This window comes from Bacillus sp. RC242, from assembly GCF_044908245.1.
GTDB classification, from domain to species: Bacteria; Bacillota; Bacilli; order Bacillales; family Bacillaceae_G; genus Bacillus_A; species Bacillus_A mycoides.
The window spans coordinates 173,014-230,684 of record NZ_JBIYCZ010000001.1; the positions used below are offsets into that span (position 1 = coordinate 173,014).

64 protein-coding genes and 1 riboswitch (1 of these 65 running past the window's edge) are annotated in these 57,671 nt (G+C 34.8%); of the genes, 22 read left to right on the forward strand and 42 right to left on the reverse strand.

The window, feature by feature from the left end:
- Positions 1 to 47: 47 nt before the first annotated feature.
- On the reverse strand, positions 48 to 503 hold the full coding sequence (locus ABH957_RS00865; RefSeq protein ID WP_002014791.1) for a PNPOx family protein: 456 nt from the start codon (positions 501 to 503) through the stop codon (positions 48 to 50).
- A 145-nt stretch (positions 504 to 648) separates the two neighbouring features.
- Between ABH957_RS00865 and ABH957_RS00870 the strand changes: the two genes are divergently transcribed.
- Positions 649 to 849: a YlaI family protein gene (locus ABH957_RS00870; protein ID WP_002088318.1), complete on the forward strand. Its 201-nt coding sequence runs from the start codon at positions 649 to 651 to the stop codon at positions 847 to 849.
- 35 nt (positions 850 to 884) lie between these two features.
- Here the strand turns inward: ABH957_RS00870 and ABH957_RS00875 are convergent, their stop codons facing one another.
- From ABH957_RS00875 to typA, 3 genes are all read right to left on the reverse strand, one after another.
- The gene (locus ABH957_RS00875; RefSeq protein WP_002014793.1) at positions 885 to 1,160 is read right to left on the reverse strand and encodes a hypothetical protein; all 276 of its coding nucleotides are present in this window, start codon (positions 1,158 to 1,160) and stop codon (positions 885 to 887) included.
- A gap of 17 nt (positions 1,161 to 1,177) precedes the next feature.
- Entirely contained in the window at positions 1,178 to 1,480 is a 303-nt protein-coding gene (locus ABH957_RS00880; RefSeq protein WP_002014795.1) for a YlaH-like family protein, read from the reverse strand.
- A 161-nt stretch (positions 1,481 to 1,641) separates the two neighbouring features.
- The gene (gene typA / locus ABH957_RS00885; RefSeq protein ID WP_002066916.1) at positions 1,642 to 3,486 is read right to left on the reverse strand and encodes a translational GTPase TypA; all 1,845 of its coding nucleotides are present in this window, start codon (positions 3,484 to 3,486) and stop codon (positions 1,642 to 1,644) included.
- A 140-nt stretch (positions 3,487 to 3,626) separates the two neighbouring features.
- Here typA and ABH957_RS00890 point away from each other — a divergent pair, with 140 nt between their 5' ends.
- Positions 3,627 to 3,806: a DUF5325 family protein gene (locus ABH957_RS00890; protein ID WP_000400129.1), complete on the forward strand. Its 180-nt coding sequence runs from the start codon at positions 3,627 to 3,629 to the stop codon at positions 3,804 to 3,806.
- A gap of 44 nt (positions 3,807 to 3,850) precedes the next feature.
- Here the strand turns inward: ABH957_RS00890 and ABH957_RS00895 are convergent, their stop codons facing one another.
- Positions 3,851 to 4,642: an inositol monophosphatase family protein gene (locus ABH957_RS00895; RefSeq protein ID WP_002138115.1), complete on the reverse strand. Its 792-nt coding sequence runs from the start codon at positions 4,640 to 4,642 to the stop codon at positions 3,851 to 3,853.
- Positions 4,643 to 4,730: 88 nt separating this feature from the next.
- Positions 4,731 to 4,919: a hypothetical protein gene (locus ABH957_RS00900; RefSeq protein WP_002121995.1), complete on the reverse strand. Its 189-nt coding sequence runs from the start codon at positions 4,917 to 4,919 to the stop codon at positions 4,731 to 4,733.
- A gap of 205 nt (positions 4,920 to 5,124) precedes the next feature.
- On the opposite strand from ABH957_RS00900, the gene ABH957_RS00905 reads away from it, so the two are divergent.
- Positions 5,125 to 5,751 carry a YktB family protein gene (locus tag ABH957_RS00905; RefSeq protein ID WP_002014864.1) on the forward strand — a complete coding sequence of 209 codons (627 nt, stop codon included), beginning with the start codon at positions 5,125 to 5,127 and terminating at the stop codon, positions 5,749 to 5,751.
- An 80-nt stretch (positions 5,752 to 5,831) separates the two neighbouring features.
- Here the strand turns inward: ABH957_RS00905 and ABH957_RS00910 are convergent, their stop codons facing one another.
- Positions 5,832 to 6,101, reverse strand: a complete 270-nt coding sequence (locus ABH957_RS00910; protein ID WP_002066915.1) for a UPF0223 family protein — start codon at positions 6,099 to 6,101, stop codon at positions 5,832 to 5,834.
- 383 nt (positions 6,102 to 6,484) lie between these two features.
- On the opposite strand from ABH957_RS00910, the gene speA reads away from it, so the two are divergent.
- Together speA and ABH957_RS00920 are read left to right on the forward strand one after the other, a co-directional pair.
- Positions 6,485 to 7,957, forward strand: a complete 1,473-nt coding sequence (gene speA / locus ABH957_RS00915; protein WP_002128878.1) for an arginine decarboxylase — start codon at positions 6,485 to 6,487, stop codon at positions 7,955 to 7,957.
- Between the two features lie 618 nt (positions 7,958 to 8,575).
- Positions 8,576 to 9,406 carry a protein-glutamine gamma-glutamyltransferase gene (locus ABH957_RS00920; protein ID WP_404510595.1) on the forward strand — a complete coding sequence of 277 codons (831 nt, stop codon included), beginning with the start codon at positions 8,576 to 8,578 and terminating at the stop codon, positions 9,404 to 9,406.
- A 37-nt stretch (positions 9,407 to 9,443) separates the two neighbouring features.
- Here the strand turns inward: ABH957_RS00920 and ABH957_RS00925 are convergent, their stop codons facing one another.
- The 4 genes from ABH957_RS00925 to ABH957_RS00940 form a co-directional block, all read right to left on the reverse strand.
- A complete protein-coding gene (locus ABH957_RS00925) occupies positions 9,444 to 9,572 on the reverse strand; it encodes a GapA-binding peptide SR1P (RefSeq protein ID WP_000536785.1) in 129 nt (42 codons plus the stop codon).
- A 44-nt stretch (positions 9,573 to 9,616) separates the two neighbouring features.
- Positions 9,617 to 9,745: a GapA-binding peptide SR1P gene (locus ABH957_RS00930; protein ID WP_002033839.1), complete on the reverse strand. Its 129-nt coding sequence runs from the start codon at positions 9,743 to 9,745 to the stop codon at positions 9,617 to 9,619.
- A gap of 59 nt (positions 9,746 to 9,804) precedes the next feature.
- Positions 9,805 to 9,933: a GapA-binding peptide SR1P gene (locus tag ABH957_RS00935; protein ID WP_000536778.1), complete on the reverse strand. Its 129-nt coding sequence runs from the start codon at positions 9,931 to 9,933 to the stop codon at positions 9,805 to 9,807.
- 196 nt (positions 9,934 to 10,129) lie between these two features.
- Entirely contained in the window at positions 10,130 to 10,426 is a 297-nt protein-coding gene (locus ABH957_RS00940; protein ID WP_000462037.1) for a DUF3055 domain-containing protein, read from the reverse strand.
- A 134-nt stretch (positions 10,427 to 10,560) separates the two neighbouring features.
- Between ABH957_RS00940 and ABH957_RS00945 the strand changes: the two genes are divergently transcribed.
- Positions 10,561 to 10,953 carry a DUF1885 family protein gene (locus tag ABH957_RS00945; protein WP_002014853.1) on the forward strand — a complete coding sequence of 131 codons (393 nt, stop codon included), beginning with the start codon at positions 10,561 to 10,563 and terminating at the stop codon, positions 10,951 to 10,953.
- Position 10,954: 1 nt separating this feature from the next.
- Here the strand turns inward: ABH957_RS00945 and ABH957_RS00950 are convergent, their stop codons facing one another.
- The 5 genes from ABH957_RS00950 to pdhA form a co-directional block, all read right to left on the reverse strand.
- Positions 10,955 to 11,182 carry a hypothetical protein gene (locus ABH957_RS00950; protein ID WP_002088334.1) on the reverse strand — a complete coding sequence of 76 codons (228 nt, stop codon included), beginning with the start codon at positions 11,180 to 11,182 and terminating at the stop codon, positions 10,955 to 10,957.
- Between the two features lie 212 nt (positions 11,183 to 11,394).
- Positions 11,395 to 12,807, reverse strand: a complete 1,413-nt coding sequence (gene lpdA / locus ABH957_RS00955) for a dihydrolipoyl dehydrogenase (RefSeq protein ID WP_242307863.1) — start codon at positions 12,805 to 12,807, stop codon at positions 11,395 to 11,397.
- 5 nt (positions 12,808 to 12,812) lie between these two features.
- Complete coding sequence (gene pdhC, locus ABH957_RS00960; protein ID WP_113937181.1) at positions 12,813 to 14,102, reverse strand: pyruvate dehydrogenase complex dihydrolipoyllysine-residue acetyltransferase; 1,290 nt, start codon at positions 14,100 to 14,102, stop codon at positions 12,813 to 12,815.
- 93 nt (positions 14,103 to 14,195) lie between these two features.
- Positions 14,196 to 15,173: a pyruvate dehydrogenase complex E1 component subunit beta gene (gene pdhB / locus ABH957_RS00965; RefSeq protein WP_000068162.1), complete on the reverse strand. Its 978-nt coding sequence runs from the start codon at positions 15,171 to 15,173 to the stop codon at positions 14,196 to 14,198.
- 3 nt (positions 15,174 to 15,176) lie between these two features.
- Complete coding sequence (gene pdhA, locus ABH957_RS00970; protein ID WP_000536893.1) at positions 15,177 to 16,292, reverse strand: pyruvate dehydrogenase E1 component subunit alpha; 1,116 nt, start codon at positions 16,290 to 16,292, stop codon at positions 15,177 to 15,179.
- A 513-nt stretch (positions 16,293 to 16,805) separates the two neighbouring features.
- Between pdhA and ABH957_RS00975 the strand changes: the two genes are divergently transcribed.
- Together ABH957_RS00975 and def are read left to right on the forward strand one after the other, a co-directional pair.
- Positions 16,806 to 16,955: a YjcZ family sporulation protein gene (locus ABH957_RS00975; protein ID WP_002014847.1), complete on the forward strand. Its 150-nt coding sequence runs from the start codon at positions 16,806 to 16,808 to the stop codon at positions 16,953 to 16,955.
- Between the two features lie 167 nt (positions 16,956 to 17,122).
- Complete coding sequence (def, locus tag ABH957_RS00980) at positions 17,123 to 17,677, forward strand: peptide deformylase (RefSeq protein WP_242307860.1); 555 nt, start codon at positions 17,123 to 17,125, stop codon at positions 17,675 to 17,677.
- Between the two features lie 62 nt (positions 17,678 to 17,739).
- Here the strand turns inward: def and ABH957_RS00985 are convergent, their stop codons facing one another.
- The gene (locus tag ABH957_RS00985) at positions 17,740 to 18,513 is read right to left on the reverse strand and encodes a Cof-type HAD-IIB family hydrolase (RefSeq protein ID WP_002014845.1); all 774 of its coding nucleotides are present in this window, start codon (positions 18,511 to 18,513) and stop codon (positions 17,740 to 17,742) included.
- Positions 18,514 to 19,061: 548 nt separating this feature from the next.
- On the opposite strand from ABH957_RS00985, the gene ABH957_RS00990 reads away from it, so the two are divergent.
- Positions 19,062 to 19,274, forward strand: a complete 213-nt coding sequence (locus ABH957_RS00990) for a DNA-dependent RNA polymerase subunit epsilon (protein ID WP_000576436.1) — start codon at positions 19,062 to 19,064, stop codon at positions 19,272 to 19,274.
- A 4-nt stretch (positions 19,275 to 19,278) separates the two neighbouring features.
- Complete coding sequence (gene rnjA / locus ABH957_RS00995; RefSeq protein ID WP_002033834.1) at positions 19,279 to 20,946, forward strand: ribonuclease J1; 1,668 nt, start codon at positions 19,279 to 19,281, stop codon at positions 20,944 to 20,946.
- Between the two features lie 38 nt (positions 20,947 to 20,984).
- Here rnjA and ABH957_RS01000 read toward each other — a convergent pair whose 3' ends face one another.
- From ABH957_RS01000 to ABH957_RS01045, 10 genes are all read right to left on the reverse strand, one after another.
- Positions 20,985 to 21,650: a potassium channel family protein gene (locus tag ABH957_RS01000; protein WP_000504033.1), complete on the reverse strand. Its 666-nt coding sequence runs from the start codon at positions 21,648 to 21,650 to the stop codon at positions 20,985 to 20,987.
- A gap of 83 nt (positions 21,651 to 21,733) precedes the next feature.
- Entirely contained in the window at positions 21,734 to 22,600 is an 867-nt protein-coding gene (locus ABH957_RS01005; RefSeq protein WP_002014843.1) for a hypothetical protein, read from the reverse strand.
- Between the two features lie 273 nt (positions 22,601 to 22,873).
- Positions 22,874 to 24,004: an N-acetyldiaminopimelate deacetylase gene (locus ABH957_RS01010; RefSeq protein WP_002033831.1), complete on the reverse strand. Its 1,131-nt coding sequence runs from the start codon at positions 24,002 to 24,004 to the stop codon at positions 22,874 to 22,876.
- Between the two features lie 61 nt (positions 24,005 to 24,065).
- Positions 24,066 to 24,788, reverse strand: a complete 723-nt coding sequence (gene dapD, locus ABH957_RS01015; RefSeq protein WP_002014841.1) for a 2,3,4,5-tetrahydropyridine-2,6-dicarboxylate N-acetyltransferase — start codon at positions 24,786 to 24,788, stop codon at positions 24,066 to 24,068.
- Positions 24,789 to 24,859: 71 nt separating this feature from the next.
- Positions 24,860 to 25,744: a transcriptional regulator CcpC gene (locus ABH957_RS01020; protein WP_002014840.1), complete on the reverse strand. Its 885-nt coding sequence runs from the start codon at positions 25,742 to 25,744 to the stop codon at positions 24,860 to 24,862.
- Between the two features lie 177 nt (positions 25,745 to 25,921).
- A complete protein-coding gene (cbpB, locus tag ABH957_RS01025; RefSeq protein ID WP_002066926.1) occupies positions 25,922 to 26,365 on the reverse strand; it encodes a cyclic-di-AMP-binding protein CbpB in 444 nt (147 codons plus the stop codon).
- A gap of 169 nt (positions 26,366 to 26,534) precedes the next feature.
- The gene (gene abbA, locus ABH957_RS01030) at positions 26,535 to 26,726 is read right to left on the reverse strand and encodes an antirepressor AbbA (protein WP_002145987.1); all 192 of its coding nucleotides are present in this window, start codon (positions 26,724 to 26,726) and stop codon (positions 26,535 to 26,537) included.
- 127 nt (positions 26,727 to 26,853) lie between these two features.
- Entirely contained in the window at positions 26,854 to 27,372 is a 519-nt protein-coding gene (locus tag ABH957_RS01035) for a ribonuclease H-like YkuK family protein (protein ID WP_002088343.1), read from the reverse strand.
- Positions 27,373 to 27,446: 74 nt separating this feature from the next.
- Complete coding sequence (locus ABH957_RS01040) at positions 27,447 to 27,596, reverse strand: hypothetical protein (RefSeq protein WP_002033828.1); 150 nt, start codon at positions 27,594 to 27,596, stop codon at positions 27,447 to 27,449.
- Between the two features lie 185 nt (positions 27,597 to 27,781).
- Positions 27,782 to 28,018, reverse strand: a complete 237-nt coding sequence (locus ABH957_RS01045) for a YkuJ family protein (RefSeq protein ID WP_000055151.1) — start codon at positions 28,016 to 28,018, stop codon at positions 27,782 to 27,784.
- 232 nt (positions 28,019 to 28,250) lie between these two features.
- Here ABH957_RS01045 and ABH957_RS01050 point away from each other — a divergent pair, with 232 nt between their 5' ends.
- Positions 28,251 to 28,487, forward strand: a complete 237-nt coding sequence (locus tag ABH957_RS01050; RefSeq protein WP_002014835.1) for a glutaredoxin domain-containing protein — start codon at positions 28,251 to 28,253, stop codon at positions 28,485 to 28,487.
- Positions 28,488 to 28,512: 25 nt separating this feature from the next.
- Here ABH957_RS01050 and ABH957_RS01055 read toward each other — a convergent pair whose 3' ends face one another.
- The 3 genes from ABH957_RS01055 to fadH all read right to left on the reverse strand — a co-directional run bounded on the left by ABH957_RS01055 (position 28,513) and on the right by fadH (position 31,422).
- On the reverse strand, positions 28,513 to 29,001 hold the full coding sequence (locus tag ABH957_RS01055; protein ID WP_002014834.1) for a DUF3993 domain-containing protein: 489 nt from the start codon (positions 28,999 to 29,001) through the stop codon (positions 28,513 to 28,515).
- A 183-nt stretch (positions 29,002 to 29,184) separates the two neighbouring features.
- The gene (locus ABH957_RS01060) at positions 29,185 to 30,402 is read right to left on the reverse strand and encodes an EAL domain-containing protein (protein WP_002066923.1); all 1,218 of its coding nucleotides are present in this window, start codon (positions 30,400 to 30,402) and stop codon (positions 29,185 to 29,187) included.
- Between the two features lie 255 nt (positions 30,403 to 30,657).
- Positions 30,658 to 31,422 (reverse strand): 2,4-dienoyl-CoA reductase, encoded by a 765-nt coding sequence (gene fadH / locus ABH957_RS01065; RefSeq protein ID WP_002128892.1) that lies wholly within the window; start codon positions 31,420 to 31,422, stop codon positions 30,658 to 30,660.
- 198 nt (positions 31,423 to 31,620) lie between these two features.
- On the opposite strand from fadH, the gene ABH957_RS01070 reads away from it, so the two are divergent.
- Both ABH957_RS01070 and ABH957_RS01075 read left to right on the forward strand, forming a co-directional pair.
- Entirely contained in the window at positions 31,621 to 32,478 is an 858-nt protein-coding gene (locus ABH957_RS01070) for a metallophosphoesterase (RefSeq protein WP_404510597.1), read from the forward strand.
- Positions 32,479 to 32,575: 97 nt separating this feature from the next.
- On the forward strand, positions 32,576 to 32,812 hold the full coding sequence (locus tag ABH957_RS01075; RefSeq protein WP_002014830.1) for a hypothetical protein: 237 nt from the start codon (positions 32,576 to 32,578) through the stop codon (positions 32,810 to 32,812).
- A 166-nt stretch (positions 32,813 to 32,978) separates the two neighbouring features.
- On the opposite strand, the gene ABH957_RS01080 is transcribed toward ABH957_RS01075, so the two are convergent.
- Together ABH957_RS01080 and ABH957_RS01085 are read right to left on the reverse strand one after the other, a co-directional pair.
- Positions 32,979 to 35,087, reverse strand: coding sequence for a polyphosphate kinase (locus ABH957_RS01080; RefSeq protein ID WP_404457498.1), 2,109 nt, complete (start codon positions 35,085 to 35,087; stop codon positions 32,979 to 32,981).
- Positions 35,088 to 35,195: 108 nt separating this feature from the next.
- Positions 35,196 to 36,770, reverse strand: coding sequence for a Ppx/GppA family phosphatase (locus ABH957_RS01085; protein WP_113937176.1), 1,575 nt, complete (start codon positions 36,768 to 36,770; stop codon positions 35,196 to 35,198).
- 141 nt (positions 36,771 to 36,911) lie between these two features.
- Between ABH957_RS01085 and ABH957_RS01090 the strand changes: the two genes are divergently transcribed.
- Entirely contained in the window at positions 36,912 to 37,370 is a 459-nt protein-coding gene (locus tag ABH957_RS01090) for a YkyB family protein (protein ID WP_002066920.1), read from the forward strand.
- A 31-nt stretch (positions 37,371 to 37,401) separates the two neighbouring features.
- Here ABH957_RS01090 and ABH957_RS01095 read toward each other — a convergent pair whose 3' ends face one another.
- Positions 37,402 to 38,064 (reverse strand): YkyA family protein, encoded by a 663-nt coding sequence (locus tag ABH957_RS01095; protein ID WP_404457502.1) that lies wholly within the window; start codon positions 38,062 to 38,064, stop codon positions 37,402 to 37,404.
- 552 nt (positions 38,065 to 38,616) lie between these two features.
- The gene (locus tag ABH957_RS01100; RefSeq protein WP_002033822.1) at positions 38,617 to 39,270 is read right to left on the reverse strand and encodes a diguanylate cyclase domain-containing protein; all 654 of its coding nucleotides are present in this window, start codon (positions 39,268 to 39,270) and stop codon (positions 38,617 to 38,619) included.
- Positions 39,271 to 39,432: 162 nt separating this feature from the next.
- Between ABH957_RS01100 and ABH957_RS01105 the strand changes: the two genes are divergently transcribed.
- Positions 39,433 to 39,666, forward strand: a complete 234-nt coding sequence (locus ABH957_RS01105) for a phage holin (protein ID WP_002014824.1) — start codon at positions 39,433 to 39,435, stop codon at positions 39,664 to 39,666.
- A gap of 31 nt (positions 39,667 to 39,697) precedes the next feature.
- On the opposite strand, the gene ABH957_RS01110 is transcribed toward ABH957_RS01105, so the two are convergent.
- Positions 39,698 to 40,198, reverse strand: a complete 501-nt coding sequence (locus ABH957_RS01110) for a hypothetical protein (protein WP_002033821.1) — start codon at positions 40,196 to 40,198, stop codon at positions 39,698 to 39,700.
- A 514-nt stretch (positions 40,199 to 40,712) separates the two neighbouring features.
- Here ABH957_RS01110 and ABH957_RS01115 point away from each other — a divergent pair.
- The 3 genes from ABH957_RS01115 to metE all read left to right on the forward strand — a co-directional run bounded on the left by ABH957_RS01115 (position 40,713) and on the right by metE (position 45,731).
- The gene (locus ABH957_RS01115; RefSeq protein ID WP_404457507.1) at positions 40,713 to 42,254 is read left to right on the forward strand and encodes an MDR family MFS transporter; all 1,542 of its coding nucleotides are present in this window, start codon (positions 40,713 to 40,715) and stop codon (positions 42,252 to 42,254) included.
- Between the two features lie 91 nt (positions 42,255 to 42,345).
- Positions 42,346 to 42,903 carry a PadR family transcriptional regulator gene (locus ABH957_RS01120; protein WP_002088357.1) on the forward strand — a complete coding sequence of 186 codons (558 nt, stop codon included), beginning with the start codon at positions 42,346 to 42,348 and terminating at the stop codon, positions 42,901 to 42,903.
- Between the two features lie 221 nt (positions 42,904 to 43,124).
- Positions 43,125 to 43,312: riboswitch (cobalamin riboswitch) on the forward strand.
- Between the two features lie 130 nt (positions 43,313 to 43,442).
- Complete coding sequence (gene metE, locus ABH957_RS01125) at positions 43,443 to 45,731, forward strand: 5-methyltetrahydropteroyltriglutamate--homocysteine S-methyltransferase (RefSeq protein WP_404510599.1); 2,289 nt, start codon at positions 43,443 to 43,445, stop codon at positions 45,729 to 45,731.
- A gap of 41 nt (positions 45,732 to 45,772) precedes the next feature.
- Here metE and comJ read toward each other — a convergent pair whose 3' ends face one another.
- Both comJ and nucA read right to left on the reverse strand, forming a co-directional pair.
- Positions 45,773 to 46,162: a competence protein ComJ gene (gene comJ, locus ABH957_RS01130; protein ID WP_002088359.1), complete on the reverse strand. Its 390-nt coding sequence runs from the start codon at positions 46,160 to 46,162 to the stop codon at positions 45,773 to 45,775.
- 39 nt (positions 46,163 to 46,201) lie between these two features.
- Positions 46,202 to 46,636, reverse strand: a complete 435-nt coding sequence (nucA, locus tag ABH957_RS01135; RefSeq protein WP_002014817.1) for a DNA-entry nuclease — start codon at positions 46,634 to 46,636, stop codon at positions 46,202 to 46,204.
- A 236-nt stretch (positions 46,637 to 46,872) separates the two neighbouring features.
- Here nucA and ABH957_RS01140 point away from each other — a divergent pair, with 236 nt between their 5' ends.
- Positions 46,873 to 47,616: a DUF3967 domain-containing protein gene (locus ABH957_RS01140; RefSeq protein ID WP_002014816.1), complete on the forward strand. Its 744-nt coding sequence runs from the start codon at positions 46,873 to 46,875 to the stop codon at positions 47,614 to 47,616.
- A 59-nt stretch (positions 47,617 to 47,675) separates the two neighbouring features.
- Here the strand turns inward: ABH957_RS01140 and ABH957_RS01145 are convergent, their stop codons facing one another.
- Positions 47,676 to 48,950 carry a sensor histidine kinase gene (locus ABH957_RS01145; RefSeq protein WP_113937169.1) on the reverse strand — a complete coding sequence of 425 codons (1,275 nt, stop codon included), beginning with the start codon at positions 48,948 to 48,950 and terminating at the stop codon, positions 47,676 to 47,678.
- A 309-nt stretch (positions 48,951 to 49,259) separates the two neighbouring features.
- Between ABH957_RS01145 and ABH957_RS01150 the strand changes: the two genes are divergently transcribed.
- Together ABH957_RS01150 and ABH957_RS01155 are read left to right on the forward strand one after the other, a co-directional pair.
- Complete coding sequence (locus ABH957_RS01150) at positions 49,260 to 49,460, forward strand: hypothetical protein (RefSeq protein ID WP_000929276.1); 201 nt, start codon at positions 49,260 to 49,262, stop codon at positions 49,458 to 49,460.
- Positions 49,461 to 49,694: 234 nt separating this feature from the next.
- Positions 49,695 to 50,858 carry an aminotransferase A gene (locus tag ABH957_RS01155; RefSeq protein ID WP_002066944.1) on the forward strand — a complete coding sequence of 388 codons (1,164 nt, stop codon included), beginning with the start codon at positions 49,695 to 49,697 and terminating at the stop codon, positions 50,856 to 50,858.
- Between the two features lie 4 nt (positions 50,859 to 50,862).
- Here ABH957_RS01155 and malR read toward each other — a convergent pair whose 3' ends face one another.
- From malR to ABH957_RS01175, 4 genes are all read right to left on the reverse strand, one after another.
- Positions 50,863 to 51,894 carry a maltose operon transcriptional repressor MalR gene (malR, locus tag ABH957_RS01160; protein WP_404457514.1) on the reverse strand — a complete coding sequence of 344 codons (1,032 nt, stop codon included), beginning with the start codon at positions 51,892 to 51,894 and terminating at the stop codon, positions 50,863 to 50,865.
- Between the two features lie 283 nt (positions 51,895 to 52,177).
- The gene (gene malD, locus ABH957_RS01165) at positions 52,178 to 53,020 is read right to left on the reverse strand and encodes a maltosaccharide ABC transporter permease MalD (protein WP_001022600.1); all 843 of its coding nucleotides are present in this window, start codon (positions 53,018 to 53,020) and stop codon (positions 52,178 to 52,180) included.
- Positions 53,021 to 54,322 (reverse strand): maltosaccharide ABC transporter permease MalC, encoded by a 1,302-nt coding sequence (malC, locus tag ABH957_RS01170; protein ID WP_404444881.1) that lies wholly within the window; start codon positions 54,320 to 54,322, stop codon positions 53,021 to 53,023.
- A 76-nt stretch (positions 54,323 to 54,398) separates the two neighbouring features.
- Positions 54,399 to 55,658: an extracellular solute-binding protein gene (locus ABH957_RS01175; RefSeq protein WP_088034422.1), complete on the reverse strand. Its 1,260-nt coding sequence runs from the start codon at positions 55,656 to 55,658 to the stop codon at positions 54,399 to 54,401.
- A 324-nt stretch (positions 55,659 to 55,982) separates the two neighbouring features.
- Here ABH957_RS01175 and ABH957_RS01180 point away from each other — a divergent pair, with 324 nt between their 5' ends.
- Positions 55,983 to 57,671 carry the 5' portion of an alpha-glycosidase gene (locus ABH957_RS01180; RefSeq protein ID WP_404457520.1) on the forward strand. The gene runs 72 nt beyond the window's last position, so 1,689 of the gene's 1,761 nt are visible here — the first part of the coding sequence; its start codon is at positions 55,983 to 55,985; the stop codon falls past the right edge of the window.

The window sequence follows — 57,671 nt, forward strand, 5'->3', positions numbered from 1 at the left end:
AATACTCACTTGTAAAAGTTTATGAACGATGTTCCTATTCATCTTCTTTATAATTCTTTCATTCCTACTAATACTTGGTTATCAAGCTTTTTAGCAGCTCGAAGATCATATGTTTTTTCATATGTTGGTTCAGTAGCAAGTTTCGCACCATAAAACATAACATCACGAACTTCTTGTACATTCACTTCTACTACCGTTAATTTTAGAGGAATCCCTTCCATTCTATCTGTTAAAATTTCACTTTCACCACTTATGGAAAATACGGATTCATTCGCCATTATAGTCAATACAACCCCTGCACTATGCCGTATATTCCCCACAATACGTGAGCGTTGATCTACCGCAAATCGAATACTAGTTTCACTCACTGCATATACCCAAGAAATAGCACTTACGTTAGGAATTTGTTTTTCGAAATCTGTTGTTGCTATCATAACGATACACTCTTTACGCAAAGATTGTACTAAATCACCTGTCAATGTAGGCTCAACTACATTCGCCATATTTCCACCTCCAAATATTATTTATATATCCTTATCATAACCTATTTTTCGAATTGCGAAAATATTATTTTTTCCCGCTATTATTCAAAAACATTATACTTCCATGATATACTTATACTGATAGAATTCGTATTGAGGTGACGAAATGAGAGTCAAATGTATGATTTGTGATAAAAAAGATATGTTAGATGACGAAAATCCTATGGCAAAAAAACTGCGTAATCGCCCTATTCATACATATATGTGCATGGAATGTACGGAACGAATTGCAGAGCGTACTACGGAACGCCATGCGAGTGGTAATTTCCGATTATATCGTGATAAAAAAGTAGAAGACGATTGGTAAACCGGAAATAAGTCCTTAATCATATAGATAAGGACTTATTTGTATTTTTCTGGTTCACGATTCATCTGATCCAAAAAACAATCAATGGCTTCTACCGGAAATCTTGCACACCTTATTTCTCCATCAATTTCATATGTAATCAAATACATTTCCTCGTTCTTTTCAACTTCTACATTTCGTAATTTATGCTCTTCATATATCATATTTTGAAATAATACATACGTTTCTTGTGCAGCTCTATCATCTGGACGTGCTTCCGCAACCGTTTTAATTGTTAACCAATTATATAATGCATCTTGTACTGAGCGCATGAAAGCCCCTCCTTTTTTCACCCTGTTTTTTGTTGTTTAGCTTGACGTAAACGCAGTCTATAAATTCCAAGTACAATTGCCGCTACAACGAGCCCCTCTCCAACGGGTAAAAAAACTGCAAAAAAAGTTAATACCGTGCATCCAATTGCTAAAGAAATATATATCACTATATTTTTTAGTACCGATAGCTTCCTTGCAAATCCTAAATTATATACAAGTGCACTTAATAAAATTATTGTTCCATAAAGCAACCACATCCCTAACTCTGGATTTTCATCAACTTTACAAAGTTTCGCGAAAAATGACATTCTTTCTAACACTATCTTTCACCCCTTCTCATGAAACAAATTCTCTTTATGTACTTAATACAAGAGTAACTCGCAAAAAAAATACTGTCCACAAAAAAAGAGTAAATATTCTAAAAAAATAAACAAAAAACAAAAAAACAGCTACCTTTATAAAAGGTAGCTGTTCTATTATTTTATGCTTCAACAGATTTCTTTTTCTTAGCAGCTCTTTCGCGCTCACTCTTATCAAGAATCTTTTTACGTAGACGAATTGATTCTGGAGTTACTTCACAGAACTCATCATCGTTTAAGTACTCTAATGACTCTTCTAAAGTCATTAAGCGTGGTTTTTTCATTGATGAAGTTTGATCTTTCGTCGCAGAACGAATGTTAGTTTGTTGTTTCATTTTTACAACGTTAACTGTTAAATCATTCTCACGTGTATGTTCTCCAACGATCATACCAGCATATACTTCTGTACCTGGTTCAACGAAGATTACACCGCGATCTTCAACTTGCATAATACCATATTGTGATGCTTTTCCTGTGTCAAGTGAAACTAGAACACCTTGGCGACGTCCACCCACTTGTCCAGCATGTACTGGTTGGTAGCAATCAAATGTATGGTTTAAAATACCGTAACCACGAGTTAATGTTAGGAATTCTGTTGTGTAACCAATTAAACCACGTGCCGGAACCATGAAAGTAAGGCGAACTTGACCATTTCCGTTATTCACCATATCTAACATTTCACCTTTACGTGCGCCCATTGATTCCATAATAGAACCAGTGTATTCTTCAGGCACATCGATTTGTACGCGCTCTACAGGCTCGCTTCTTACGCCATCAACATCTTTAATAATTACTTCTGGCTTAGATACTTGTAGTTCATAACCTTCACGACGCATGTTTTCAATTAAGATAGATAAATGTAACTCTCCGCGTCCAGATACGATCCATGCATCAGGAGAATCTGTATTATCTACACGTAAACTTACATCTGTCTCTAATTGTGAACGAAGACGCTCTTCAATTTTACGAGAAGTAATGAATTTACCTTCACGACCTGCAAACGGGCTATTATTTACAAGGAATGTCATTTGTAGTGTTGGCTCATCAATACGTAATAATGGTAAAGCCTCTTCATGCTCAACCGGACATACCGTTTCACCTACGTTAATGTCTTCCATACCTGAAACAGCTACTAAATCTCCAGCTTTTGCTTCTTCAATTTCTTGACGTTTTAATCCAATGTAACCAAATAATTTAGTTACACGGAATTGTTTTACACTTCCGTCAACTTTCATTAATGCAACTTGTTGTCCTACTTTCATTGTACCACGGAATATGCGTCCAACCCCGATACGACCAACATAGTCATTGTAATCAAGAAGTGCTACTTGGAATTGAAGTGGCTCTTCGCTGTTATCAATTGGTGCTGGAATATGTTCAATAATTGTGTCAAACAATGATTTCATATTCTCTTCTTGATTTGCTGGATTTGAATCTAAGCTTGCTGTTCCGTTCATTGCTGATGCAAATACAACTGGGAACTCTAATTGATCTTCGTTTGCACCAAGTTCGATGAATAAGTCGACTACTTCATCAACTACTTCATCAGGGCGAGCGAAGTCACGGTCAATTTTGTTTACAACAACGATTGGAGTTAAGTTTTGCTCAAGAGCTTTCTTTAAAACAAATCGTGTTTGTGGCATACAGCCTTCATATGCATCAACAACAAGTAGAACACCATCAACCATTTTCATGATACGTTCTACTTCTCCACCAAAGTCAGCGTGACCAGGTGTATCTAAAATGTTAATTCTTTTATCTTCATAGTGAATCGCAGTATTCTTCGCTAAAATTGTAATACCACGTTCTCTTTCTAGATCATTTGAGTCCATTGCGCGTTCTTCAATATGTTCATTCGCACGGAACGTCCCCGCTTGACGTAATAACTGGTCAACAAGTGTTGTTTTACCATGGTCAACGTGGGCAATAATTGCTATATTTCGTAAATCTTGTCGTTTTTTCAACATGTCCAACTCCTAATGTCTTTTTAATCCTTCTCTATTATAAGAGCGAAGGGGATACAATGGCAATCAAAATAAAATCAAGAATGAAAATATAGTTGTATTCTTACTTTTGTGAAAGTAAAATAAGATTGGAGGGTGAAGAAATGGAACACATTCAATATCGCTTTTTATTAACAGCAATTATCGGTGTTATCTTCTTAATTGGTATCGGAATTATGGTTGCTGAAAATAGTCCCATCGGCATTATTATTTGCATTATCGGCACATTTGTTACAGTTGGATACGGTTTTGTAACAAAAAGAAAAATGCGTAAATCGCAATAACATTAAAAAGTAAGAAGCTTCTTTATGCCTCTTACTTTTTTTCATTATTGCGATACAAATGGTAATAATTCTTCGTATACTCCTGGTTTTGCAACTAACACACTGCTTTTCTCTACAATAGAAAGAGGCGTTCCCAAGAACGTTGTCACTTTACCGCCAACTTCTTCTACAATAATCTGTCCCCCGCCAAAGTCCCATGGTGATAAGCGCGGTGTCACATATGCATCTAATCTTCCGGTTGCAACATATACCATTTCTAACGCTGCACAACCATATGACCTCGTACCTCTCGCCTTCTTAACGAGCATCATCATTTTTTCCATATTAAGCAATGGATTATCAGTAAGCCATATCGCATTCAAAGCTATAACTCCATGCTCTACCGTTCCTTTTTCCAACATGGGAATAGCTAAATCATTGCAAAAAGCCCCTTCTCCCTTTACCGCATGATATAGTTCGTCATGAACTGGATCATAAATAAGACCAATCTTTCCGATACCGTTCTCATAAATCCCGATTGAGATTGCGAAATTTCTTTTTTGATGAACAAAGTTCATCGTGCCGTCAATTGGATCAATTAACCAAACAACCCCATTAGAAGAGGTAATCTCATCTCCGTAGCCTTCTTCTCCTAAAATATTATGATGTGGGAATGTTTCTTTAATTTTCCCAATTAAAAACTGCTCCGTTTCTCGATCCATATTTGTTACTAGATCAGCTGCATTTGACTTTGTTTCTATAATAAGTGTTTTTTTCAGTGACGCCATTAAATGTTCTCCAGCTTCTCGAATCCACTGTTTCGCGTGTGTATCGATGTCTTTCCATACTTCTTGCATGTTTAAACACTCCGATCTATACTGTTCACAGAAAAAACGAACCCTTTATAAGGTTCGCACCAACTAATTATTTATACATATACTATTATTACGCTTCTAAACGGATCATTTCAAGTCTTAACACTTCTAATTTTTGTACGCACTCTTCTTTTTTCTGTTTGTCGTTATCCATCATCGCATCATATAAAGTTGCTAATTCATAATCTAGCTCCAAACGTAGCACCGGAATTCTCTTTTCAGCATCTGTTCTCTTTAACGCATTAATCACCTGTCTCATTTTTTTGCCTCCTCCCAATATTCGTCTGCCCTCGGACTAGAATTGATTCAATTTTCTGATTTTTTGTTTTATACTATACTATGTTGGATAAATCATCTATGCAACAAAATTATATTTTTTTATTTAAATTTTTTTGTGATGTTTTTTTTATGAATAGTACAAGCTATGCTAAAATTAAAACAAAATAGGAGTTGGAGGAACAATCATGACACTACAAACATTCACATCAACTGATTTTGAAGTCTTTACTGTTGATGGTCTTGAAGAACGAATGAGCGCAATTAAAACGAATATTCATCCTAAGCTAGAAGCTTTAGGGGAACAATTTGCAGAATATTTATCACAACAAACTGATGAAAACTTTTTCTACCATGTAGCAAAACATGCACGCCGCAAAGTCAATCCACCAAACGATACTTGGGTTGCTTTTTCAACAAATAAACGTGGATATAAAATGTTACCACACTTTCAAATTGGTTTATGGGGTACTCACGCCTTCATATACTTTGGTTTAATCTATGAGTGTCCACAAAAAGTGGAGACGGCTCACGCCTTCTTAGAACATTTAAATGATTTAAAAACAAATATTCCAAATGACTTCGTTTGGTCCATTGACCATACTAAACCAGGTGTAAAACTACATAAAACGCTTGAAACGGAAGACTTACAAAAGATGATTGAACGTTTAGCTACTGTGAAAAAAGCAGAGTTATTAGTCGGTATTCATATATCACCAGAGGAGTTTTCAGCAATGACCAACGAACAATTCCTTGCTAAGATTGAATCTACGATGCAACCACTCCTTCCTTTATATGCACTTTGTAATCGATAGTAGAAAACGGACAATTTATATTGTCCGTTTTTAGTTGTTATCACATTATAGCACTTCATATTTTATTTTTCAAAATATTTTTACATTTTAACAATCTTTTTTTCTGCTACTTCCTTTGCTTTTTGAATCGTACGATATATAGAATATCCACTTACTTCTTGAAATTCTTTATCAATTTTTTTCTCCGCTGCCTTCGATGGCACAATCTCTTTAAAACGACGATATAATTCCATCAAATCTTCTCTCAAAACTCCTTTTTCATATACCTTTTCAATCGCTTCATAAAACTTTACAACTGCTACCATTTCTTCATTTGACCAATTGTAATCAAGTGGATATTGATATTCCATTTTTGCACCTCATTCAGTATTCTTTCTTTTTCCATTATGCTACCTTTAAGACAACCTTTTATTCTTCACTATAGCCACTCTGCATTATACACCATTTATCCATTTCAATGGAATTGTCTTCCTCTTTGCAGTATTTAAAATATAACTATTAAACATACTCACCTTGAAAATGCGATTTTTCTATACATCTATAATTATTGGTGATATAATGCTTTTGTTTTATAGAGAATAAAGTGAGACTACCATCCCAAAAAAGGCTTTTGCGAATGGCAGAAAAACAAGTCAAGTTCTAAAAGTTTGTCATCTTAATTTCCTTTTAGAATGAGATGAAATCATATAAAACAAACTCTAATAAATATTACGAAGAAGAAGGGGTGTATAGATTGTCCCAATACGAAACACCATTGTTTACCGCTTTAGTTGAGCACAGTAAGCGAAATCCAGTTCAATTCCATATTCCTGGTCATAAAAAAGGACAGGGCATGGATCCTACATTTCGCGAATTTATTGGGCATAATGCATTAGCAATTGATTTAATTAATATTGCGCCGCTCGATGATTTACATCATCCAAAAGGTATGATTAAAGAAGCACAGGATTTAGCAGCCGCTGCTTTCGGTGCAGATCATACGTTCTTTTCTATTCAAGGTACAAGTGGTGCAATTATGACAATGGTGATGAGCGTGTGCGGTCCTGGGGATAAAATCCTCGTGCCACGGAATGTGCATAAATCTGTAATGTCAGCTATTATTTTCTCAGGTGCAAAACCAATTTTCATGCATCCTGAGATTGATCCGAAGCTCGGTATTTCACATGGGATCACAATTCAATCTGTCAAAAAGGCTCTTGAAGAGCACTCAGATGCGAAAGGCTTACTTGTTATAAATCCAACATATTTTGGGTTTGCTGCAGATTTAGAGCAGATTGTAGAATTAGCTCATTCTTACGATATTCCTGTACTTGTTGATGAGGCTCACGGTGTTCATATCCATTTTCATGATGAACTACCAATATCAGCTATGCAAGCAGGTGCAGATATGGCAGCAACAAGTGTTCACAAATTAGGTGGGTCTTTAACCCAAAGCTCTATTCTTAATGTAAAAGAAGGTCTTGTGAACGTAAAGCATGTCCAATCCATTATTAGCATGCTTACGACTACATCAACTTCTTACATTTTGTTAGCATCCCTTGATGTTGCTAGAAAACGTCTTGCTACAGAAGGAACAGCTCTCATAGAACAAACAATACAATTAGCTGAGCATGTTCGTGATGCTATTAATGCTATTGAGCATCTTTATTGTCCCGGAAAAGAAATGCTAGGAACAGATGCTACTTTTAACTATGATCCTACAAAGATAATTGTATCTGTAAAAGATTTAGGTATTACAGGCCATCAGGCTGAAGTATGGCTTAGAGAACATTACAACATTGAAGTAGAACTCTCTGATTTATATAACATACTTTGTCTTATCACATTTGGAGATACAGAAAGTGAAACAGATACACTTATTACAGCCTTACAAGATTTAGCAGCAACATATAGAAATAGAGCAGACAAAGGTGTTCAAGTACAAGTAGAAATACCTGAAATACCTGTGCTAGCACTTTCTCCTAGAGATGCTTTTTATTCAGAAACAGAAGTCATTCCATTTGAAAACGCAGCAGGTCGTATTATAGCTGATTTTGTTATGGTTTATCCGCCAGGGATTCCAATCTTTACTCCGGGGGAAATTATTACACAAGATAACTTAGAGTATATTCTTAAAAATTTAGAAGCTGGGTTACCTGTACAAGGTCCTGAAGATATGACATTACAAACATTACGTGTTATTAAAGAGTACAAGCCTATCAGTTGATAGGCTTTTCTTTCACCTTTTTTCTCTTTTTTTCATACGATACTAAAGAATTTGACATTCCCACCCTAATGGGGCAAGCTGACTAACATCAGTGGGATTCTTGCTACCTAAGGCGAAATCCATTTCTGGTATTGCTGACGTGCAAGATTGCGGTGTGCCATCACCACTCTCACAACAGATCGTATAGGTTCGTGAGCTACGGTACTATACCATACCGTACAGATTCGTGTTCAGGTGTTTTAGCGTCTTGTTCTTGACGACACATATCATTTTACCGATAGCTTGAATTCGGTTATCGAACTCCCTATGCTATCTTTATTCAAAGAACACATTGGCGTTTTAAAGACTTGTACTTGTCTGTAGTTAAAGTCTACCAAAATATAAAGTGAAACTTTAATCAGTGGGGTTTTGTTCATCCCCACTGATTATTAGCCTTCACCAATCGGGCGTTTACGGGCAGCAGGGCTCCAGCCGAATTTTGAGGTGGAATTCTTACTGCCCGCAAATAGCGGGATAAATGTTTTTCTATGAAAAAGCGATACTTTCATCCTATGTCTAAAGTCCAATATAGGCTTTCCCGTATCGCGAAATCTGTAACGTATAGGTGGGGATACCATTATGATTGTGATAGGCCGTTCTATTGTACACCCTTATATCACAAATGAATATGAGCCATTTGCAGCTGAAAAACAACAGATTTTATCCATAATGGCGGGAAATCAAGAAGTTTATTCCTTCCGAACAGCCGATGAACTCAGCTTTGATCTTAATTTACGAGTTAATATTATTACTTCCGCGCTAGAACTTTTTCAAAGTGGATTTCAGTTTCGTACGTTTCAACAATCTTTTTGCAACCCTCAGTTTTGGGAAAGAACATCACTTGGCGGATTTCAACTACTCCCAAACATAGCCCCTTCTATTGCCATCCAAGATATTTTTAAAAACGGAAAACTATATGGAACTGAATGTGCCACCGCAATGATTATCATTTTTTACAAAGCATTACTATCATTATATGAGGAAAAAACTTTCAACCGTCTATTCGCAAACCTCTTACTTTATACATGGGACTACGATCGCGACTTAAAGCTCATAACAAAAACGAGTGGCGATATCGTTCCAGGTGACCTCGTTTACTTTAAAAACCCACAAGTTAATCCAGCTACGATTGAGTGGCAAGGAGAAAATACAATCTATCTAGGAAACTTCTTTTTTTACGGACATGGCGTAGGCGTAAAAACGAAAGAGGAAGTTATTTATTCATTAAATGAACGAAGGATTCCTTATGCTTTTATTTCAGCTTATTTAACCGATTTTATTACTCGTATTGATAGCCGTATGATGAGCCAATATGCCCCTCCTAACACGCCACAAACATCAATAGGATTTATTCCTATTAGAGATGATGCAATTGTTGCAACAGTCGGACATACAACTACAATCTATTAAAAAAACGCCTACATGTGTAGGCGTTTTTTCTTAATTATTAAGCTTTTGTATGTTCTTTATGGTCACATTCGCAATGAGATCCACATTTCCCATAAAGTACTGTTGATTTTTCATCTTCAAAATGTGCGATTGTTCCTTCACAAACTTGGCATACGATTGTTCCCATCTTCATTTCCCCCTGATTTTTAAGAATAATCTACTTATATATGATTAAGCTTTCGCATTGTCTCTACTAGCACAGTCACAATTGGAACCACATTTTCCATAAAGTACTGTCGTTTTCTCATCCTCAAAATGTCCGATTGTTCCTTCGCAAACTTGACATACGATTGTTCCCATTTTTCATTTCCCCCTAAGTTTATGGTCCTAAAAACTTTTAGCTGTCAATTTCCTATTAATTATTGGGCTTTTGTATGTTCTGTGTGATCACATCCGCAAGATCCACATTTCCCGTAAAGTACCGTTACTTTCTCATCCTCGAAGTGTGCAATTGTACCTTCACAATCTTGACATACGATTGTTCCCATTTTTCATTTCCCCCTAAGTTTATAATCCCAAAAACTTTTGTAACCGCTTAACTTTCTGTCTTTATTTTAATATGTTATACTTTTTACGTCAATAGGTTTTTAGTATAACACATTAAATATTTTAAAATTAAATTAGTATGCGATATTAACACAAAAAAAACAGCCATATCTCATACGTACGACTGTTTCTTGTTAATTATTCTTCATACTCCGCATGCAAAGAAGTAGACGGAACAAGAAATTTAAAAAACTGAGCTAACTCCTCCGCCTCCTCTTCCGATCCTAACTTAAAAGTTTCCTGTATATATGGAACATTTTCTACATCATCTCTCCCAAGCAAAGTAGATCTCCCTGTTTGCATACAAACAATAAGTGGCTTTCCAAAAAACATATTTGTATAAATAACTCCAAAATCATAACGTGTATCATGCGTCATAAATCCTAAAAATCGTACCTTCACACTTTCATGCTCATCATACAATTTTTCAAACATGAGTTTCCACCTTTCTAAATAACACTTCCTACTCATTAATATATTAAACAAAAAAAGTAATACTCCTTTTAATTGTCAAAAAATTCAGTAGGATGTAGAATGATATTATTCTACTAAGTTAAGGGGGAATTTGTATGCAACACGCCTTTATCACACTTGTACCTAAATCCAATCAACAATCTGTTTCAATAGAAGATGTTAAACACCTTTTTCATAACTATAAAACCGTTACTTCCAAGACTGGTGATCAAATTAATTATGCTTATACAAATACAGCTTTTCCTTATGAAATATTAGATACATCAGCAACAACATTAAAACTCCAATCGAGTCACGATCGATATGATTCTATTTATGTTGGGATTGGAATAGAAAAGGAACAATCTTTTATTCAGGTTTCTTTGCCTACTACAGCAACATTTGGTGATAAAGGAAAAGCAAATGAATTTAGCCGTTTTCTAGCGAAGAAATTAGAAGGAGAGTTACAACTATTTAATGGAAGAACAATGTATTTCTATAAACGTTAATTTAAAAAATAGAGAATATGATTAAAAAAAGTATGCAATTTGAACACGTAAGGAATAACGCCTGCTTTCTTACGTGTAATACAAAACATGCAATCACATATGCCAAATAAAGAAATACGAAAAAGAGAATTACTTTATAATGAAACTTATCACCATTCGATAATGTTAATACAATGGAAAAACCACTCCATAATAGAAAATGATAAAATATAACATGTAATATTCTCATGGAACCTTCTCCTTTGACATGCTCTATTTTATTAATATATGGGATTAAGTTTGAATCAATTACATATTATATAACGGCATATATGCTAACGGTTCATTTAAAGTATTATATATTCATTCGACAAGTACATATAAAGACCTTGCAAGTCATTTCATGAAAATAAAAATACCCCATCTCTTTAAATAAGAGATGGGGTATTTACATTACTTAAATTATTTTACAATGTGAATTGGCATTCCAAGAGCAACTTCAGCTGCTTCCATTGTGATCTCACCTAATGTTGGGTGAGCATGGATTGTTTGAGCGATATCTTCAGCTGTCATTCCAGCTTCGATAGCTAAACCAATCTCAGAGATAATATCAGAAGCACCTGCACCTGCAACTTGTGCACCTACAAGAAGACCATCTTCTTTACGCGTTACAAGTTGTAAGAAACCCTCAGTGCTGTTTAATGATAACGCACGACCATTTGCAGCGAATGGGAACTTAGATACAGCTACTGTCATTCCTGCTTCTTCAGCTTGTTTCTTAGTGTAACCAACAGATGCTAATTCTGGATCAGTGAAGCATACTGCAGGAATTCCGATGTAATCGATTGCTGATGCATGGCCACTAATTACTTCAACAGCTACTTTACCTTCGTAAGAAGCTTTGTGAGCTAATGGTGGTCCAGGAACGATATCACCGATTGCATAGATGTTTGAAATATTTGTACGGCATTGCTCATCAATTTCGATAATGCCACGGTCAGTCATTTTAATTCCAACTTGCTCAAGACCGATTTCTTGAGTGTTTGGACGACGACCTACAGTTACTAATACGTAATCTGCTTCTACAGTTTGGATTTCACCGTTAACTTCAAAGCTAACTTTTACGCCAGTTTCTGTTTCTTCAACGCCTTTAGCCATAGCTTTTGTATGGATATTTACGTTACCTTTTTTCTGTAGAGCACGTTTAACAACAGAGCTCATAGCTTTTTCGAAACCAGCTAAGATTTCGTCGCCAGCTTCTACTACAGTAACTTCTGTACCGAAGTTAGCATATGCAGTACCTAATTCCATACCGATGTAACCGCCGCCGATTACAACAAGTTTTTTAGGAATTTCAGGTAAGCTTAAAGCGCCTGTAGAGTTGATAACACGTTTAGAGTATTTGAATCCTGGAATTTCGATTGGTGTAGAACCAGTTGCAAGAACAGCATTTTTAAACGTATAAGTTTGTGCTGCATCTTCAGTCATTACGCGTAATGTGTTAGCATCTACGAAGTAAGCTTCACCGCGAATGATTTCAACTTTGTTACCTTTAAGAAGGCCTTCAACACCGCCAGTTAATTTCTTAACTACGCCGTTTTTCCATTCTTGAACTTTTGTAAAGTCAACTTTTACGTTCTCTGCAGTGATACCCATGTCATCAGAATGCATTGCATTCTCATAACGATGACCTGCATTGATTAACGCTTTTGAAGGAATACATCCAACGTTTAAGCATACGCCACCAAGGTTAGATTTTTCAATAATCGCTACCTTTTGACCTAATTGTGCTGCACGAATTGCCGCAACGTATCCACCAGGACCTGCACCAACAACGACTGTATCTAATTCAATTGGGAAATCTCCTACTACCATTGTTATTACGCCTCCATTACTAATAATTGTGGGTCATTCAATAGACGTTTAATTTGGTTTAATGCTTTTTGAGCAGTTGCGCCGTCAATTAAACGATGGTCAAAGCTTAGAGATAATGCTAATACTGGAGCTGCAACGATTTCACCGTTTTTCACAACTGGTTTCTCAGCGATACGGCCGATACCAAGGATTGCTACTTCTGGGTGATTGATAACTGGAGTGAACCATTGTCCACCTGCAGAACCAATGTTTGTAATTGTGCAAGAAGCACCTTTCATTTCAGTTGGAGCTAAACGACCATCACGTGCTTTACCAGCAAGTTCATTGATCTCGTTAGAGATAGTAAAGATAGATTTACGATCTGTATCTTTAACAACTGGTACTAATAGACCTTTGTCTGTATCAGCTGCGATACCGATGTTGAAGTAATGTTTATGAACGATTTCTTGAGAAGCATCGTCTAAAGCAGTATTCAACATTGGGAATTCACGTAATGCAGATGTTAAAGCTTTTACAACGTACGGAAGGTAAGTTAATTTAATACCTTTGTCAGCTGCAACAGCTTTGAACTTCTTACGGTGAGCAACAAGTTCTGTTACATCTACTTCATCCATTAATGTTACGTGAGGAGCTGTATGCTTAGAGTTAACCATTGCTTTCGCAATCGCTTTACGGATACCACTCATTTTCTCACGAGTTTCTGGATATTCACCAGCTGGGATTGGTTGTGCTTTTGGTGCTTCTTCTTTCGCTGCTGCTGGAGTAGCTTCTACTGCTGCTGGAGCCTCAGTTGCTGCTACAGTTTGTCCACCATTTGCAAATGCCTCGATGTCAGTTTTCACAACACGGCCGTTCTTACCAGAACCAGCTACTTTATGAATATCTACACCTTTTTCACGAGCATATTTACGAACAGATGGCATAGCGATTACACGCTCATTTACTACTTCTGCAGTTGCTGCTGGAGTAGTTTCCGCTGCTGGAGCTTCTACTGCTGCTTCTTCAGCTTTTGGAGCTTCATCATGATCGTCACCTTTAAATTTAAGGTTTTCGTATCCAGGAGCATCAAATTTAATTAATGTATCTCCTACAATTGCAACTGTTCCTTCTTCTACAAGTACTTCAAGTACTTTACCTTTAACAGGAGAAGGGATTTCTACTACTGCTTTATCATTTTGTACTTCAAGAAGTACATCGTCTTCATTTACTTCATCGCCTGGTTTAATAAACCATTTTACGATTTCACCTTCGTGGATACCTTCACCGATATCTGGTAGTTTAAATTCAAATGCCACGGAATTCAGCCCCCTGATTCATTTCATTATTATGGAATATGTACAAAAGAAACCAGCATGTGCTGATTTCTTTTGCACATGAAAAACTAAAAATTAGAAGTTCATTACTTTGTTAACAGCTTCAACAATATCTTTATGGTTTGGTAACCATACGCTCTCAGCTTGAGAGAATGGGAATACTGTATCAGCAGCTGCAACACGTACAACTGGAGCTTCTAAGTTTAAGATTGCACGGTCGTTAATTTCCGCTACAACGTTAGCTGCAATACCAGCTTGTTTTTGAGCTTCTTGAACTACAACTACGCGGCCTGTTTTTTCAACAGAAGCGATGATTGTTTCGATATCTAATGGTTGAACTGTACGTAAGTCCACAACCTCTAAAGAGATACCTTCTTTTTCAAGTTCTTCAGCAGCTTTTAATGCAGCATGAACCATAGCACCATAAGCGATAACAGATACATCTGTACCTTCACGTTTGATGTCAGCTTTGCCTAAATCAATTGTGTAATCACCTTCTGGTACATCTTGACGGAATGAACGGTACAATTTCATATGCTCTAAGTAGATAACTGGATCGTTGTCACGAATCGCAGAGATTAAAAGACCTTTTGCATCGTATGGAGTAGATGGAATAACAACTTTTAGACCAGGTTGTTGTGCCACTAATCCTTCTAAGCTATCAGCATGTAGTTCAGGAGTATGAACACCACCACCGAATGGAGAACGAATTGTTACTGGAGCAGTCCAACGTCCACCAGAACGGTAACGCATACGAGCTAATTGACCAGAAACTGAATCCATTACTTCATAAATGAAACCGAAGAATTGGATTTCTGGAACTGGACGGAAGCCTTCAAGTGCAAGTCCAACTGCAAGTCCACCAATACCAGACTCTGCAAGTGGAGTATCCATTACACGATCTTCACCGAATTCAGCTTGTAAACCTTCAGTAGCACGGAATACTCCGCCGTTTACACCAACGTCTTCACCAAACACAAGTACGTTAGGATCATTTTTCATTTCAACGCGTAAAGCATCAGTGATTGCTTGAATCATTGTCATTTGAGCCATGGCTTACTTCGACTCCTTTTCTTTGTAAATTTCATATTGTTCAGCTAAGTTGTAAGGCATTTTTTCGTACATGATTTCCATTAAATCAGTAACTTTTTGTTTTGGAGCTTGGTCAGCCTTAGCAATTGCTTGTTTGATATCTTCTTTTGCTTCTTCGATAACTTTCTCTTCAACTTCTTGAGACCATAGGCCTTTGTTTTCTAAGAATGCACGGAAGCGTACGATTGGATCTTTTTGTTCCCATTCGTTTTCGATATCTTTTGTACGGTAACGAGTTGGGTCATCACCAGCCATTGTATGTGGACCATAACGGAATGTTAAAGTCTCGATTAAAGTAGGACCTTCGCCATTTACTGCGCGCTCACGAGCGAAAGCAGTTGCTGCGTATACAGCTAATGGATCCATACCGTCTACTTGAATTCCGTAAATACCTGCTGCTACTGCTTTTTGTGCTACAGTTTTAGCTGCAGATTGCTTTTCTACTGGAGTAGAGATTGCATAACGGTTGTTTTGTACAACGAAGATTGCTGGAGCTTTGAATGCACCCGCAAAGTTCATACCTTCGTAGAAGTCACCTTGTGAAGCACCACCGTCACCAGTGTAAGTAATTGCAACAGATTTTTTACCACGTAATTTCATACCTAACGCAACACCAGCAGTTTGGATGATTTGCGCACCGATAATGATTTGTGGAGCAAGTGCATTTACATTCTCAGGCATTTGGTTACCCATGAAATGTCCACGAGAGAATAAGAATGCTTGGTATAATGGTAGACCGTGCCACACTAATTGTGGAACGTCACGATATCCTGGTAAGATGAAATCTTCTGCTTCAAGTGCGAAATGACTTGCTAATTGAGAAGCCTCTTGTCCAGCAGTTGGTGCGTAGAAACCTAAACGTCCTTGACGGTTTAAAGAAATAGAACGTTGATCTAGTACGCGAGTATACACCATACGGCGCATTAATTCTTTTAATTGATCATCAGATAATTCAGGCATAGCTGCTTCATTCACAACTTCGCCTTTTTCATTTAAAATTTGTAATGTTTCAAATTGAGCTGCGATAGCTTTCATTTGCTCATCAACATTAAATAGGGTCTTTTTTGTTTTAGTACCCATTCCGTTCACCTCTTCCTCTCTTGAACCATATTCTGAAACGCTTTCACTATCTATTAGCTAGACTGAAAGCGCAACAATGTAAACCAACAAATTTGTTTGTCGGTTGAGAATAATTTTGTGTACCTAACAATCTGTACTAATGTTTTTTCAAAAACATATTAATACAATCTTGATCACGTTTTTTAGTTTACAACTATTCTAATTACGATGTCAATTACTTTGAATACGTTTTTTTATAAATAATATGCCGGTTTCCTCTACACAAACGTGTTTTTATTTTTCACATCTGTATTAGTAAGCAATAACCTGCTGTTATATTATTCCCTTTTTAACTTATTTTTTCTCTTAGAATAATATGTAAACGATTTAATTCTCCTTAGTTTTTCTCTCTTCTCAAGAAAATTATACAAACACTTCTTCCTTTTATAGGTAAATACCTATACATTTCTGATCATTCCTCCATACATTATAGTAACCGCAGTATTAGCGGGAAATGATAAAGGAGGTCATCTCATGTACGGATACTCATATTGCTATCCAACAACTTGTTCATATCCTTCCTACGGTTATGGCGGTTCTTGTGGCGGATCTGGAAGCGGCTTCGCCTTAATCGTTGTGTTGTTTATCCTTTTAATTATCGTTGGTGCTGCTTGCATTCGCTAATTAATGTAAAATGAAACAACTATGGAAAGAAACAGACGGCTTTGCCGTCTTTTCTTTTTATTACATAACTTATCTGTAGAAGATTTGTTTCCAAGTAGCTCTTCCTTACTTGCCGATGACTTTTTTTATCTCCTTTGGTAGACTAAAGGAGAAAGGAGAGATTACATATGCTTACAATGAATGAGGTAATTCGTGAAGGAAATCCTATTTTGCGCGACGTCGCAGAAGAGGTCTTCTTACCTGCTAGCGAGGAAGATACAAATACTCTTAAAGAAATGATTGAATTTGTAATAAATAGCCAGGACCCTGAAATGGCTGAAAAATATAATTTACGCCCCGGAATCGGATTAGCGGCTCCGCAAATCGGTATTTCAAAGAAAATGATTGCGGTTCATGTAACTGATACGAACGATACGTTATATAGCTACGCATTATTTAACCCAAAAATCATTAGTCATTCTGTTGAACGTACATATTTACAAAATGGTGAAGGCTGTCTATCTGTAGACCGTGAAGTACCTGGTTATGTCCCTCGTTACACGAGAATTACAGTAAAGGCAACAACGATTAACGGTGAAGACGTAAAACTGCGATTAAAAGGTTTACCAGCAATTGTATTCCAACATGAAATCGACCATTTAAACGGTGTTATGTTCTATGACCATATTAATAAAGACAATCCATTTGTGGCTCCCGATGATTCAAAACCTCTCGAGCGATAATAGTAAAAAGGCGGAAGTTAACCTTCCGCCTTTTTATTATATGAAATGGGTTCCACACTTACTTATAACAAGCCAGCCCACTTTAATCCGTGATAAATACCGTCTTCATTAACATCTTTTGTCACATAATTAGCAAGTTTTTTCAAATCCTCATGACCATTCCCCATCACAATGCCCGTTCCTACTGCTTCAATCATTTCTAAATCATTTAATCCGTCCCCAAATGCATATACTTGTTCACGATTAAATCCTATTTTCTCAATAAACTTCTCAATCCCTTTTGCCTTAGAACCACCATTAGGAATAATATCCATTGAATATGCATGCCAGCGTATAAAATGAAAATCTGGATAATGATGAATAAACTTTTCTTCTTCGTTTACTTCACAAAAAAGAAGTGTTTGATAAATATCGCGTTTCTCATAAAAATCAGGTTCATATGCCGGATGCTCGAATTGTAAGCTTCCAAAACCTTCTTTTACATAATCATGATATTCCACTGACGCTCTCATTTCTTGATGGTCAAGATATACAAGTGGATATCCTTCTTGTTTTGCAAACTGAGTAAACTTATGTAGAGCATCCGGATGTAATGGATTATTAAATAATACCTCATCCTCAAATACAACATACTGCCCGTTAAAACTAACATAATTATGTATATTGAGTTCCTCACGAATATCTTCAAACATAAATGGCGCACGCCCTGTCGCAATCGCTACATGCACACCTTTTTCTTGTAAATCTCTTACTGCATCTCTTGTAGATTGCGGAATTTTCTTATCATGATCTAATAATGTTCCATCAATATCAAAAAAGACAATTTTATCATTCATTTGTCAAAATCCTTTCTGGCACTCTATATTCCTATTTTGATTATCACTTTTCAAATTTCAAAAAAAAGTATAACATATTAAACATCTGTGAAGAAAGCGTTCACTTTCTGACCTTATTTATGAAATGTGCATATACTATTAGTGAAAAAATGTGGATACTTGTTCGGATGAATTTTCTTTTCTATTCTTCCTCATACTATATCTATAACTAACGGCTACTAATCGTTACTACAAGATAACTTACACTATACTAAAAAGAACAAGATTCACTATTCACTTCTAATCTTCTTTCTTGTATGAGAGACGGAGTTATCATTAGTAATATGCATGTTTAAAATAAGGAAAGGAAGGAGTAATCATGCTGAAGAAGCTGAAGAAAAAGCTCAAGCGTTATTTAAACGATTTAGTCCGTAAGAAGACAATCGCTTAAATTGTGCCCATTTGGGGCTTTTTCTTCATTCTCATTCGAAAAAACATGAAAATCATGACTGTTTGCTTTATAATAAGTAACAGATAATGCAAAACATAGACAAGGAGAGGTTTTCCCAATGATTTTTAAAGTATTTTATCAAGAAAAATTAACTGAGGTCCCAGTACGTGAAAATACAAAAGTTTTATATTTAGAGGCTACGTCTCAAAAGGATGTTCGTAAAAAATTAAATAAGTTCGCATATAATATCGAGTTCGTTCAGTCTGTTACTGGTGCTCATCTTGAATATGAAAAACAAAACGCTGATTTAATATTAGCGGAGATCGTATAGTCATATGAAATTCCTAAAAAATGATCAAGCTGCCGTTTTTGCCCTCGGTGGTCTTGGTGAAATCGGTAAAAATACATATGCTGTTCAATTTCAAGATGAAATTATTATAATTGATGCTGGAATTAAATTTCCAGAAGACGAACTCCTAGGGATCGATTATGTAATACCAGATTACACTTATTTTGTGCGAAACGAAGATAAAATTAAAGGGTTATTCATTACACATGGTCACGAAGATCATATCGGTGGAATTCCCTATCTATTACGTCAAGTAAACATTCCAATTTACGGCGGAAAATTAGCAATTGCCCTAATAAAAAACAAATTAGAAGAGCACGGATTACTTCGTAAAGCAAAACTTTATGAAATTCAAGAAGATGATGTTATTAAATTTAAAAAGACATCTGTTTCCTTCTTCCGTACAACTCACAGTATTCCGGATTCATACGGAGTTGTTGTGAAAACACCTCAAGGACAAGTCGTTCATACAGGTGATTTCAAATTTGATTTCACACCAGTAGGTGAGCCAGCAGATTTAACAAAAATGGCCGAAATCGGAAAAGACGGTGTACTTTGTCTCTTATCTGATAGTACAAACAGTGAAGTGCCAAACTTTACGATGTCTGAGCGCCGCGTTGGTGATAGTATTCAAGATATATTCCGCAAAGTAGACGGTCGTATTATATTCGCAACCTTTGCATCGAATATCCATCGCTTACAACAAGTTGTTGAGGCTGCTGTTGAAAACAATCGTAAAGTAGCTGTATTCGGTCGAAGTATGGAAGCGGCTATTGAAATCGGACAAAACCTTGGTTATATCCGGTGTCCAAAGGATACATTCATAGACACAGCTCAGCTAAACCGCCTACCAGCTAATAAAGTTGTTATGTTATGTACAGGTAGTCAAGGGGAGCCGATGGCAGCACTTTCACGTATTGCCAATGGTACACATCGTCAAATTCAAATTATCCCTGGCGATACAGTTGTTTTCTCTTCTTCACCAATCCCAGGCAATACAATTAGTGTAAGTCGTACAATTAACATGTTGTACCGCGCTGGTGCTGATGTAATCCATGGTAAACTCTCAAATATTCATACAAGTGGACACGGTGGACAAGAAGAACAAAAGTTAATGCTACGTCTTATTAAGCCGAAATATTTCATGCCAATTCATGGTGAATATCGTATGCAACGTATGCATATGAAATTAGCGAATGATTGTGGTATTCCAGAAGAAAATTGTTTCATTATGGATAATGGAGATGTTCTTGCTTTACGTTCTGATGAAGCAAGTGTAGCTGGGAAAATCCCATCTGGCTCTGTCTATATCGATGGAAATGGTATTGGAGATATCGGTAATATCGTATTACGTGATCGTCGCATTCTTTCTGAAGAAGGACTTGTTATTGTAGTTGTAAGCATTGATATGAAAGAATTTAAAGTTGCAGCAGGACCTGATATCATCTCGCGTGGTTTCGTTTATATGCGTGAAAGCAGCGATTTAATCAACGATGCTCAAACATTAATTACAACACATTTAGAAAAAGTAATGGAGCGAAAAACAACACAATGGTCTGAAATTAAAAATGAGATTACAGACACATTAGCACCATTCCTATACGAAAAAACGAAACGTCGTCCAATGATTTTACCAATCATTATGGAAATATAAGAAAAAGGACAATGCCTCCTCGGCATTGTCCTTTTCTCTTATCTTAAAAAATGCTTAAAACGATCTACTTCATCGTCATGACCAATTACAATTAATATATCTCCCGCCTGAACGTTTTCTGTAGCTCGAGGAGATACGATAACTTCTTTTCCACGTTTAATTGCTACAATGTTCAAACCAAACTTCGCACGAATATCTAATTCAATTAAAGAGTGCCCATCAATTTTTTTATTTGCGATAATCTCTACAATACTATGCTCATCTGAAAGCTCTAGGTAATCTAACACATTACTTGATGCGATATTATTAGCAATCCTTTTTCCCATATCTCGTTCTGGATGCACAATATGATCTGCCCCTATTTTACTTAACACTTTTTCATGATAGTCATTTTGAGCTTTTACAGTAATATTTTTCACACCTAATTCTTTCAAAATTAACGTTGTTAAAATACTTGAATTCAAATTATCTCCAATAGCAACGACTACATGATCAAAATTACGAATACCAAGACTTTTTAATACCATCTCATCTGTTGAATCTGCAATTACAGCATGCGAAGCTATATTTGCAAACTCATTAATTTTATCCTCATCTGAGTCAATTGCCATTACTTCCATACCTAATTGAGCTAATTCACGGCAAATACTTCCACCAAAACGGCCAAGCCCAATAACAGCAAATTCTTTCTCTTTTTCGCCCACAGGAATTCCTCCAATAACATCAAATACTATGTACTTTTATTGTAACATACTTTAAATTCGCTACAAAAACCTGTATATACTTCTTATTTTTGTTTTTGCATATAAAAATACTGTTGTAAATAAAACGCGATACCGAAAATTAACATACCAAATACAAATATATTTCCAAATGAACTAAATGTTTCAAAAACGAACAATAGCGTTTCTTGTCCGAAAAAAGCAAATAAAAGTTGTGTAAATGCGAATAACAGTGCCAATATGTAATGATGTTGATGGAATAAATAATGTGTTGCGCCTAAAAAAGCTACAAGCGAAACAATGAAGATCCACCAAGTTTCTAAAAACAATTGCCAATTAGTAAATTGATATCCATTTACTAATATCGCAATAATTCCTATAACTGCCATCGTCGGCACACTCCATAATAATGCACGCCCTCTAAAGAAGTGCGCACCTTTTGCATCTCCTTTTTCATTTGCGATGTATGTTAGCACGACAGTACTTATATACAAAACAGAGAGGATTGTTAAAACAATGATAAGCCAAAAATGTAATTGATAATATTCATGTTCTATATTCGTCACAATTGCAGCTAACATACATGGAATAAACATCCCTGTCCAACCATCTATTTTTCTTTCGTTCCAAAACACCGTATTACCAATCCGAATTCCTAATAGCATAAAAATAATGATACCTAGTACAAATAACGTAGTCTTATTCCCTACTAAACTCGTTGAGAAAGCAATTAATCCAATAAATAAAAAAAGAACAAATCCATTCATAATTTCTAGTACAGGTGACAAATATCTTTTCACCCATTTGTATGTTTCTTCATATTCACTATTATTTGCTAAACGATAGGCGTAAAAACTTATCCCAAAATAAACCGCCGCAATAATAACATATGCATATAAGACGAAACATAAAATCGCACTGCTAATTTGCACGTAATTCCCCACCCTTTTTTCTATGTATCACATTGATTTTACACACTTTTCATACTAAAAGTAAACATATATAGGGTAGTTAAATAATTATCTTCCCTATTAGCAATAATTAATAATGAGCAGTGGCTAAAAACCCCCTGCTCATTATTAAGACGTCAAATTTAACTTTACTCATTTGTATGAAGATGTCTAACACTAACGAATACGAAAGATGTTTTCGTCTCTGAACTAAGAAGTCCCCACTCTAAACTATTGCACAATTAGCGAGTAAGTTCACTTTCTATTTCCCTTCCACTTCACATATTGATTTAAAAATACAATTGCTTTCTCAATAACCTCTTCGTCTGGTTTTAATTTCGCATGATGTAAACCATATTCTGAATTTACTCCAAGCCAAAACATAAATCCAGGTATCTCTCGAAGCATATAACCAAAGTCTTCACCTGTCATTGCCTCCGTACACGTAATTACGTCCATAGTCGTTTGTTCACGTGTAAATTGCATAAACTCTCTCGTTAGCTCCTCATGGTTATACACTTGATGATACATCGCTCCGTAGTCAATAACAGCTTCACATTGAAAAGAAGCTTCTATTCCCGCAACAATTGCCTCAATTCGGCTTTTAACACGTTTCATTGATTCCACTGATAGCGTTCGAATTGTTCCTTCTAAACGAGACTTTTCTGCGATAATGTTTTGAACTGTACCACCTGTAATTTTCCCAATTGTAATTACCGCACTGTCAAGAGGGTTCACATTACGACTAATAACTGATTGAAGTTGTGTAACGAGATGACTCGCTGCAACAATCATATCATTTGCTGTATGCGGATATGCAGCATGTCCACCTTTTCCTTTTAAATCAACGTATAGCTCTGATGTATTCGCAAATAATAAACCTTCTTTTGTCGCAATTGTTCCCACAGAGTATTCAGGCGCAATATGAAGTCCAAGAATCATATTCGGCTTCCATTCTTTTAACTCATCGCTTTCTAACATAGGAAGTGCACCACCTGGACCTTCTTCAGCTGGTTGGAATATAAACACAAGATCATCATCTATTCTTTCGCTTACAGCCGCTGTTAGAAGTCCTAAACCGATTGTTGCATGCAAATCATGTCCACATGCATGCATCATTCCTTCATGGACAGAAGAGAATTCATATCCAGTTTCCTCTGTAATTGGTAGACCGTCTATATCTGCACGATAACCTATTATTTTTTCTGGATTTTTTCCATTTACTTTAACAATTACACCTGTTTTCCATGTTTTCACTTCCAAATATTCATTAGGAAGCGTTCCTATATAATCTAAAATATACTGTTGTGTTTTCCACTCTTTAAATCCGATCTCCGGAATTTTATGTAAATCTCTACGAACTTGGACAAATTTGCTTACTGTCATTTTTGCACCTCTATCTATAAAAAGCGTAAGAGCACATTCATGCTCTTACGCTTTTTATTTTTTATTTCTCTGGGTTTAATTGACGAAGCTCTTGTTTAATTTCAGTTTTTGCTTTTGTCTTCTCATCAATTTCTTTAATTACACGTGCCGGAGTCCCCGCAACAACTGTATATGGAGGTACATCTTCTGTTACAACAGCTCCTGCTGCTACAACTGCACCTTTACCTACTGTAACGCCTTCTAGAACAACTACATTTGCACCAATTACAACATCATCTTCAACGATAACTGGTTTTGCAGAAGGTGGCTCAATAACACCGGCAAGTACAGCACCTGCACCTACGTGACAGTTCTTACCAACTGTTGCACGTCCACCAAGCACTGCATTCATGTCGATCATAGTACCTTCACCAATTACAGCACCGATGTTAATTGTTGCATTCATCATGATAACAGCGTTGTCACCAATTTCTACATGGTCACGAATAATCGCGCCTGGCTCAATACGAGCTTTAATACCTTTTAAATCAAGCATTGGAATTGCAGAATTACGACGGTCATTCTCAACTACATAGTCAACAATGTGCTTGTTATTTTCATCAAGAATTGTCTTAATTTCAGACCATTCTCCGAATAATACACCAGATTTTTTATTTACAAATGCTTGTACTGTTTCAGGGAATGTTACCTCTTTTAAATCCCCTTTTATGTATACCTTTACAGGAGTTTTCTTTTCACTGTTTTGAATAAACGAAATAATTTCGTTAGCGTCCATCATTTTCATTCTTGTTGCCTCCTAAATCCATTTATAATGTTACTCTACCAAACGATAGAGCCAGTAGCAAGACAATAATCTTATTTTTCCATTTGAATTTCTTCTATAATTTCTAAAAATGCTTGTACTTGCTTCAACTGCCTTGCCGAGTCACTCGTCAATAACCATGTTTCTCTCGTTAATTGAACAGGTGTTTTATACATATTTTCCTGCACTTCTTTTAAAACAGTCGAAGGTAAAAGAGCATAACCTATTCCATTTAAAACAAGCTGTTTGCACGTTTCAATTTGGTCAACTACAATCGTTCGCTTAGGTGGATTTGAAAATAATCCATACCACCAATTTTGTATTTGTCCATAGTAGGTCGAATCACTTTTAAATTGAATAAATGGTCTATTTGTCTCTTTTAACATCGAAATATCTTTTATTTCTTTATCGACTAAATATAATTCATCTTCAAATAATTGTTGTTTCTGCCCTTTGTATTCTTGTGATCCTCTCAGTATAGCAACATGAACGTCTCCTTCATAAAATTGCTTTTGCACTTCACTACTCCAGCCAGTAAACAGAGATATCTTCACAGAAGGATACTTATGCACAAATTTTTTCAAAACAGGTGGAAGCCAATATTGCCCAATGACTGATGCAACAGCTATTTTTAACGTACCGTATGTTTCGGTTCTAAAAAGAGCCAGTTCACTTTTAATACCCTCTTCCCGTTGTAACATTTCTTTTGCATAATTTGCAACTTTTTCCCCTTCAGGTGTAATTGTTAATCCTTTTTGTGAACGAATAAAAAATTTCATTCCCCATTGTTTCTCCATAGATTGTAATCGTTGACTAAGCGCAGGTTGGGAAACAAATAAACGTTCCGCCGCTTTTCTCATATTTGATTCCTGAGCTAACACAACCATCATTTGAAAATCATCAATTTGCAACTTTCTCCCTCTTTCCTTAGCTTCCATACACCTAATTTTAATAAGCATTTCATCCTTAATTTAATTGCATACTTTTATACATTAGAACGGTTTGTTAGTTCAAACTTTTCTTATGCTTTATGTCTTTTTAAATATAATACATACACAACTGATATGCACGAAAAAAAGTGACTTCGCCTTTTCTGTGAAGTCACTTTCCCTACGTTATCGATTATGCTGTCTCACTTTTTTATTCAACAATTTTAAAATAGCCCGCCGTGTTAAAATACCCTCGAAGTAACCTTCTTCATTGACAGCGCAAATAAAAGGATGATCAATTGTCATTTCTAAAGCTTTTGCAAAAGAATCTTCTAACATAAGAACTGGAATCTCTTCCTTCATCACTTGTTCCACTTTCATATTCTCAAGTCTTTCAAACTCAATGCGCTCTAATCCTAAAATACCATCTAAAATCATAGCAGTACTAATTAACCCATGTAGTTTATACATAGGGTCTAAAACAGGAATCGCCGAATATCCAGATTTCACAAGAACGAGTAAAGCATGTTCTAGACCATTCCCTATTTGTACATGTGCTACTTTATCTGATGAAATCATTAAATCCTTCACAAGAATTTGTTGAAACTCGTCTTTCGGAATACTAATCATGTTACATCCCCCATTTTTCCTTTTTCCTGCTAATATTCTCCGATCCTATTCACATTTTATGATAGCGTTTTCATATTATTATTTTGTCCTGACATTCTTCTAATAAAAATAAAAATACATAACTATTTTAGCATATAACATAAAAAAAAGACTACCATTCCGGTAGTGCTTAATACCCTTTATTTTTTAATCGGTAAAACAATCTTGTAATTTTTTTATATTGCGTCACATCTGTCTGTTTTAAACCATTCTCAATGTCTGTAAGCTCCACCGCTAAAATTTCGCTCGCGTAATTTTGCTGAAACAGAATATCCAACAATAAATTTTCTTCTTCTCTTGTTAAAACAAATTCCTTTTCCATATGCTCCTCTCCTTGCACTCGCATCATCACTCTCATTATATAAATTTTTCAGTCTATTTAACAGATGTAATATTCAGTTTTTGTTAGAAATACTTAACGACTGCGAATATATAGACATCATTTCACATTATTTTGTATATCTGTTTGCGTAACTAAATGCCGCATAAGCATCTGGTTTAATTTTTGCTGTTAATCCCATTGCTTGAATTTTCATCGTCATATCTAAAATAAATTCTTTTGTTAAACCATCATTCCCGATATCTAAATGAATTTCCATTATGAATCCTGCTCCATCTTGAGCGTATGGGTGCAATAAATCCCATATCGCTTGTATATGATTGGGAGTAAATAGATAGGCGATTTCTTGACTAAACTGTGTTTCTAAATATATTTTCTCTCGCAACGTTGCTGGCTTATTTTTCACTGATTTATGATGCAAACATCCCCATGCTCCTTTTCCAACACGATGAATATGTATCGCCGTAATAAACCTCGTATCCTTTTGATGCGCTTGTGAGTCTGTCCCAATAGATAATCGATATAAATTTCGCGGATCCTTTTCAATGAAACTACAAATACGGTTAAATACCATATCAAAATTCAAATGTCTCTCTGAAACATTATAAAATGTATACTCACCGTCCACATAGTCACGTCCTTTCAATTAGACAGACTTTTCGTATTCTCATTGTATGGGACAAAAACAAAAATTATAACTTACTACCCTTTATTCGTTTCAATATTTCGAATTACATAATTACAAAACCTACATGTATAAATTACATTTTGATTAGACTGGGCGGTTAATACGTGATTAATTTCAGCATGACTGTGACAATTAGGACAAATAACAATCGGTAAGCGTTCCATCCTTTGCACCTCCTATTAATATTTACTATCATTGTAGGAAAAATAAAAAATTCCTATACATATACATTTGTAAAAACTCTTTTATTTAATCGCGACTTAAATTACAACTTCTACTACCTATATAGCCCATTAATTAATATAACTAAAAAAGGTACCGCCATTTGGCAGTACCTTTTTTATATGTATCAAGAAATGATATCGTAAATCTCAATTGCAACCATATCGATGTTATCGAATTGATACACTTGAGGTTTTTCACCTTGTTGATACACTTCTAACTCATACATTTCACTTTTATCGAAAAATTTCACGCTACATTTGCGCTCACCGTTCACTTCAAAATAGCGTTGTGCTACTTCACCGCTTTCAGCTTGTTCTTGTAGACTAACAAGTCGAGTTAAAATTCCTTGGAGTAGAGACATGAAATCTCTCCTTTCTCTGATCTTCCTACCAATAGGTTTTACAGCTATACTCATTCTATCCGTCATAACAGAAAAAACGTTCCACAATCTAGGATAAAGGTTCTTGGCAAGAAACTCAACTAAAATTTGTCGAAATAAGAAGTAAAAAGATGAAAGAGCATCTTTTTACTTCTTTATTGCGCTTTTTATACTGGCAGAATATAATAAACAACAGAAAAAGGGAGGAATTACAATGAAAAAAATTGAGGTTTATACACAACCTGATTGTCCGCCTTGTACCATTGTAAAAGAATTTTTAAAACATAATAACGTTGTATATGAAGAATTTGACATAAAAAAAGACGCTGCTGCACGCAATCGTCTTTTATATGACTATGAATCCTATTCAACTCCAACAGTTGTAATTGACGAAGAAGTTGTGGCAGGTTTTCAAATTGAAAAATTACAACAGCTACTCGGTATAGAATAGGAATAGGCGACACCTATTCCTATTCTCATAATTGTTGTAACCTTTTTATTTCAGTCAACAGTTCCTGACTTTCATGATACCCTGCTAATTTCCATTTTCCATTATCCTTTTGCAATGTCACAATTTGATATTGTCCACTCTTTGTCCGCTCATAGACATATAAATTTTTATGTTCTTCATCATAAGACATTTTTGTTTCTGAATTAAAAGAAAACGGAGCTTCTTTTGCTGGAAGTAAATATTCACCACTTTGTTTTTCATTTCTACTGTTTTCATCTGTAAAAACTTGAAGGAAATTATTTGTAAAATATGGTGATAACGTCTCTATCATCTTATTCATAGGTATTTGCTTCCCGCGGATTGAAAATTGCGTCTCATAACCTTTTTGTATCGTTGTAAACACTTCTTTCCGATCCACTTTCACTTCTTCTTTTCCTAAAACAGTTGTGACACTATAGCCAACTAGAAAGGCAACACATATAAATAGAACAAACCATATTCCATATTTCTTCATTTTTTCACCTTCCTTTTAAAAGAGCTTGTCTTTGTAGTATTCATTGTAACAATGATTATGCAAAGAAAGGGATGATTTCGTTCGTAAAATCTTTACAACGATAGACAGCATTTTCATCATCATTTTCACTATTACCAATTTATGATAAAAACAAACAAAAAAATACACGAATCTCTTCGTGCATTAAAATAAAACATCTTCTTCATATAAATATTCGTACGATAAATCTATAAATAAAAAGTTTTCATCATCAATAGGGAATGAAAATGTTCGTACCATTTCACCAGTTTCGATATCAGCATATAAATCTGAAAGTCTTGCCTTATTCTCAAAACGCATTTTCATTATATTTTCTAGAAAATACGGGCGCCAGCTCCAGTTCTTCATATAATACTCTGGCATAATGATCCATCCACCATCTTTTTTCATAACATTACCCGATTGTTGAAAACCATCTTCATTACAAATAAATATCCGAAAACTATATTGTGATATGCTTTGGCTAAATTGTAATAACCAATCATTTATATCTTCATTCTTTTTTTGTTTTGACAGAACATCACCAATTCGATCACGTAACATCTCTGTTAAATTATAAATTTTTTGCAACTTCTTCTTCTCATGCAGAATAAATTGATGACATTCATTACCAAGTCGCTCTTTTAAAACATTCGTTTCAATAAAATCAGGTAAACATTCTTTCAAATAATTACCTTGATAATATCTACCACCGTTTTTCCAAGCATATTGTAGTTGATAAAAAGCATCAATTTCTTCATACAACAATGTCGCACCAATTCTTCTAGCAAGTAAAGATAAGGAATATAAAATATCTTGATAAGATTGTAAAAGTGCAGTTTGCCTTAAATTTGTTAAATCTACTTTTAAAATATCCGGTGCTAATACGCTAATACGCTCTAAATTACTTGTACCCGTTCCGACTTTATTAATCGAAATTTGAATACCATATGTACGATAATACATGAGTAAATGATTAAATTGTTCTATATCTTCTTTACATTCATGTTCTGTTATTTCCAGAACAATGCGTTGTAAGTTCAAACCTTGTTCTTCATACATCAGCAAAAGTTGAAGTAAACTTTCATCTTCATCATTCATTAATACATTAGCATTCCGATGTATAAATAATAATAATTTTTGATCCGTTTCTAAATACCTATTTAACGCTTTTTCTACGATGATGTTATCCGCTTCAAGTTGGAACTCACTCGGAATAGAATCATCATGGAAGAAAGATGCTAAACTTTGTATGCCCTCTTCTGTTTGAATACGTCCTACAACTTCATATCCAATTACTGTATGCTCATCAGCACTAAAAATAGCTTGATAATAAGGAAGGACTTTATCCAAGTTACTCATTACATCTAATGCATCTATCAACGTGCTTCCCTCCCTTTACTTTTCAAAAATTATAACACGATATTTACGGAAAAATAATAAAAAATCCCTTCAGTTTTCCTGAAGGGATTAGAGGGGTAAAATGCTAAGGGGAATTAGCAATTCTACTATGAAGAAAAAAGAGGTCTTAAATATAACGTATATATCCCCTCTTGTAAACACATTTCTTTTAAGTGTCACAATTTCGTCATATTTTACCACAAAGAAATGAATAAATCATTCGTTTGTTCATCCCTTTTAAAATGGATATTGATGCAAATGCTGGCCACCATCCATTGTCATACAAGTTCCATTTATGTATGCAGCTTCATCTGAACATAAATAATAAGCTAGACCCGCAATTTCTTCTGGTGTACCCATTCTACCAAGTGGAACACTTTGCAATGTACGCTTAGCCATTTCTTCTGAAATCCATAATTTATCGGCACCACCTGTACGTTCAATTGGTCCTGGTGCGATAGCGTTAACTCGTATTCCATATTTACGTCCCCACTCAACAGCAAGAGTTTTTGTCATCGCTAATACACCAGCTTTAGCTGCTGCCGAATGGATAACCCCTGGGCCTGCATCCCATGCATATGTTGCCACCATGTTAATAATATTTCCTTTTATACCTTTTTCAATCCAATATTTCCCAATAGCCTGACTACAATAAAATGTGCCATTTAATACAATATTAATTACCGAATTCCAGCCATTCACAGATAAGTCCTCTGCTGGACAAATAAAGTTTCCAGCTGCATTATTTATTAAAATATCAATCCGTCCAAACTTCTCATCAATATGTTCAATCATTTTTTGAATATCATCAGTATTTCGTACATCCATTTGTACAGATAATACTTGCCCTGGAAACTGTTCAATTTCTAACTTTGCTTCTTCTAGCTTTTCTTTTGTACGCCCTGTAATAACAACACGTGCCCCTTCTTTCGCAAAACGTATCGCCATCCCTTTTCCCATTCCACTTGATCCACCTGTTATAATAACTACCTTCTCTTTCACATACATCCCCTCCAAAAAAAATGAATACACATTCATTTTATCACTTTATTTGATAGAAATCTTTATATTTTTCAATTTTTCTGATATTTTAACGTAAAGAGGTTTCTTTTCGTTCATTTTTTTCGTAATCTATACTACTTTTTTAGTATTTAAAATATATTTTTAAAAAAACTGAAGGGAGGTTCGAGTAACCTGTATATGAAGAAAATTACAAGAAGAAATTTTTTAAAATCTGGAATACGCACTTGTCTATATTCATTTATAACCGCAAGTATCGGCTATTATTATGCTAAATATATAGAGCCCTATTTGCTTTCTTTTACGCAACACACACTTAAATCACCGCTCATACCAAAAGGTTTTCATGGTATGAAGATCCTTCAATTTAGCGATTTACATCTAGGATACTATTTCTCTCTCCAACATTTATCTCAAATCGTTTCCAAGATTAATGCTGAAAAGCCAGATATTGTCCTTTTTACTGGTGATCTCATTGATGATTACCAAACATATACCGAGGCTTCTTTTGTTGCATCCATTTTAAAGAATATACAGGCACCCTTCGGTAAATTTTCTATTTATGGTAACCACGACCATGGCGGATATGGAACTGAATACTATGATCACATCATGCGCGAATCTGGATTTGAACTTTTGCAAAATAGCGAAATGCGAATTCGTTTACTGGATAATAGTGAAATTTCTATTTTCGGACTCGATGATATGCTACTGGGTAAACCAAAAATAGCGGAAACTTTACAACATGCAAAACAAAATATTTATACAATTGTTCTCGTTCACGAACCAGATATCGCGCCACAAATCGCTACATATCCAATCAATCTTCAACTTTCTGGTCATAGCCATGGCGGACAAGTACAAATTCCTTTTTTAGGTGCTATTATTACCCCGTCGCTTGCAAAAGAATATATTGAAGGTTTCTATAACATTCAAGGTTTGACTCTCTATGTCAATCGAGGTATTGGAAGAACACGTGTCCCATTCCGCTTTATGTCAAAACCTGAAATTACACTCTTCATCCTACAACATTCGTAACAATTCGCCTATTTCCTTACATATCCTTCCTTGTACGCGCTCATCCACGCTTGGTCCACCATATGATAAAAATGAGTCCAGTAAAGGAGGTTTGTTCATGTATCCATATTATCAACCGATCCCAGTTCGTTCAGCACCTTTTGGCCCAGCAGGCGACTCACGCTTCTTTCCATTTTTCGGTGTTCCATTTCTAGCTGGAATTGCTGGCGGACTGCTAGGCGGAGCATTAGCTTTCGGGCCTAGACCGTTTTATCCGCCTTATCCACCGCCTTTCCCACCACCAGCACCTTTTCCTTGTTACGGAGGGCCTTGTCAACAACCATACTATTATTAATTTAAACCAACCATTCTTCTAATGTTTTTCTCTCAACGAACCGACTCATCACACGCCTATAATAAAAACTATTCTCTCTACTCATCCTTCCATTTTGAGAATATATGAGTAGAGAAAAAAAGTAAAAACCTCTTAAATTCAATAAGAGGTTTTTACTTTTTTCACACTATTCAGCGTCTGTATTTTGATACGCCATCTTAAATAAATTCACTTGGCTATCAATTTCTTCTATACTACTATTAATTATATAATAATAGTCACCATCTTTATTTTGTTCACGTGTTTTCACATTATCAGCTAAAACCAGCTGTAAAATTGCCTTTATTCTCGCTTTCATTTCAATATCTAAAATTGGGAAGGATATTTCTACTCGTTTTTCCATATTTCGCGTCATCAAATCAGCTGAAGATAAATATATTTTTTCATCTCCATTATGATGGAAATAATAAATACGACTATGTTCTAAATATCTTCCAACAACACTAACTACACGAATATTTTCACTTACATTTGGAATCCCAGGTCTTAAACAACATGTCCCTCTAACGACGAGCTCTACCCTTACCCCAGCTTGTGATGCTTCATACATTTTTTTTATTAACGGTTTATCTGTTAACGAATTCATTTTAGCGATAATATATCCATTTCCATATTGTCTATGATAACGGATTTCCTCATCTATTAACTCCATAAACTGCTCTCTTATATCAAACGGGGCAACAGATAAATGATGAAAATGCGGTTTTTTTGTATAACCACTCAAATAATTAAAGAAATTTGTTGCATCTACACCAAAGTCTTTTCGCGATGTAATATATCCAAAATCGGTATACAACTTCGCTGTTGCATCATTATAATTTCCGGTTCCAAGATGTACAAACCTTTCAATTTTTCCGTTTCTTCTTCTTACAACTAACGTAATTTTACTATGCGTTTTCAAGTGACTTACTCCGTAAATAACGTGACATCCGGCCTGTTCCAATTCTTTAGCCCAATGAACATTATTCTCTTCATCAAACCTTGCCTTTAACTCAACCAATACCGTCACTTGTTTTCCTTTTTCAGCTGCTACCTTCAGCGCCTGAATTATTGGAGAATCTCCACTTACACGATATAATGTTTGTTTGATCGCAAGTACATTCGAGTCATCTGCCGCATCACGGACAAAATCAACGACTGGCTGAAACGACTCAAAGGGATGGTGTAATAAAATATCATGTTCTATCGCTTTTTCAAATACATCTTCCTCATCACCTAAATCTTGAGGAGGTTGAGGAATAAGAGCCGGATATACTAGATGTTCATATAAAGGCGCTAATTTTTTATATAAGGAGAATAAACATGTTAAATCTAACGGTCCATCCATCATGTACACATCTTCATCTTTTACTTCTAACACATCATACAATAACGCTAACACTCTTTCATCAATGTGTTCTTTACCAACTTCTAAACGAACGGCAGCTCCCCACTTACGCTTTTTCAATTCTTTTTCAATTACTTTTAATAAATCGCGTGCACCTTCTTCATGGATCGTTAAATCCGCATTACGTGTAATACGGAAACGAGTAACAGGTGATACGTTATATCCTGTGAATAGTTTATGAGTAAAACCACTAATTACATCTTCTAATAAAATAAATTTATGTTTTTGCCCTTCACTCGGTAAAAATATGAAACGCTCCAGTAATGAAGGCACTTGTACAATTCCTAACTTCGTACGATTTTCTTCCTCAGCCTGTTGCTCATCATATAAAATAGTAGCTAAATTCAAACTTTTATTTAATAACATTGGAAATGGACGATACGCATCAATAGATACAGGGGTTAAAACCGGAAATATTTGTTCATCAAAATATTCCTCGATAAATTCCCTTTGCTCTTTCGTCAAATCATGGAATGTTAAACGCTCAATCCCCTCTAGTTTAAGCGCTGGCAATACATAATTTTTAAACGTTTCATACTGCACAGTCATCAACTCATGCGATTTTATCGCAATCTTATTTAACTGTTTCTTTGGTGTTAAACCTGCTTTATTTTCTGGCTGATTAAATCCCGCACTTACTTGATCTTTCAAACCTGCTACGCGCACCATAAAAAATTCATCTAAATTCGAACTAAAAATACTAATAAACTTTAGTCTTTCTAATAGTGGATTATTTTCATCTTGCGCTTCTTGTAGTACACGTTCATTAAATGCTAGCCAGCTTAATTCACGATTATTATAATACGCTGTATCATTTAAATTTACTAAATTCCCCTTTAGTAATTCCATTCGCTTCACACTTCCCTTTGAAACTTTTTTAATATAATTTAATTACTTTTATTTTATCAAATTACAATATTCCAAAGTGTTAATTTTTTGTAAAGACATCCGTACAACCTAACATTTCAATTCGAATACTAAGTTAATATTCGTTTTTAATACTCTTTCAAGTTGTTTTTTTTGTTTTTCCGCTTGAACTTTTTCCGCCAATGCCGATTCTTCACATAAAATCCTGAATGTTAAACCTTCTTTACTTTCCGTTATATATATTGTTTCAACAAGCGATCTTTGTCGTATATTTAAAGCAGCCGAAAATTGTAATACAGCCCCTAATAATCGAATTTTCTTTTGTTCACTTTTATCAAACCATCCTTCAAACAGTGCCAAATGTTGTTTAAATAACATTTTTGATTTATAAGAAGCTATAAGCGCTAATCTAACTCGATCTTTATGCATCATACCATCAATTGTTTTGTTCGCTAGTAAGTAAAATGTATGTAAGCGGCTCGCTTCTTCATCTATATATTTTCCAATATTAAATACTTTCGCTGCTTGATGGAATATTCTCCAGTCTTTCGCTGACATAGAAATGAGTCCAGCTCCTTCAAGTTGTTTGCAGATTAATGTTCCTTGTTTAATAAGTTGAATGACAAATCCCATGTCTAATTCGTATTCATATGACAATAAATGTAAACTCTCTTCTACTACGTTCGGATAATATGAGATCCCCAAATCTTTCGTTAATTCTTCATAGAAAACACCTTCTCTTAATCCTTTTTTACTCAATACAAAAGCCGATGCCTCTATAACGTTAACAAGCATATGAAATACTTCGACCGCTGGGATAATTGTGTCTGCTCGATCTTTTGCTAACCCTTCTAATTTTTGAAGGTCTATGAATGATAATTGTTTTAATTCATCTTTTACATTTTTAATATCGTCTTCTTTCATTTTGTATAAGTGTAATCCAGCTATAGGATAACAAATTAAATTTTGGTGGATTTTCGCCATGTTCCTCGCACTACCCCCAATTGCGATAAGAGGCAATTTTTTATCAATTAACCATGGTAGCGTTCGGAATTGATACCATAAATACCTTCTAATCTCATCTAACTCCTCTGTAGTAGGAATATCATCTTGAATAAATTGTTGCTTTAAAGAAAGTGCTCCAAAAGGAAAGCTATAGTATTCTAAAATTTCTCTATTTCGAAAGTATGTAACTTCTGTACTCCCCCCACCAATATCAACTGTAATTCCTTCTGAAAATGAAGTGGAATTCATAACTGCTAAATAACCGTAACGTGCTTCTTCATATTCTGATAAAACTCTAAGAGTAAAATCTGTTTGCCCTTCAACAAGTTTTTTAATTTCCTCTTGATTCTCAGCCTGTCTAATTGTTGCCGTTGCAACACAAAGTACATGATGCAGCTTATGGAATCGTGTACTTTCTTGAAATTGAAATAATGTTTGTAATAATACTTCTATTCCTTCTTCACTTAATACACCATTTACTAAATAATTTCTTAACCTAGCGACCACTTTCGTATTTTCAATCTCTTTATAAAAACCCCCGCTTTGTTTTTCATAAATAACTAAGCGCATTGTATTAGAACCAATGTCTATAATGGCATATTGTAGTTTTAATATTTCTTTCAAACTTCTCACTCTTTCATTATCAAATTTCTGAAACATATTCTATCACTATTATACAAAATAGTTGTTTTTTATAACAATATTGCTTTAATATTGAAAATATATACAATTACTTTTTGCATATAATAAAAACCCATTTTATTTATGCTATAATAAGGAAAAATTGAAAGGAGATTCAATATGAAACCTTCACAACCCCAATCTCAATTACATAATCAACATTCTATTAATAGACTAGCTCAATCTATTTTCGTTGTGAATCGTCATGCTAAAGCTGCAACTAACCCTAAGTACTTATATTGGTTAAAAAAGACTGCTTTAGAACGCTTAATTACTGAAAAAAAGGCTATCAAAGAAGGATTACATTTTTCTAGAAATCCACGTTTTAGTCAACAACAATCCGATGTTCTTATACGTTTAGGTGATTATTTTTTCCATATCCCTCCTACGAAAGATGATTTTCGCACCCTACCGCATCTTGGTCACCTTGAATCCTCCTATCGAAATCCGAAAACAACCTTATCTTTAACAATAGCAAAAAAAACACTTCAAGATTATATTGGTCCTGAAGCATTAAAACAAGAAAAAAAATTAAGCGAAGCAGTTCCATGGTATAGCCGTACCTATACAAAAAAATAAAACAGTTTGGCCCATATTAGGCCAAACTGTTTTATTTTTTATCTTCCTTAATTTTAATATTCGCTTGTTTATAGAATGCAACTTTTTCTGTATTATATGATTTCGTATATTCATTAAACTTATCTTTTTCTGTCTCAATATCTTTATATGCTTGGTTTACTAACTTTACTTTCTCGCTAATATCTTTTAATTTTGTACCTTTATCTTGTAGCATTGTATATAATTCTTTTTCTTGCTTTAAAGATTTATTATAGCTATCGTACATCTTTTGGAATGAATCATGTCGTTTCTCATAAGTACTCTTTACTTTATCCGCCTGGTCTTTTAATTTATTATCTTCAATTTTCTTCACATACTTATCAGCTGACTTCACTTCTTCTTGCGCTTTATTTAACGCCTCTTTTTCTTTAATAAGAACTTTTTCTCGCTCAGCTGTATTTTTCACCGCTTGATCAAGCTTATCCTTAACAGCCTGATTATTATCTTTTCCTTCTTGGACAATTTGATTATATAATATTTGCCCCTCTTTCTCTAATGACTCTAATTTTTTCGCATCTTCAAACATTGTTTTTTCTTGCTTGGCAGCATTTTCAAATGCAACATATAGCTCCTCTTCTGGTTTTGGGCCGAAACAACCAGCTAGTAAAGTCATTGATAATGCAGTTACAATTGCTAATTTATTATATTTCAACATCTTTTCCTCCTATTAATAAACGACCATCGTGCCAAAAATCCCATGAAAAACATATAACTTCTTTATCTATTTCACGCTCGCATCTTTTTTACGAAGATCATCAATAATTATTTATACTGCTTGTACAATTTTCGCACTTGAAATTATGTAATGTCTTAAAACATAAAGGTATTTACCTTAATCTTACCTACTGCAAGAAACACTATAATGTTTCACCTGATAAAAGATGATCGTTGACCTCTCACGTCTATCATTCCCTTTCTCACTTTCTATCAAATAACCTCTTTGTCCATTTTACATAGTGCAAAGGGGACCTCGCAACTCTTACAAAGATTCTTTTAATTTCTTAAAAAGGAAAAGTGTAGAGCATGTTTTCCTCTACACTTTTAAACTGAAAACATTGTGCAAAATGCATTGACACATCCACACACAATTATATGCTGATTTCATATATTTTTAAAGACTTTTGTTACAAAAAAAAGTTTTCTTGTAACAAAAGACAAAAAAATGTTACAAAAAAATCTTTATATCATACTTCTTCAAATCAAAGTTTCATTCATGACTTTGCAAGTTTCTATAATTATACAATTGATTTTGTGCCTTTCTAAACAAATCTTCAAAAGTTTTCCCTTCTATAGGATAACTTGCAGCCCCAAATAATAGTGTGACACTTAATAAATCATTCGCTATTTCATTTTGAATATTTTTGATTAATCTACTTGTTATTGTTGACTTTTCATAGCCATTATCAACAGCTACGATAACATATTTATTTTCATCCCACCTCGTAACTACATCGCCTTTTCGAACTGTCTTTACAATTGTACGTTCTACTCTTTGGACTAGCTCATCTAACTTTTTTTCTTGCACTGTGTCTTTTAATACATCCCATTCTTTTACGGAAAGAATATACACTGTAATATTACGAGAATCTCTTTCTGATAAAGCAGCTACTTTTCCAAAAAAATCAACGACAAAATCGTTATTCGTCATTCCTCCTACTTCAATATTTACACGCGTATTCGTTCTTTTATCGTACCAATGTCCAAAATAATAGCTTAGTATCATTTGCAATATATAAATAATAAAGACGGTTAAAAATGATCTCGAATCTAGCTTAGCAATTACATCCTGAAGTGCAATCCATTCTGTAACCGCAACTGTGTTCCCAAGTAATAATCCACTAATTTTCCCCTTATGTTTCATACTCTCCCCCTTTTATACCAATATATGTTTCTATAACAATAATGTTTTTCTATAAAATAAAAAATGTACATATTTAATGTACATTTCTACTTAAGCTTGTATACCTTTTCTATTTTATTTCATATATATACTATATATCGTTTTTAGGAAGGAGTGACCTATATGCCTCAAAAAGAAAATCTATTAGATATTATGCGCTTACTAGCTGGCTTTTTGTTATCATTAAAATTACTATTTAACTCTTTCGGAATAAACTTCATTACAAACGATCAAATTGACGCTATAGTAAATGTTATTTCATTTCTATTCATTCTATATTTTGGATACAAAAATAACTATATTGGAAAAAAGGGAGTGGAACAAAAGAAATTACTCAAGAAGCACAATCTTCATTAAAGAAGGAACCTTTCGCACAGGTTCCTTCTTATCATTTTCTGACAACCACTTCATTTGTTTGTAGCGGTCCATATGATACACCTTTATATTGAAATGTATATGTAGCCTGAAATAATGAATTGGGAGGAGCTTTATCTTTATTTGCTTTTATTTGACAAATTAATTCTACCTTTTCATTCGGTGATAAATTATCGATTCGCCACCTTACAAGCTGAAATAAAAACTCACTTATTCCCTTATCTGCTTTTAAAGAGTTTGGGATATACGCGAAATAATCACGAATCATATGACTTACAACTACTCGCGAAATCATTTCAACGCCTTTATTTTCAACTTCAAGTCGAATAATTAGTATGTCATTAACATCATAGATCATCTCATACGAAAATTTTTCTTTATACATACTACGGATTTGCAATGTGACTGCTACATCGGATGCTTCCGTGTCCTTTTTAGAACCATCAATCCACAAAACCGGCTGTAACGGTATAGAATACCTTCCTTGATCCGAAATTCGTTTCCATATTTTCATAATATATTCACCTCATTCCAGATATATCATCTATACAACTGTATTCTGCCTCTCGATGCAATAAACTACACTTAGAAAAAATATTTAGCTTGTTACAAACCATATTAAATTTTTCTTTTCCTTTTATCCTATTCGACAATATAAAGAAAAAACCATTTTTAATAGGTTGACACAGGTTATACTTTATTAAATATTTTTTTACAATTTCCTTCCTTGACTACATAACAAAATAAAGTCTTACCTCTCTCTTTCGGTCAATATAATAAAGTGAAAGCTAATAATCAGTGGGGGTTTAACGGGCAGTTAAAGCGGGATAAAATAATTTGGCGGTAGAAAACATTTGCCTTTTAGTCAAATTTGACTATAATATAATTTATGATTTCCATCCTTTATATCATGTCAGTGCAATTTTTTATAAAATGAAGAGGAACGATACAAACTGTACATAAAGTTTTTTTATGCATTGCACTAAAAAACTTAAGTTAGTTTAATTTTTATTAAAGGAGGGCTACTTTTGGAAGCACAACTATCAAAAAACGATTCAAGTAAAACAAAATTTGTTGTTGCTGGTTTACTACTTGGTATTCTAATGGCAGCAATGGATAACACAATCGTCGCAACTGCGATGGCAACGATTGTCGGAGACTTAGGAGGGTTCGACAAATTCGTTTGGGTCACATCCGCCTACATGGTAGCAACAATGGCCGGAATGCCTATTTTCGGTAAGCTGTCTGATATGTACGGACGGAAACGCTTTTTTATTGGCGGATTAATTCTCTTCTTATTTGGTTCTGCACTTTGCGGGACAGCATCAAGTATTGAACAACTAAGTATTTATAGAGCCATTCAAGGAATTGGTGGCGGCGCTCTTATGCCTATCGCATTTACAATTATGTATGATATATTCCCGCCTGAAAAACGAGGAAAAATGACCGGACTATTTGGTGCTGTTTTCGGAACATCTAGTGTTTTCGGACCTTTATTAGGTGCTTACATTACAGATTATATAAGTTGGCACTGGGTCTTCTATATTAATATTCCGTTAGGACTTATTTCCTTCTTCTTCATTACTAAATACTATAGCGAGTCTCTAGAATATCGAAAACAAAAAATTGACTGGGCTGGTGCTATTACGCTTGTCATTAGTATCGTTTGCTTAATGTTTGCTTTAGAACTTGGTGGTAAAGAATATGCATGGGACTCTAATGTGATTATTGGTTTATTTTCAACTGTTGTTATTCTGCTTATTATTTTCTTCTTCGTAGAAAGAAACGCAACCGAGCCTATTATTTCTTTCCATTTATTTAAAAAACCTTTATTTGCAGCTAGCCAAGGTGTTGCCTTTTTCTATGGCGCAGCTTTTATCATCTGTACAGTTTATATTCCAATCTTCGTTCAAGGTGTTCTCGGTGGTTCAGCCTCAAATGCTGGATTAATTTTGACACCTATGATGGTAGGATCTGTAATCGGAAGTCAAACTGGTGGACAATTAGCTTCACGAACAAGTTATCGTAACATCATGACAGTATCTGGAGTTTTCTTCGTTCTTGGTATTTATTTACTAAGTACTTTAACTATGGAAACACCTCGTACACTCGTAACAATGTTTATGGTGCTTGCTGGACTTGGAGTTGGATTCTCCTTCTCAGTTTTAAGTATGGCATCTATCCACAAACTAGAAATGAGAGATCGCGGTTCTGCTACATCCACGAACTCATTCTTCCGTTCACTTGGAATGACCCTTGGCGTCACGATTTTCGGTACGATTCAAAATCATGTTTTCACTGATAAATTAAAAGCAGTCTTCCCTCCTGAACTAGAAAAAATGGCTCCTAAAGGTGGAGACACAAGCTTTTTATTATCACCAAATGCTACTGAAAAGCTACCTCCTGAAGTACTGAGCGGAATTAAAGAGGCTCTTGCAACATCTATTGCTAATACATTTTTCTGGGCACTTATCCCAGCTACGCTAAGTATAATTTGTATTTTATTTATGGGAAATGAACGTCTTTTAACAGGACCAAAAACAAAGCAAAAACAAAAACAAGTAAGCTAATATAGAAAAACGAAACGGTATATCCCTTTATGAAAGAGGATATACCGTTTATAATATATATAAAGTTTCTATATACAGGAGTTGAGACAGCATGAGCATGAAGTTAGTCATTCTCGGCTTGTTACTCGAAGGAGATAAACATCCCTATGAAGTGCAGCACATAATGAAAGAAAGACAAATGGATTGTTATATTAAATATGCCAAGGGATCGCTATACTACGCCTTCGAGCAATTAGAAAAACAAGGTGCCATTAGCGTTACCAATATTGTTAGAGATACGAATAGACCAGATAAAACAATCTTCCATATAACAGGGGAAGGAAAAGCCCTTTTCCACACCTTATTATTAAAACAATTTGAAGCGAAAAACCAAATATATAAACCTATTTATTCAGCACTCTCTTTCGCTCACTTTAGCGACGAACAAGCTCTAGTTCCTATTTTGAAAAAAAAGAGAGATGATACAATGCTATATTTACATACAATGCAAACGATATACGATCATAATAAACAACTAGTTCCTCGTGCTCAACTATATATTCTACAAAGCGTCATTGAGCATATTAATGTTGAATTACGTTGGCTAAACACGCTCTTACAAGATGCAACTGCAGGTCGTCTTTCAGAAATAGGTGTAGATAATGATTAAGTTTTTCTAAAAGAGGTGCCTCCTCTTTTAGAAAAACTTAACACTATAATTATTCCTCGCAACTCAAAACACCCTCATTTTAATAATAAATAAACATCAAAAAACTTAATTTTCCGAATAAAAAAAATAAAAAACTTTAGAATTTTCTTATTTTAAAACAGTGGACAAAATTCCGAAAATTGTGTTAGAATTTGTTTCAATATCATATCGCTTGTTAAATTCCTTTCAAAAGGAAAATAGGTACACGAATATTTCACTTCGTGTTTAAAAGGGAAGTTTGGTGAAACTCCAACACGGTCCCGCCACTGTAAATGCTGAGATTTCTTTTTTGTGCCACTGTGAAAACGGGAAGGTGAAAGAAATTATATGAAGCATAAGTCAGGATACCTGCCTATTTTAACAACACTGATAGGCTCACGGATGATGATGAGGTGTTAAGAACAAAAAGGAAGGCTTATTTTTCTATGCCTTTATGCTTTTTGTTATAGGTATTTCCGAGTAAACGGAAATGCTTACTTTCAATTAGGGAGGAATTTAAAATGGCAATTCAAACAAGTAACTTAGGTTATCCACGTATCGGACTACAACGAGAGTGGAAAAAAACATTGGAAGCTTTTTGGTCCAATAAAATTGATGAAGAACAATTTTTAACGACAATGAAAGAAATTCGCCTTCAACACGTCAAAGTACAGCAAGAAAAGGGAATTGAATTAATTCCAGTTGGCGATTTTACATATTATGACCACGTTCTGGATACGGCCTACATGTTAGGATTCATCCCGTCACGTTTTTCAGAGTTTACCTCTTACCTTGATGTATATTTTGCAATGGCACGCGGCTCTAAAGATCACGTTGCTTCTGAAATGACAAAATGGTTTAACACAAACTATCATTACATTGTTCCTGAATATGAAGAAGGATTACAAATCTCTTTAAAAGACAATCGTCCTCTTCGTTTATATGAAGAAGCGAAAAAAGAGTTAGGGGTTGATGGAAAACCAGTTATTTTAGGCCCTTATACATTCCTAAAACTAGCAAAAGGTTATAACGAAGAGCAATTTGCCACTATTTTAAAAGAGCTAGTTGCACCTTATGTACAATTATTCTCTGAATTACACGCAGCTGGAGCACAAATTATTCAAGTTGACGAACCAATCTTCGCATCTTTAACAAAAGATGAAATTAATCAAGCGAAAGAACTTTACGAAGCTATTCATAAAGAGGTTCCAAATGCTAATCTTCTTCTACAAACATATTTTGATAGTGTAGAAGAGAACTATGAAGAAATTATTACATTCCCTGTTTCCGGTATTGGATTAGACTTTGTTCATGGCAAAGAAGGTAATGTAAATGCTATTTCAAAATACGGATTCCCAGCTGATAAAATTTTAGCTATCGGTTGTATAGATGGCCGTAACATTTGGAGAGCTGATCTTGATGATGTACTTTCTTTATTTACAACATTACAAAATCAAATCACAGCAAAAAGTTTAATTGTTCAACCTTCTTGTAGCTTATTGCATACTCCAATTGATAAAACGGAAGAAACGCACTTAACAAGTGAATTATTTGATGCACTTGCATTTGCTAATCAAAAATTAGAAGAACTAGTCCTTATCCATTCTGCTCTTACTAAAGGTGTAGAAAGCATCAGTAGCGATTTAACAACATATCGTAATGCACATCATGCAATCCGCTCATCAGCTGCACGTAATCGTGAAGATGTAAAAGTGGCACGTACATCACTTAAAGAAGATGATTTCTCACGTCCTCTTCCATTTGAAAAACGATATGAACTACAGCAAGTAGCTTTACAATTACCGTTGTTACCAACAACAACTATTGGTAGCTTCCCGCAAACATCTGAAGTTCGTCAAACACGTAAACAGTGGCGTAACGGCGATATTACAAATGAACAATATAATCAATTCATTGAAAAAGAAACTGCAAAGTGGATTCGTTACCAAGAAGATATTGGTCTTGATGTACTAGTACATGGTGAATTCGAAAGAACTGACATGGTGGAATATTTTGGAGAAAGACTTGCTGGTTTCTCCTTTACTAAAAACGGATGGGTACAATCATACGGTTCTCGTTGCGTAAAACCACCTGTTATTTATGGTGATGTTGCCTTTATAAGTGGAATGACTATTAAAGAAACTGTATATACACAAAGCTTAACAGAGAAAGTAGTAAAAGGTATGCTAACTGGACCTGTCACTATTTTAAATTGGTCATTCGTTCGAAATGATATTTCAAGAAAAGAAGTTTCATATCAAATTGCATTAGCACTTCGTCATGAAATTGAGTTACTTGAATCTTCCGGAATTAGAGTAATCCAAGTCGATGAACCTGCACTTCGTGAAGGTATGCCGTTAAAAGAAAAAGATTGGGATGCATACATTACATGGGCAGTTCAATCATTCCTTTTAGCAACATCTTCTGTAGAAAATGAAACACAAATTCATACTCATATGTGTTATAGTAACTTCGAAGATATTGTAGATGCAATTCGAGCGTTAGACGCAGATGTTATTTCTATCGAAACATCAAGAAGTCATGGAGAATTTATTAATACATTAAAGCATACAACATATGAAAAAGGAATTGGTCTAGGGGTATATGATATTCATAGCCCACGTGTCCCAAGTAAAGATGAAATGTTCACAATCGTAGAACAATCTTTACAAGTATGTGACCCTAAATATTTCTGGATTAATCCAGACTGTGGTTTAAAAACACGAAGAACTGAGGAAGTTATACCTGCTTTAGAGCACATGGTTCAGGCAGCAAAAGACGCTCGTTCTCTCCTAAAAACAAACGCATAATAAAAAAACGTGTTATCCTTCAAAAAGGATAACACGTTTTTTTATTCTACACTCTCAAAATAGAAGTCGTATTGTACTTTATACAATTCATCGTCTGATGGCTCTTCAAGAGGAGTTGCCTGCAAGACTATCATATATTCCCCGTTCGGAATAGGAATATGATATTTATTAGAAAGAATACTTGTTATATATACTTCTTCATTCTTCACTGTGAAAGGAACTGATATCGTTCTAACCACTTCTTCTTTCTCAATATGATTTCCACAAGTAACTTCCACTTCACAAGTATAGTCAGAGATTGCTTCAAAAATAATAGCTCCATCCACCTCAGCATAGCCTCTTTCAAAATCTTCAGGAGTCCAATCTACATAAGGCTGCTGACCATCATAGTTCATTATCATTAATTGCGAATATGAAATTGTTAATTCCATAACTATCCCTCTCCTCCACTATGAAATGTATGCCAATTACTATTTCACTTCAAATTTCACACGCGTACCATCTGGATATTTGTCTAGCTTATTCCCTACCCAAGAACCTGCACCGCGGTTATCTGCTGGACTTATATATTCAATATGAGCTCCTTTTCCGCCTTCCTTACACATCGCCATCGGCCATTCATCACGATCATAACCTTTCTTCGTCGGATATGGCGCTAACGATAATTTCCTTCTATCCGCTGCACCATTACGATCAATTGTACACATTTCCGAATGTCCTTCTTTTATAGCATCCGTTATATGTTTCCCGGTCTCTGGATATCGTTCTTTCGGGAACTCTAGAATTTGATCATACGTAGTTGTTTTTTTAGTACTTGTCTCCTCTGGCACAAGTACTTCATATACCGCTACCAAAAGAGAAAGAATTGCAATAATCGAAATGATAATACCTTTAAATTGCTTCATGTGTACCTCCGTGTTCCTACCAATTTCTTTTCCTCAGTTATTATAACAAACTTCTTCTATGTATGTTTTCAGACATTATTTTAGCTCTTCCTCTCCATTCCGCCAAAAACATTCATTTTTCTTCATCTTTTCACTAATGCTGTAGAAAACTAATAACCTTCCGACATTCTTTTTCAAAGGAAGTCCTCATAAAAGGTTGAAATGATATATACGATACTTTTTGGGGAGGAACTATCATGGAAGCTATTTATAAAACGAAAGATGTTACAAATAAAACAGGTATCCCAAAACATATAGTCCGAAAATATAGCCAACTCTTAGAGGAACACGGTTATATCATTTCAAAAACAGCTGATGCTCGTATTTATAAATTGGATGATTTAAAACTATTGAAATCTATACATGAAAGAGCTGCTACATTACAAGAGGACATTTCAGAAACAATACCTATTATTTTAAAAGAAAAAGAAGCCCCACCTGTACCTGTTATTCAAGATAAACAAGAAGTGCAACCAAAAGAAGATGGGCGTAACTTTGAGGAGTTCATGCTAAAACTTGAAATGCTTGCTCAATTAAATGAAGCAATTATTCATCAAAACTCTACTCTCATTACACAAAATCGTTTAAAAGACGAGAAATTAGATGAACTAATGCAACAAGTTTATGTAAAAGAAGGCTCACAAGAAAAAATGTTACAAGATCTAGTTGTTCACGCCGCTCAAACAGATGCACTCCAAAAAGAAAAGATGGACTTATTAATGAATCATATGTATAAGCGAGAATCCAAACAAGAAGAAAAAATGAATAAACTTGTCAATCAAATTTACAATAAAGACAGCAACCGTGATACACAACTTATGCAAGTTATTCGCGAAATTCAAGAAACAAAAAGATTAGTCGCCGCCTCAAAAGAGCAAAGCTTCTTTCAATCATTTAAAAGTTTATTCGTTCGAACAAAACAAGAAAAAATAAATGAATGAAATTTTGTAACTTTTTCTAATGCACGATAAAATAAAAAGTTACCTTCTATCGGTAACTTTTATTCCTTATATCGTACAGCTGGCAATATAATAATAGCTTCAGTTCCTTTTCCGCTTTCACTTTTATATTCCAATGTGCCATTATGCGCTTGTAAAATACTAAATGTTACCATAAGGCCTAATCCTGTTCCTTTTTCTTTTAAAGAATAATACGGTTGTCCAAGCCTTACTAACTGTTCTTTTGTCATTCCAACACCACTATCTTTAACTCTTATTATTATCAATTCATCTTTTTGAATAGCTGTTACTTTTAAATACCCTTTGTTTCCTTGAATTGCTTCAATACCGTTTTTAACAACATTCATAATAGCTTGCTTCAATTTCGTCTTATCGCCGATAGTATAAAGACTCTCAGAAATCTCAACTTGCAAATAAACGCCCTGCATCGCTGCAAATGATGACATAAGAGTTGTCATTTCAATTAATTGTGCTGATAAACAAATATGTTCTTTTTTTTCAATTTGAGGCCTTGCTAAATTTAAATAATCTGAAATAATCTGTTCAGCACGATCTAGTTCAGCTAATACGAGACGCATATAATCTTTGTTTTTTACGTCTTCCGTACTCTCTAGCAATTGAATAAACCCTCGTACAACAGTGAGAGGGTTTCGAACTTCATGTGCAACACTTGCAGCTAACTCACTTACAATATTAAGTTTTTCTGATTTTTGCATTTCTGTACGCAATAATGCATTTTCGTTTAAATACTCAGTCAAATAAACTTGAAATACCATTGTCATAACCATAATAAGTGATGCAAATATATACCCACTATATAGATTAGATATGTACGGTGTAAAACCTGTTTCTAAAAGGACATTCAACATCCCGACTACTAATGAAACAAGAACATAAAATGATGCAATCATAAAAGCTAATATTAGCTTCTTATCTCTTGAAAAAAGAGACCATTTCTTTGACAAAAATAATGGAATTATCGAAAGAAATATAACTTCTACCATAGGCAACCAACTAAGCCCCTTAAAAATCCATTCATATGCAACATAAATAATGGCAGGGATGAGCCCAACAATCCCACCATATAAAAAACCACTAACAATTGGGACTGGATGAAAATTGTATCCGCAAACGGAACCAAAACAAATAGAGTATGTCATGGAGAGAACGAGTGTAACGCTAGATAAAAACATAATAAAGTAGCGATTAGGTTTCGGAAGCATTCCTTGATAACGATTTAAACGAATCGCTTCATATAAAAATAGTGGTAAAATAATGATGGCAATTTGGATCATTAAATCACGAATCAGCTCCATAGCCTCTCATCCCCTATATGTATTTTGATATGATTATATCATTTTATAAGTCTATTTGTTTTAAAATTTTGATTTTTCTTAACATATTTGTTAATTATTTGTTAACAACTAATAATTAATGTTACAAATTTCCGAAATGATTGTAAACCCTGTACCAAATTTCCTTCGTGCAGTATACAATGAATACGGATTACAAAGAAAATAAAAAACACTTCACTAGACGGACAACTATCGCAAAATACAGCATATAATCCATACTATCTATGTTTACAAATAAGTGATCATTACTTTAGTAGGAGGAAGATAAATATGGCGGGTACTACGCTTGTTTTAAAAGAAGAAAATTTGGTTGTGCTAGAAAACGTTGAAAAATCCGTATACGAAGAATTGCAACATAAAGCAGGGGACGAAGACTGTACATGTGCTGTAAATGAATCCGTTGTCCATCTTGGCAAAGTATCTTCCGTACTTTGGAACGAAGATGAAATAGATTGGGAATACGGTTATTAAAAAGTCGCTTGCAGCGGCTTTTTTTGTGTTTATGCTTAAGTGAAACTTTAATTAACTCACACAGCTTATACTCTTATAGACATTTGAATCCTCACATAATTTCTTACTTCCACTGAATTTTATGATACGATTCTTATCTTTCACAAATAGCGGGGGAAATTTTATAAACAAAGCGTAATAGTTGAAAATATGATAAAATGAACTTAATTTTCAAACGGAAGAAAGGGAGATACAATGGAACAATTCATTAATCCTAGAGTGAAGGACATCCAAATTTCTGGAATCCGTCAGTTCTCTAATATGATTCAAAACTATGATAATCTTATCTCTTTAACAATTGGGCAACCCGATTTCCCTACACCTTCTCTAGTAAAAGAAGCAGCTAAACGGGCCATTACAGAAAATTATACAAGCTATACACATAACGCTGGTTTACTAGAATTACGCGAAGCAGCTTGTAACTTTGTAAAGGATCGCTATGATTTACATTATTCACCTGAAAACGAAACCATTGTTACAATCGGTGCTAGTGAAGCGATTGATGTTACATTCCGAACTATTTTAGAACCAGGAACGGAAGTAATTTTGCCTGCTCCTATTTATCCTGGTTACGAGCCGATTATTCGACTATGCGGTGCAACTCCTATTTTTATAGATGTTCGTGAAACTGGATTTCGTTTAACAGCTGAAGCTCTGCGAAATGCAATTACAGAACGAACAAGATGCGTCGTTTTACCGTATCCTTCTAATCCAACTGGTGTTACCTTATCAAAAGAAGAATTAGAAGATATTGTATCTATCTTAAAAGATAAAAATATTTTCGTTCTTTCCGATGAAATTTATAGCGAACTTGTATATGAAGACAAACACACATCTATCGCTCATTTCCCAGAAATGCGTGATAAGACTATTGTCATTAACGGCTTATCAAAATCACATTCTATGACTGGTTGGCGTATCGGACTTTTATTTGCCCCAAGTTATTTAGCAAAACACATTTTAAAAGTGCATCAATACAATGTTACATGCGCTACTTCAATTGCTCAATATGCTGCAATCGAAGCTTTAACAGCTGCTAAAGATGCACCGAAGATGATGCGCTATCAATACAAAAAACGCCGTGATTACGTGTATAATAGACTCATTCAAATGGGTTTAACGGTTGAGAAGCCAACAGGTGCATTTTATTTATTCCCATATGTTGGACATTTAACATCTTCATCATTTGATTTTGCACTTGATCTTGTAAAAGAAGCTGGGCTAGCCGTTGTTCCTGGAACCGCATTTTCCGAATACGGTGAAGGCTACCTTCGCCTTTCCTATGCTTACAGTATCGAAACTTTAAAAGAAGGCTGTGACCGTTTAGAAGCCTTTCTAAAGAAAAAAGCTAAGAGTTAAACTCTTAGCTTTTTGTTGCATAATGATCACAAGTTTGACGCTTCAATAATTTATGCGGAATAATAATGCATTTTGAAGTAGATTCAGAATGCTCCACCTTATCAACTAAAGCTTTTGCCGCTTCATACCCTAATTGATAAATATTCACATCAACTGTCGAAAGTGGTGGACTAGCAATTTCTGATAATAAAGCATTGTTAAAGCTTACAATCGAAACATCTTTCGGTACAACAAATCCTTTTTTAGAAAGCGCACTTAACACGCCAAGTCCAATTAAATCATCCGTTGCCATAATTGCCGTCGGTGGTTGCTTTAGTCCCATTAATTCCTCAACAGCCTGTTGACCACTCTCTCTTGAAAAATCAAAGTGTAAAATATACTCTTTCGGCAATAGAATATCTGCAAGTTTCAAAGCATCACTCATCCCCGCCAAACGATCTCTCGTTACAAGTAAATCTGAGCCACCGCCAATGAACGCGATTTGCTTATGCCCTAATGAAATCAAATATTCCGCTACTTCTCTTGCAGCCGTATAATTGTCATTATCTACATATGTAATTTCATCTTTTCGATCATATGGCTTTCCTATTAAAACAAACGGGAAATTTTGTTCATGCAAATATTGAATAATCCGATCGTTCTCTCTTGAATATAAAAGAATAATGCCACCAATTTGACGCCCTTGTACCATCTTTATAACACCATTAAAAATTTCTTCTTCCGTTTCACCTGTCGACATATAGAGCGCATACCCTTCCATATGTGCAAATGAGCTTATTCCTCTTATAACTTCTGGGAAAAACGGATTTTGAAAAGCTTTACTTGCAGAGCTCGGCATAACGAGCCCAAGCGTTTTTGTTGTCTGGTTCGCAAGGTTTCTTGCATTTAAATTTGGATGATAGCCTAGTTCACTCATTACTTTTCGAACACGGCGCTTTGTCTTTTCACTTATACTTGGATTATCAGCAATTACACGAGAAACCGTCGATGGTGCAACATTTGCTTTCTTCGCCACATCTTTAATTGTAACTGTCATAAAAATCCCCTCCTCTCACTTCTCTGCCATTTTTCATATATTGTTATCTTGCAATCGTTGCAAGTAATAGGAGAAACCGCAAACTTTCATCACTTCGTTCTATCTTGCAAAAATTATTATCTTCTCCCTCTCCATGTATTGTAAGGGATATAGCTTTATTTTCCTATACTATAATATACTATTTATTTCACATCTTTTCGCATGTGATGTCAAATCTCTTTTCATCTCCCTACAAATTTTTTATAGGGAGATGAAAAGAGAAATGGGACGTAATGTCCCATTTTCATCCTTTCGTACCTCCAGCTGTTAAACCGGAAACAAAATATTTTTGCAGCGATAAGAATAAAATAGAAATCGGAATTGCAATTAATACTGAGCCAGCTGCAAATGTCGTAAATTCATTACCAAATTTTTTCGCTACCATTTCATATAGTCCAACTGCTAAAGTATAATTTTCCGGTGTGCGCAAAATAATACTCGCTAAAATGAAATCTGTAAATGGACCGATGAAAGTGAATAAAGCTACAACCGCTACGATTGGTTTTGCAAGCGGCATAATGATTTGCCAGAAAATACGGAAATGCCCTGCTCCATCCATTCGAGCTGATTCATCCAACTCTTTCGGAATCGTATCAAAATACCCTTTCATTAGCCATGTATTCATCGGAATTGCTCCGCCCACATAAATTAAAATTAATGCAAGATGTGTATCAAGTAATCCTGTTAACTGAGCTAATATATATAGTGCGATTAACGCTGCAAAATTCGGGATCATTTGCAGAATTAAAAATGTTAATAAACCATTTTTTCTTCCGACAAAACGATATCTCGAAAATGCATAAGCAGTAAAGCTAATTGCTAACACCGAAAAAATCATCGTCATTACACTAACTTTTAAAGTATTTTTATACCAAAGTAAGTAATTACTTGAATCGAGATCAAGTAGCTTGCGATAATGATCTAACGTGGCATTTTTCGGAATAATACTTGACCCAGATAAACTATCCCCTGGATTAAACGATGAGCCAATTATCCATAATAATGGATAGAAAATAATCGCACACATTATGAAGATAACTAAATAACTTAATGAAAGACGTAACATCTTTTGTCGTTTAATATTCATTTACATCATATCCTCTTCTTGGAATGATTTTGTTCTCTTAAATTGCCATAACGCAACTGTAATAACAATTAACGATAAAATCATTGTAAGAGCTGCTGCTTTTCCGTACTGAGCCGAAGTCATCGTTAACTTATAGATCCATGAAATTAAAATATCCGTTCCACCCGCATTTTGTCCAGACACAGCAGGTCCCCCGCTATTAAATAGATAAATAATACTAAAATTATTAAAGTTAAACGTATACTGTGTAATCAAAATTGGTGCTGTTGCGTATAAAACAAGTGGCAATGTAATTTTACGGAACTGTTGCCAAGCAGTTGCCCCATCTACTGTAGCAGCTTCATATAATTCTCCTGGAATCGATTGCAATATACCTGTTGTCATTGCAAATACGAATGGGAAACCGAGCCACGTTTGGATCATAATTAAAGCAATCTTCGCCCAAAACGGATCTGTCATCCAAGCAATCTTTTCAATCCCGAATAAAGCTAATACTTGATTATTAATTGCTCCAAATGTTTCATTAAACATACCCGAGAAGACAAGAATAGATACGAATGCTGGAACAGCCCACGGTAAAATGAAGATTGTTCGAATAATTGCCTTACCTTTAATACCAGGCTGATTTACGATAATCGCTAAGAAAATACCAAGTGCAACTTGTAATGTTGTTGCAACAAATGTCCAAATGACAGTCCAAGAGAATACACTTAAAAATGTATCTCTCCACATTGGTAATGTGAAAATATCAATAAAGTTTTTAAAGCCCACCCAATCTACTAATTTAGCTGGAGGAGAGTGATATAAATCATAATTCGTAAATCCAATTAAAATTACGAAAATGATTGGGAAAACAACAACAAAGATAAGCAATAGAAAACCTGGTGAAACCATTAAATATGGAAAACCTTGATCTAATAAGTTACGATATTGCTCTTTTACAGAGTTTAATGGCGTTCCTATATCACGTTTTTTCCCATTTTGATATGCATCATATAAGTTAAATGCATATATCCCTAGACCAAACACAACGACGATTAGTGCCAAAATCCCTTCTACTAATAGAAAGACCGAATGGTCACGTGGAACTTCTGTACCAAGCGTTACAATTCCCCATAATCCTATATTTAACAAATCAGCAAATGCTACAATAAATGAACCTGTTAATACTAGAAAAATAAGACCTTTTACAAATTGTTTATTATATAGTTGACCAATACCTGGAATGATTGATAACATGGTCGCCATTTTCCTATGCTTTGAACCGTTTAACTCTTTCTCTGGTTCCATAGATGTTTGCATGTTCCTTCCCCCTTTTTTCTTCCTACTTGGAAGGGAGAGAATTCGTGCCTCTCCTATTAGAGGCACGAATTTCACCTTATTTTTTATTGCTGTGGTTTGCCTCAATATTACCTTTAATTTGTTTCACTGCATTATCAAGTGCTGCTTTTGGCTCTTGTTTATTTGATACAACTAATTGAAGCGCATCTCCAGCTGGTTTCCAAACTTCTTGCATTTCTGGAATATTCGGCATCGGGATTCCATTTTCTGATTGAGTCGCAACTGCTTTTGCAGCCTCATTATCTTTAATAATTGGATCTTCCATCACTGATTTTACTGGAGGAATTTCTTTTGTTTTCTCAAATCGAATTTTCGCGTTTTCTTCATTTGTTACCCACTCAGTGAATTTTGTAGCTAAATCATTTTGTTTAGAGAAACTTGTTACATGCCATCCTTTTACCCCAACAAATGTTTTCATCGGTTGACCATTTGGTAATTTCGGCATTGGAGCAACACCATAATCAATTCCAGCCTTTTCCATCGCTTGGAATGCCCATGGACCATTCATAATAGATGCTGCTTTTCCTTCATTAAATAATCCATCTGCAGCTGAACCGCCAGATTCACCAATAATTCCTTTTGGTAATAATTTTTCTTTATACCATTTTTGAATATATTCAGCACCTTGTACTGCACCACTATTATTTAATCCAATATCTGTCGGAGTCAGTTTTCCATCTTTTTCACCAAATACATAACCGCCCATACCCTCCATAAATGCGTTAGCAAAATAGAAGTTATCTCCTAATGTTAAAAATCCGTACTTGTCATCTTTCGTAAAGTCTTTTGAGAAGTTATACAGCTCATCCATCGTTTCTGGTGCTTTTGACATTAATTTTTTATTATAAATAAAGATTGGTGTTTCAATTGCTTTTGGTAAACCGTATAGTTTTCCGTCGTATGTTTGTGCCTTTATTGATAAATCTGTAAATTTATTTTTTACCGTATCATCCACTTTCACCTCTGAAAGTAGCCCTTCTGTTACCGCATTACCAATATGATCATGTGGCAATGTTACAACATCTGGCCCTGTACCAGCTGGACCGTCGAGACGAAGTTTTTCTATTTGTTTCGTCATCTGAACCTCTTCAACTTTTACTTTCACATTATATTTCTTTTCAAAACTTTTCACTGCCGGCTCTAAACCCACACCTTTTTTCTCATCTTCCCAAACGAGAAGATCATAATCTTTCTTCTCTTTACTTGCTTCTTTTTTCCCTGAATCTTTCGGTCCACATGCAGATAACATACCGATTGACAATGCTGAAATCGTTAATAGTGATAACGCTTTCTTCATCCCAAAAACCTCCCTAAATTGTCTATGTACCTCTTTAATTGAAAACGTTTGCATTTAATTGTTTAATAGAAGCGCAAACAATATCTAAATCTATGAAAACGTTTGCGCTATTTGTCTATCATTATACATCCTTTTATTCATTTTGCAAATATTAATTTTCAAAATAATCTTATCATACTCTTTATTCATTGACTTTACATAAAATGAATACTACTCTTATAAGCAATATTAAAGTTATGTGGAAGGCAATCGTTTGCAACATAATCTTTATTATTTCGTTTAAGGGAACTATATGTATAGAGATATTAAAGGGGGATTTTCTATATGCTTAAAGAAGCGATCTATCATAGGCCAAAAGATAATTATGCATACGCTTACGACGAAAAAACAATTCACATCCGAATACACACAAAAAGAGATGATGTTCACAACGCCGCTCTCATCTACGGTGACCCGTACGAATGGCAGGACGGGAAATGGATTACAGCGAGTACACCGATGAAAAAAACTGGATCTACTGAGTTATTTGATTATTGGTCCGTTTCAATCAAACCAAAATTTAAACGCTTACGTTATGGATTCGAATTAAAAAACGACGTAGAAACTTTTATTTATACAGAACGAGGATTTTTTTCTAATATCCCAAATGACGATGTCGGTAACTTTTTCTGCTTTCCATTTGTTCATGCAAAAGACGTTTTCAGGGCACCATCCTGGATTAAAGACACAGTATGGTATCAAATTTTCCCGGAACGATTCGCTAACGGGGATAACACATTAAATCCAGCAAACACCCTCCCTTGGGGAAGTACCGAACCAACTCCAACTAATTTTTTCGGCGGAGATTTTGCTGGTATTATTCAAAACCTTGATTACCTTGTGAAGCTTGGAATTTCCGGAATATATTTCACTCCTATTTTCAAAGCTCATTCGAATCATAAATATGACACAATTGATTACATGGAAATCGATCCACAATTTGGGACGAAAGAAACTTTCAAAGAACTCGTTCAGGCGTGTCATAAACATGGTATAAAAGTAATGCTCGACGCTGTTTTTAATCATAGCGGATACTTCTTTGATAAATTTCAAAACGTGCTGAACCACGGTGAGAATTCCGCCTATAAAGATTGGTTCCACATTCATGAATTCCCAATTATAACCGAGCCACTTCCTAATTATGATACTTTCGCATTTACACCGTATATGCCTAAATTAAATACAGCACACCCAGATGTAAAAGAATATTTACTTGAAGTAGGGCGTTATTGGGTAAGAGAATTCAATATAGACGGTTGGCGCCTTGATGTAGCAAATGAAGTCGATCACAGTTTTTGGAGAGAATTCCGAAGTGAAATAAAAGCATTGAATCCTGAAGTATATATTTTAGGTGAAATTTGGCACGATGCACTCCCATGGCTACAAGGTGACCAATTTGATGCTGTAATGAGCTATCCTGTTACAAACGCTCTACTTTCTTACTTTGCTAACGAATCCATTCATGCAAGTGAATTTATGAAACAAATTACCGATTCTCTACATTCCTACTCTATGAATGTAAATGAAGCGGCATTTCATTTATTAGACAGTCATGACACACCTAGAATTTTAGCAACATGTAACGGGGATAAAAATAAGTTAAAGTTACTCTATGTATTTCACCTTTCTTTCATCGGTTCTCCTTGTATTTATTACGGCGATGAAATCGGTATGGATGGTGGAATGGACCCTGACTGCCGCAAATGTATGATATGGGATGAAAAAGAACAAGATACTCTTTTATTTACACATATACAAACATTAATTTCATTACGGAAACAACATAAAGCATTTGGAGGAAATGGTACTTTTCAATTCATTGAGGCAAATGATGAACATAATTATATTTCTTATACAAAAACATATGAAGATGAAACTATCTTTTTCGTTTTAAATCCTACTAACAGTGAGGTTACAACTTCACTCCCTCTTCATATTACCAGGAAGAAAATAATTAACATTTATACAAACGAA

Bases quoted from the DNA above. Each gene is read 5' to 3' on its own strand.
- ABH957_RS01120 (WP_002088357.1), top strand. From the start codon at position 42,346: ATGAGCATGAAGTTAGTCATTCTCGGCTTGTTACTCGAAGGAGATAAA.
- metE (WP_404510599.1), top strand. From the start codon at position 43,443: ATGGCAATTCAAACAAGTAACTTAGGTTATCCACGTATCGGACTACAA.
- abbA (WP_002145987.1), bottom strand. From the start codon at position 26,726: ATGGAAAAGGAATTTGTTTTAACAAGAGAAGAAGAAAATTTATTGTTG.
- ABH957_RS00975 (WP_002014847.1), top strand. From the start codon at position 16,806: ATGTACGGATACTCATATTGCTATCCAACAACTTGTTCATATCCTTCC.
- ABH957_RS01090 (WP_002066920.1), top strand. From the start codon at position 36,912: ATGAAACCTTCACAACCCCAATCTCAATTACATAATCAACATTCTATT.
- typA (WP_002066916.1), bottom strand. From the start codon at position 3,486: ATGTTGAAAAAACGACAAGATTTACGAAATATAGCAATTATTGCCCAC.
- malC (WP_404444881.1), bottom strand. From the start codon at position 54,322: ATGCAAACATCTATGGAACCAGAGAAAGAGTTAAACGGTTCAAAGCAT.
- ABH957_RS01055 (WP_002014834.1), bottom strand. From the start codon at position 29,001: ATGAAGAAATATGGAATATGGTTTGTTCTATTTATATGTGTTGCCTTT.
- ABH957_RS00940 (WP_000462037.1), bottom strand. From the start codon at position 10,426: ATGTTTGAAAAATTGTATGATGAGCATGAAAGTGTGAAGGTACGATTT.
- ABH957_RS00900 (WP_002121995.1), bottom strand. From the start codon at position 4,919: ATGAGACAGGTGATTAATGCGTTAAAGAGAACAGATGCTGAAAAGAGA.
- dapD (WP_002014841.1), bottom strand. From the start codon at position 24,788: ATGAAAATGATGGACGCTAACGAAATTATTTCGTTTATTCAAAACAGT.
- ABH957_RS00930 (WP_002033839.1), bottom strand. From the start codon at position 9,745: ATGGGAACAATCGTATGTCAAGTTTGCGAAGGAACAATCGGACATTTT.
- ABH957_RS00875 (WP_002014793.1), bottom strand. From the start codon at position 1,160: ATGCGCTCAGTACAAGATGCATTATATAATTGGTTAACAATTAAAACG.
- ABH957_RS00950 (WP_002088334.1), bottom strand. From the start codon at position 11,182: ATGAGAATATTACATGTTATATTTTATCATTTTCTATTATGGAGTGGT.
- ABH957_RS01040 (WP_002033828.1), bottom strand. From the start codon at position 27,596: ATGGAACGCTTACCGATTGTTATTTGTCCTAATTGTCACAGTCATGCT.
- malD (WP_001022600.1), bottom strand. From the start codon at position 53,020: ATGAATATTAAACGACAAAAGATGTTACGTCTTTCATTAAGTTATTTA.
- ABH957_RS00890 (WP_000400129.1), top strand. From the start codon at position 3,627: ATGGAACACATTCAATATCGCTTTTTATTAACAGCAATTATCGGTGTT.
- ABH957_RS00990 (WP_000576436.1), top strand. From the start codon at position 19,062: ATGATTTTTAAAGTATTTTATCAAGAAAAATTAACTGAGGTCCCAGTA.
- ABH957_RS00865 (WP_002014791.1), bottom strand. From the start codon at position 503: ATGGCGAATGTAGTTGAGCCTACATTGACAGGTGATTTAGTACAATCT.
- ABH957_RS01095 (WP_404457502.1), bottom strand. From the start codon at position 38,064: ATGTTGAAATATAATAAATTAGCAATTGTAACTGCATTATCAATGACT.
- lpdA (WP_242307863.1), bottom strand. From the start codon at position 12,807: ATGGTAGTAGGAGATTTCCCAATTGAATTAGATACAGTCGTTGTTGGT.
- ABH957_RS01155 (WP_002066944.1), top strand. From the start codon at position 49,695: ATGGAACAATTCATTAATCCTAGAGTGAAGGACATCCAAATTTCTGGA.
- ABH957_RS01110 (WP_002033821.1), bottom strand. From the start codon at position 40,198: ATGAAAATATGGAAACGAATTTCGGATCAAGGAAGGTATTCTATACCG.
- ABH957_RS00910 (WP_002066915.1), bottom strand. From the start codon at position 6,101: ATGGAATATCAATATCCACTTGATTACAATTGGTCAAATGAAGAAATG.
- ABH957_RS01050 (WP_002014835.1), top strand. From the start codon at position 28,251: ATGAAAAAAATTGAGGTTTATACACAACCTGATTGTCCGCCTTGTACC.
- ABH957_RS01075 (WP_002014830.1), top strand. From the start codon at position 32,576: ATGTATCCATATTATCAACCGATCCCAGTTCGTTCAGCACCTTTTGGC.
- ABH957_RS00945 (WP_002014853.1), top strand. From the start codon at position 10,561: ATGCAACACGCCTTTATCACACTTGTACCTAAATCCAATCAACAATCT.
- ABH957_RS01045 (WP_000055151.1), bottom strand. From the start codon at position 28,018: ATGTCTCTACTCCAAGGAATTTTAACTCGACTTGTTAGTCTACAAGAA.
- ABH957_RS01100 (WP_002033822.1), bottom strand. From the start codon at position 39,270: ATGAAACATAAGGGGAAAATTAGTGGATTATTACTTGGGAACACAGTT.
- ABH957_RS00920 (WP_404510595.1), top strand. From the start codon at position 8,576: ATGATTGTGATAGGCCGTTCTATTGTACACCCTTATATCACAAATGAA.
- ABH957_RS01150 (WP_000929276.1), top strand. From the start codon at position 49,260: ATGGCGGGTACTACGCTTGTTTTAAAAGAAGAAAATTTGGTTGTGCTA.
- ABH957_RS01085 (WP_113937176.1), bottom strand. From the start codon at position 36,770: ATGTTTCAGAAATTTGATAATGAAAGAGTGAGAAGTTTGAAAGAAATA.
- cbpB (WP_002066926.1), bottom strand. From the start codon at position 26,365: ATGATTAGTATTCCGAAAGACGAGTTTCAACAAATTCTTGTGAAGGAT.
- malR (WP_404457514.1), bottom strand. From the start codon at position 51,894: ATGACAGTTACAATTAAAGATGTGGCGAAGAAAGCAAATGTTGCACCA.
- ABH957_RS01105 (WP_002014824.1), top strand. From the start codon at position 39,433: ATGCCTCAAAAAGAAAATCTATTAGATATTATGCGCTTACTAGCTGGC.
- comJ (WP_002088359.1), bottom strand. From the start codon at position 46,162: ATGGAATTAACAATTTCATATTCGCAATTAATGATAATGAACTATGAT.
- pdhA (WP_000536893.1), bottom strand. From the start codon at position 16,292: ATGGGTACTAAAACAAAAAAGACCCTATTTAATGTTGATGAGCAAATG.
- ABH957_RS01080 (WP_404457498.1), bottom strand. From the start codon at position 35,087: ATGGAATTACTAAAGGGGAATTTAGTAAATTTAAATGATACAGCGTAT.
- ABH957_RS00985 (WP_002014845.1), bottom strand. From the start codon at position 18,513: ATGAATGATAAAATTGTCTTTTTTGATATTGATGGAACATTATTAGAT.
- ABH957_RS00895 (WP_002138115.1), bottom strand. From the start codon at position 4,642: ATGCAAGAAGTATGGAAAGACATCGATACACACGCGAAACAGTGGATT.
- pdhB (WP_000068162.1), bottom strand. From the start codon at position 15,173: ATGGCTCAAATGACAATGATTCAAGCAATCACTGATGCTTTACGCGTT.
- ABH957_RS01145 (WP_113937169.1), bottom strand. From the start codon at position 48,950: ATGGAGCTGATTCGTGATTTAATGATCCAAATTGCCATCATTATTTTA.
- ABH957_RS01010 (WP_002033831.1), bottom strand. From the start codon at position 24,004: ATGACAGTAAGCAAATTTGTCCAAGTTCGTAGAGATTTACATAAAATT.
- ABH957_RS01070 (WP_404510597.1), top strand. From the start codon at position 31,621: ATGAAGAAAATTACAAGAAGAAATTTTTTAAAATCTGGAATACGCACT.
- ABH957_RS00925 (WP_000536785.1), bottom strand. From the start codon at position 9,572: ATGGGAACAATCGTATGCCAAGTTTGTGAAGGAACAATCGCACATTTT.
- ABH957_RS01175 (WP_088034422.1), bottom strand. From the start codon at position 55,658: ATGAAGAAAGCGTTATCACTATTAACGATTTCAGCATTGTCAATCGGT.
- ABH957_RS01140 (WP_002014816.1), top strand. From the start codon at position 46,873: ATGGAAGCTATTTATAAAACGAAAGATGTTACAAATAAAACAGGTATC.
- ABH957_RS00870 (WP_002088318.1), top strand. From the start codon at position 649: ATGAGAGTCAAATGTATGATTTGTGATAAAAAAGATATGTTAGATGAC.
- nucA (WP_002014817.1), bottom strand. From the start codon at position 46,636: ATGAAGCAATTTAAAGGTATTATCATTTCGATTATTGCAATTCTTTCT.
- rnjA (WP_002033834.1), top strand. From the start codon at position 19,279: ATGAAATTCCTAAAAAATGATCAAGCTGCCGTTTTTGCCCTCGGTGGT.
- ABH957_RS00905 (WP_002014864.1), top strand. From the start codon at position 5,125: ATGACACTACAAACATTCACATCAACTGATTTTGAAGTCTTTACTGTT.
- ABH957_RS01020 (WP_002014840.1), bottom strand. From the start codon at position 25,744: ATGGAAGCTAAGGAAAGAGGGAGAAAGTTGCAAATTGATGATTTTCAA.
- def (WP_242307860.1), top strand. From the start codon at position 17,123: ATGCTTACAATGAATGAGGTAATTCGTGAAGGAAATCCTATTTTGCGC.
- ABH957_RS00935 (WP_000536778.1), bottom strand. From the start codon at position 9,933: ATGGGAACAATCGTATGTCAAGATTGTGAAGGTACAATTGCACACTTC.